Annotated in this window: 35 protein-coding genes and 2 pseudogenes; 20 read left to right on the top strand and 17 right to left on the bottom strand. The window is 68.2% G+C overall.

What is annotated here, in order from left to right; all coding sequences use genetic code 11:
• The first annotated feature begins 192 nt into the window (after positions 1 to 192).
• The 4 genes from AW272_RS44650 (at position 193) to AW272_RS39770 (ending at position 3,504) form a co-directional block, all read left to right on the top strand.
• Complete coding sequence (locus tag AW272_RS44650) at positions 193 to 453, top strand: MerR family transcriptional regulator (protein ID WP_066367942.1); 261 nt, start codon at positions 193 to 195, stop codon at positions 451 to 453.
• 219 nt (positions 454 to 672) lie between these two features.
• Complete coding sequence (locus tag AW272_RS39780) at positions 673 to 1,314, top strand: response regulator transcription factor (RefSeq protein ID WP_066376434.1); 642 nt, start codon at positions 673 to 675, stop codon at positions 1,312 to 1,314.
• A gap of 35 nt (positions 1,315 to 1,349) precedes the next feature.
• Positions 1,350 to 1,775 carry a pyridoxamine 5'-phosphate oxidase family protein gene (locus AW272_RS39775; RefSeq protein ID WP_066376432.1) on the top strand — a complete coding sequence of 142 codons (426 nt, stop codon included), beginning with the start codon at positions 1,350 to 1,352 and terminating at the stop codon, positions 1,773 to 1,775.
• A gap of 28 nt (positions 1,776 to 1,803) precedes the next feature.
• Positions 1,804 to 3,504, top strand: a complete 1,701-nt coding sequence (locus tag AW272_RS39770) for a GAF domain-containing sensor histidine kinase (protein WP_066376430.1) — start codon at positions 1,804 to 1,806, stop codon at positions 3,502 to 3,504.
• A gap of 4 nt (positions 3,505 to 3,508) precedes the next feature.
• On the opposite strand, the gene AW272_RS39765 is transcribed toward AW272_RS39770, so the two are convergent.
• A complete protein-coding gene (locus AW272_RS39765) occupies positions 3,509 to 3,925 on the bottom strand; it encodes a pyridoxamine 5'-phosphate oxidase family protein (protein WP_066376428.1) in 417 nt (138 codons plus the stop codon).
• A gap of 207 nt (positions 3,926 to 4,132) precedes the next feature.
• Here AW272_RS39765 and AW272_RS39760 point away from each other — a divergent pair, with 207 nt between their 5' ends.
• From AW272_RS39760 to AW272_RS39725, 7 genes are all read left to right on the top strand, one after another.
• Complete coding sequence (locus AW272_RS39760) at positions 4,133 to 4,702, top strand: hypothetical protein (protein WP_066376426.1); 570 nt, start codon at positions 4,133 to 4,135, stop codon at positions 4,700 to 4,702.
• A gap of 71 nt (positions 4,703 to 4,773) precedes the next feature.
• Positions 4,774 to 5,139, top strand: a complete 366-nt coding sequence (locus AW272_RS39755) for a hypothetical protein (protein WP_066376424.1) — start codon at positions 4,774 to 4,776, stop codon at positions 5,137 to 5,139.
• Positions 5,136 to 5,540 carry a hypothetical protein gene (locus AW272_RS39750; protein ID WP_066376421.1) on the top strand — a complete coding sequence of 135 codons (405 nt, stop codon included), beginning with the start codon at positions 5,136 to 5,138 and terminating at the stop codon, positions 5,538 to 5,540. The genes AW272_RS39755 and AW272_RS39750 overlap by 4 nt, the downstream gene beginning before the upstream one ends.
• A 10-nt stretch (positions 5,541 to 5,550) precedes the next feature.
• On the top strand, positions 5,551 to 6,423 hold the full coding sequence (locus AW272_RS39745; protein ID WP_157519345.1) for a hypothetical protein: 873 nt from the start codon (positions 5,551 to 5,553) through the stop codon (positions 6,421 to 6,423).
• Positions 6,424 to 6,806: 383 nt separating this feature from the next.
• Complete coding sequence (locus tag AW272_RS39740; protein ID WP_066376416.1) at positions 6,807 to 7,160, top strand: hypothetical protein; 354 nt, start codon at positions 6,807 to 6,809, stop codon at positions 7,158 to 7,160.
• A gap of 185 nt (positions 7,161 to 7,345) precedes the next feature.
• Positions 7,346 to 8,740: an Ig-like domain-containing protein gene (locus tag AW272_RS44645; protein WP_066376406.1), complete on the top strand. Its 1,395-nt coding sequence runs from the start codon at positions 7,346 to 7,348 to the stop codon at positions 8,738 to 8,740.
• Between the two features lie 565 nt (positions 8,741 to 9,305).
• Positions 9,306 to 9,635: a terpene synthase family protein gene (locus tag AW272_RS39725; RefSeq protein ID WP_066376394.1), complete on the top strand. Its 330-nt coding sequence runs from the start codon at positions 9,306 to 9,308 to the stop codon at positions 9,633 to 9,635.
• 826 nt (positions 9,636 to 10,461) lie between these two features.
• Here the strand turns inward: AW272_RS39725 and AW272_RS39720 are convergent.
• Complete coding sequence (locus AW272_RS39720; RefSeq protein ID WP_157519343.1) at positions 10,462 to 10,944, bottom strand: hypothetical protein; 483 nt, start codon at positions 10,942 to 10,944, stop codon at positions 10,462 to 10,464.
• Between the two features lie 348 nt (positions 10,945 to 11,292).
• Between AW272_RS39720 and AW272_RS39715 the strand changes: the two genes are divergently transcribed.
• The 4 genes from AW272_RS39715 (at position 11,293) to AW272_RS39700 (ending at position 22,683) form a co-directional block, all read left to right on the top strand.
• Positions 11,293 to 12,180 carry a COG1361 family protein gene (locus tag AW272_RS39715; protein WP_066376388.1) on the top strand — a complete coding sequence of 296 codons (888 nt, stop codon included), beginning with the start codon at positions 11,293 to 11,295 and terminating at the stop codon, positions 12,178 to 12,180.
• The gene (locus tag AW272_RS39710) at positions 12,173 to 21,235 is read left to right on the top strand and encodes a beta strand repeat-containing protein (protein WP_157519341.1); all 9,063 of its coding nucleotides are present in this window, start codon (positions 12,173 to 12,175) and stop codon (positions 21,233 to 21,235) included. Before AW272_RS39715 ends, AW272_RS39710 begins: the two co-directional genes overlap by 8 nt.
• Positions 21,236 to 21,485: 250 nt before the next feature.
• Positions 21,486 to 21,929 (top strand): hypothetical protein, encoded by a 444-nt coding sequence (locus AW272_RS39705; protein ID WP_066376383.1) that lies wholly within the window; start codon positions 21,486 to 21,488, stop codon positions 21,927 to 21,929.
• A 172-nt stretch (positions 21,930 to 22,101) separates the two neighbouring features.
• Positions 22,102 to 22,683: a DUF11 domain-containing protein gene (locus tag AW272_RS39700; protein WP_066376380.1), complete on the top strand. Its 582-nt coding sequence runs from the start codon at positions 22,102 to 22,104 to the stop codon at positions 22,681 to 22,683.
• 262 nt (positions 22,684 to 22,945) lie between these two features.
• Here the strand turns inward: AW272_RS39700 and AW272_RS39695 are convergent, their stop codons facing one another.
• Entirely contained in the window at positions 22,946 to 23,842 is an 897-nt protein-coding gene (locus AW272_RS39695) for an NAD-dependent epimerase/dehydratase family protein (protein ID WP_169807732.1), read from the bottom strand.
• Positions 23,843 to 24,003: 161 nt separating this feature from the next.
• Here AW272_RS39695 and AW272_RS39690 point away from each other — a divergent pair, with 161 nt between their 5' ends.
• On the top strand, positions 24,004 to 24,576 hold the full coding sequence (locus AW272_RS39690) for a TetR/AcrR family transcriptional regulator (protein WP_066376376.1): 573 nt from the start codon (positions 24,004 to 24,006) through the stop codon (positions 24,574 to 24,576).
• A 264-nt stretch (positions 24,577 to 24,840) separates the two neighbouring features.
• Here AW272_RS39690 and AW272_RS45860 read toward each other — a convergent pair whose 3' ends face one another.
• Positions 24,841 to 24,966, bottom strand: a complete 126-nt coding sequence (locus AW272_RS45860) for a hypothetical protein (protein ID WP_275527352.1) — start codon at positions 24,964 to 24,966, stop codon at positions 24,841 to 24,843.
• A 144-nt stretch (positions 24,967 to 25,110) separates the two neighbouring features.
• On the opposite strand from AW272_RS45860, the gene AW272_RS39685 reads away from it, so the two are divergent.
• A complete protein-coding gene (locus tag AW272_RS39685; RefSeq protein WP_083959177.1) occupies positions 25,111 to 27,120 on the top strand; it encodes a SpoIIE family protein phosphatase in 2,010 nt (669 codons plus the stop codon).
• Positions 27,121 to 27,335: 215 nt separating this feature from the next.
• On the opposite strand, the gene AW272_RS39680 is transcribed toward AW272_RS39685, so the two are convergent.
• Positions 27,336 to 28,742 carry a multicopper oxidase family protein gene (locus AW272_RS39680; RefSeq protein ID WP_083959176.1) on the bottom strand — a complete coding sequence of 469 codons (1,407 nt, stop codon included), beginning with the start codon at positions 28,740 to 28,742 and terminating at the stop codon, positions 27,336 to 27,338.
• 201 nt (positions 28,743 to 28,943) lie between these two features.
• Here AW272_RS39680 and AW272_RS45465 point away from each other — a divergent pair.
• Positions 28,944 to 29,078 (top strand): annotated as a pseudogene (locus AW272_RS45465) (DNA starvation/stationary phase protection protein); the annotation flags it as partial.
• 14 nt (positions 29,079 to 29,092) lie between these two features.
• Here the strand turns inward: AW272_RS45465 and AW272_RS39675 are convergent.
• Positions 29,093 to 29,938 carry an NAD(P)-dependent oxidoreductase gene (locus AW272_RS39675; protein ID WP_218011232.1) on the bottom strand — a complete coding sequence of 282 codons (846 nt, stop codon included), beginning with the start codon at positions 29,936 to 29,938 and terminating at the stop codon, positions 29,093 to 29,095.
• 527 nt (positions 29,939 to 30,465) lie between these two features.
• Here AW272_RS39675 and AW272_RS39670 point away from each other — a divergent pair.
• A complete protein-coding gene (locus AW272_RS39670; protein WP_157519339.1) occupies positions 30,466 to 30,774 on the top strand; it encodes a hypothetical protein in 309 nt (102 codons plus the stop codon).
• A 220-nt stretch (positions 30,775 to 30,994) separates the two neighbouring features.
• Here AW272_RS39670 and AW272_RS39665 read toward each other — a convergent pair whose 3' ends face one another.
• From AW272_RS39665 to AW272_RS45855, 11 genes are all read right to left on the bottom strand, one after another.
• The gene (locus AW272_RS39665; RefSeq protein ID WP_066376365.1) at positions 30,995 to 31,870 is read right to left on the bottom strand and encodes an LLM class flavin-dependent oxidoreductase; all 876 of its coding nucleotides are present in this window, start codon (positions 31,868 to 31,870) and stop codon (positions 30,995 to 30,997) included.
• Positions 31,871 to 32,343: 473 nt separating this feature from the next.
• Entirely contained in the window at positions 32,344 to 33,495 is a 1,152-nt protein-coding gene (locus AW272_RS39660; protein ID WP_066376362.1) for a glutathione-independent formaldehyde dehydrogenase, read from the bottom strand.
• A gap of 122 nt (positions 33,496 to 33,617) precedes the next feature.
• Positions 33,618 to 34,067 carry a DUF1931 family protein gene (locus tag AW272_RS39655; protein ID WP_066376361.1) on the bottom strand — a complete coding sequence of 150 codons (450 nt, stop codon included), beginning with the start codon at positions 34,065 to 34,067 and terminating at the stop codon, positions 33,618 to 33,620.
• A gap of 27 nt (positions 34,068 to 34,094) precedes the next feature.
• A complete protein-coding gene (locus AW272_RS39650) occupies positions 34,095 to 35,765 on the bottom strand; it encodes an FAD-dependent oxidoreductase (protein WP_066376360.1) in 1,671 nt (556 codons plus the stop codon).
• Positions 35,749 to 36,192: a thioredoxin gene (gene trxA, locus AW272_RS39645; protein ID WP_066376355.1), complete on the bottom strand. Its 444-nt coding sequence runs from the start codon at positions 36,190 to 36,192 to the stop codon at positions 35,749 to 35,751. The genes AW272_RS39650 and trxA overlap by 17 nt, the downstream gene beginning before the upstream one ends.
• A 2-nt stretch (positions 36,193 to 36,194) precedes the next feature.
• On the bottom strand, positions 36,195 to 38,813 hold the full coding sequence (clpB, locus tag AW272_RS39640) for an ATP-dependent chaperone ClpB (RefSeq protein WP_066376352.1): 2,619 nt from the start codon (positions 38,811 to 38,813) through the stop codon (positions 36,195 to 36,197).
• Positions 38,804 to 39,115: a chaperone modulator CbpM gene (locus AW272_RS39635; protein ID WP_066376350.1), complete on the bottom strand. Its 312-nt coding sequence runs from the start codon at positions 39,113 to 39,115 to the stop codon at positions 38,804 to 38,806. The genes clpB and AW272_RS39635 overlap by 10 nt, the downstream gene beginning before the upstream one ends.
• Positions 39,112 to 40,086 carry a DnaJ C-terminal domain-containing protein gene (locus AW272_RS39630; protein WP_066376346.1) on the bottom strand — a complete coding sequence of 325 codons (975 nt, stop codon included), beginning with the start codon at positions 40,084 to 40,086 and terminating at the stop codon, positions 39,112 to 39,114. The genes AW272_RS39635 and AW272_RS39630 overlap by 4 nt, the downstream gene beginning before the upstream one ends.
• Positions 40,086 to 40,595, bottom strand: coding sequence for a nucleotide exchange factor GrpE (locus AW272_RS39625; RefSeq protein ID WP_218011231.1), 510 nt, complete (start codon positions 40,593 to 40,595; stop codon positions 40,086 to 40,088). Before AW272_RS39625 ends, AW272_RS39630 begins: the two co-directional genes overlap by 1 nt.
• A 55-nt stretch (positions 40,596 to 40,650) precedes the next feature.
• Positions 40,651 to 42,531: a molecular chaperone DnaK gene (gene dnaK / locus AW272_RS39620; RefSeq protein WP_066376436.1), complete on the bottom strand. Its 1,881-nt coding sequence runs from the start codon at positions 42,529 to 42,531 to the stop codon at positions 40,651 to 40,653.
• Positions 42,532 to 42,780: 249 nt separating this feature from the next.
• Entirely contained in the window at positions 42,781 to 42,909 is a 129-nt protein-coding gene (locus AW272_RS45855; RefSeq protein ID WP_275527351.1) for a hypothetical protein, read from the bottom strand.
• 720 nt (positions 42,910 to 43,629) lie between these two features.
• On the opposite strand from AW272_RS45855, the pseudogene AW272_RS45460 reads away from it, so the two are divergent.
• Positions 43,630 to 44,216: pseudogene (locus AW272_RS45460) on the top strand (transposase); the annotation flags it as partial.

Genomic DNA, 44,216 nt, shown 5'->3' with positions numbered 1-44,216 from the left:
CCCCTGTGCGTGCAGGGAAAGGAATGTATGGCTCAAACTCGCTCGGCTGCCGGTGGAGACACGCTGACTCCCGGCAGGATCGCGCACACGGCCGGACCCAGGAGCGGGTTGGCGGCCGACGACCGGTTCGAGGATCGGTTCGAGGATCGGTTCGAGGATCGGTTCGACGATGAGGACTACCCCGCCTACAGCATGGGTGCGGCCGCCGAAATGCTTGATGTCACCCCGACGTTCCTGCGGGCGCTGGGCGCCGCCAAGCTGATCGAGCCGTTGCGCTCCAGCGGCGGCCATCGCCGCTACTCCCGTTACCAGTTGCGCCTGGCCTCGCGCGCCCGCGAATTGGTGGACCAGGGCATCGCGGTGGAGGCCGCCTGCCGCATCGTCATCCTGGAAGACCAGCTCGCCGAGGCGCTGCGCATCAACCAGGCCCGTGAACGCCCGGCCGCACACTAGCCACGGCGGCAGGCGACGGCCGGCGGGCCCAACTCCTCCTGTATGTGCTCGTGTAGCCCGATCCCGACGACACCGTCGGCCGCATGTCGAACCGCATCCCGGCCGTCCGCGCCCACCCGATGCTCAACGACGCCGGCCCGAAGGCCGCCGGTGAATGTGGCCTTCGGCAGGGGCCTTCGCCTCTACTGAACCGGACGAAAGCCGCATAGCTTCGACAATATGATCCGTGTCTTTCTCGTTGACGACCACGAAGTCGTCCGGCGCGGCGTCGCGTCGCTGCTGGAGGCCGAGGACGACATCGAGGTCATCGGCGAGGCGGGCACCGCCGCCTCGGCCGTGGCCCGCATTCCCGCCGCCCGGCCTGATGTCGCCGTTCTGGACGTACGCCTGCCGGACGGCAGCGGGGTGGAGGTCTGCCGGGAGGTCCGCAGCCGCACGCCTGGGCTGGCCTGCCTCATGCTGACCTCCTATGCCGACGACGACGCCCTGTTCGAGGCGGTTCTGGCCGGCGCGGCCGGCTATGTGCTCAAGCAGATCCACGGCTCCGACCTGGTCGGCGCGGTCCGTACGGTGGCGGCCGGGCAGTCCCTGCTGGACCCGCAGACGACGGCCGCGATGCTGAGCCGGCTGCGTGACCAGGCCGTCCGGCGCGACCCGCTGGCCGCACTCACCCCTCAGGAGCAGCATGTCCTGGAGCTGATCGGAGAGGGGCTGACGAACCGGGTGATCGGTGAGCGGATGTTCCTGGCGGAGAAGACCGTGAAGAACTACGTCTCCTCCGTGCTCGGCAAGCTCGACATGCAGCGCCGCACGCAGGTCGCCGCCCTGGCCGCCCGATTATCGGCCGAGCGCCACGACTGATCCGCCCCCGCAAACGATCAGAAATGGAAGATCTCATGGCCCAGACCGCGAACGTGACCAGCGCCGCCCTCCAAGAGCTCGGCGAGCAGGAGTGCCTGCGGCTCATCTCCCCCGGCGGCGTCGGCAGGGTGGCCTTCGGCAGCGCCACGGGGCCGGTCGTCCTCCCGGTGAACTACCGGATCGTCGACGGCGCGATCGTCTTCCGCACCCGTCCGGGCGGCGCGATGGACAAGGACCTGCGCACCGGCATCAAAGGCCTGGACATCAGGATCGCCTTCCAGGTGGACGAGATCGACAAGACCGCGCACCAGGGCTGGAGCGTCCTGATCCAGGGGCCCGCCCACCACGCGGATGAGGCCGAGACCCGGCCGCACTTCAAATCGTGGGCCGGCGGCGAGCGCGACCACTACGTCCGCATCGTGCCCCTGCGGATCACCGGCCGCCGGATCGGCTCGCTCTGATCACCGGAAAAGGTGCCACACTCCGCATATGAGCCCCGACGGGTCGCGCGGCCTGATTCCAGACATGCGGCTGGGTGAGCTGCTGCTGGAGCTGCGCGACCGGCTCGAAGCGGTGCTGTCCACCCGCGACCGGGTGCACGCGTTGCTGAACGCCGTCGTCCTGGTCGGCAGCGACCTGGATCTGGAGACCGTGCTGCACCGCATCGTGGAGACCGCCACCACTCTGGTCGACGCCGCCTATGGCGCGCTCGGTGTGGTCGGTGAGGGGGACACGCTCATCCAGTTCATCCCCGTCGGGCTGACCGAACCGGAGATCGCCGCCATCGAGCACTGGCCACACGGCCTGGGCCTGCTCGGCCTGCTGATCAAGCGGCCGCAGACGCTACGCCTGGCCCGCATCTCCGACCACCCCGAGTCACACGGCTTCCCGCCGGGCCACCCGCCCATGGGCTCGTTCCTCGGCGTCCCGGTCAAGGTGCGGGACGAGGTGTTCGGCAACCTCTACCTCACCGAGAAGCGCGGCGGCGCGGAATTCGACGAGGAGGACGAGGCGATCGTCATCGCCCTGGCCACCGCCGCAGGCGTCGCGATCGCCAACGCCCGCCTGTACGAGGAGAGCCGCAGCAGGGAGACCTGGTTGCAGGCCTCCGCCGCGGTGACCACGAGCCTGCTGTCCGGGCGGGACGTCCAGCAGGTCCTGGTCGAGGTGGCTCTCCGGGCGCGCCAGATGGCCGGCGCCGACATCACCGCCATCCTGCTCCCATCGCAGAACGACGACGTCCTGCACGTGACGATCGCCGACGGCCCCGGCGCGCAGCGCCTGGTCGGCACGGGGACCGCGATGGACACGTCCCTGGCGGGCGGCGTCTACCGCAGCGGCGCTCCGGCCATGGTCACCGATCTGGCGACCGGGGATCTGCACAAGGTCATGGCCGATCATCTGACCGTGGGCCCGGAGGCGGCCGTCCCGCTGGGCGCCCCCGGATCGGTGCGCGGCGTGCTGTCGCTGTTCAAGCGCATCGGCCGCGCCCCCTTCAGCCGCGCCGAACTGCTCATGCTGCACGCCTTCGCCGGGCAGGCCGCCCTGGCCCTGGAACTGGCCGAGACGCGCAAGGACGCAGAACGCCTGCTCCTGCTGGAAGACCGCGACCGCATCGCCAAGGACCTGCACGACGTCGTCATCCAACGCCTGTTCGCGGTCGCCATGACGCTGATGAGCGTACGCCCGGCAGTGGACGGCGCGGACGCCACCGCGCGGATGGGGCACGCGATCGACGAGCTGGATGAGACCATCCGGCAGATCCGTTCCACCATCTTCGGCCTGCAGCCCCCGCTCACCGACGCCGACCCTGGTCTGCGGGCGCGCGTCATGGCCCTGACGCAGGAGGCGCGCGGCCATCTCGGCTTCATGCCCGGCCTGCTGATGGAGGGCCCGTTGGACAACACGGTCCCCGAACCGGTCGCGGAGCAGCTCCTCGCCGTCCTGCGGGAGGCGCTGTCGAACCTGCTGCGGCACGCGAAGGCCTCCGCGGCCGGCGTCCTGGTGGAGGTGGCCGGCGGCGAGGTCACGCTCGTCGTCACCGACAACGGCGTCGGCCTGTCCCCCGAGGGTCACCGCAGTGGTCTGCGCAACATGCGCGAACGGGGCGAGCGCCTGGGCGGATCGTTCACCGCGGACTCACCGGCCGAGGGCGGCACCCGGCTGGTGTGGACGGTCCCGCTCAACTGACAACTTAGAGCGCCGGGACGGGGATGCGCCGCCCGGAGATCCGGTCGGTGGTCATCACGATGAAATGCCCGCTGACGCCGGGGGTCCAGATCTTGAGCGGCAGCCGTCCGAGCCGGGTGATCTCTTCTGGGTCGGCGGCGGCGCGGGCATGTCCCACCGCCGAGACAGACCAGCCCGCACTCAGCGCCACGTCGAAGTCGTCCGCTTCGAAAGCCACCACGTTGTCGCGTGTCCCGACGGCGAGCCGGGAGCCCGCGGTCGTCCGCATGACGATGTTCGCACCGTCGAGGCAGAAGGTGACGGGCTGCACCGCCGGCAGCGCCTGATCGGTGAAGACGACCCGCCCGATCGCCGAATGAGCCAGCAGGAACAGGCACTGTTCCCGCGAGAGCACCTGCATCCCCGCCGAATCGAATCGCATACCGCTCAGCCTGGTAGGCATGAGATGCCCTGCTTAGGGCCAAAGGTCCCCGGTGGTCGGCTGTTCTGCCCGTCCCTGCCGAAGGTCCCGCCAGGTCAGGGTCCAAGGACTGAGGAATCGAGCCGTACAGCACTGACGCTCATGGTGCGGACATTGGTGTGCTGGAGATGGGAGCACCACCGACAGCAGCACCGAAGGGGACCGGCCATGGCCACCACCAAGGGACCGCCGACCGCGCACATCCACCCCGGCAGAACATCCGGCAGGACATCCGCCGCCGACGACCGCGCGTCCCGGCCCGTGGACTACGTCTGGGCCGTCGCCCGGATCGGGCTCGGCTTCATCTTCCTGTGGGCGTTCCTGGACAAGACGTTCGGCTGGGGCTTGGCCACCGCCGCCGACAAGGCCTGGATCTCCGGCGGCAGCCCCACCACGGGCTTCCTCAAGGGCACCGGCGAGAACGCGCTCGGCGGGTTCTTCTCCGGCCTGGCCGGACAGGGATGGGTCGACTGGCTGTTCATGCTCGGCCTGCTCGGCATCGGCACCGCCCTCATCCTGGGCGCCGGACTGCGCATCGCCGCGATCGCCGGTGGCCTCCTGATGGTCTTCATGTGGGCGGCCGAACTGCCCCTGGCGACCAACCCGATCATCGACGAGCACCTGATCTACGCCGTCGTCCTGGCTGGCCTGGCCCTGTCCAACGCCGGTGACACCCTCGGCATCGGACGGATGTGGGGACGTACGCCGGTCGTCCGCGCCAACCCGATCCTGAAGTGAGGACATCCGCCGTAGGCCGCCCGCGGGTGGCCCACGGCGGGGATCTTCGCCTCTACCGAACGGGACGAAGCTTGGGCGGCGCGATCCGTGTCTTTCTCGTGGAGCGAGCGAGTTCGATGACCGGGTACGCGACGTCTACCACCAGGTTGAGGCAGCGCGAATCAGAACGTACGCCGGGATTCTCCTCCAGCGGTCCGATCGGCGATCCGCCCAGGCCGAATGAGGACCAGGCCGACATCGACGCAATCCTCACCGCCACTCAGGCGCGCGAGCACCGCGTCTTCGCCGGCCGCCTGGACCGGCACCGGCTCGGCTTCGGCGAGCGCGCGGTGGTGGCGGCCCTGCACGTCGCCGACGGCGACTTCCGCGACGGGGACGCCATCGACGCCTGGGCTGAGCGAATAGCCGCCGACATGATCGTCGCAGCGTCCGCATGAGAAGAGCCCACCCCACGGCGTTGCGCGCGCTCAAAGCCGTGCACACGCTCATCTGGCTGTCGGTGGAGTCGAGCATGATGTACCTGCTCTACTCCGGCGCCGCGGGCCGCTCCGACCGGCGGGCCGCCATCGCCGGTGCCGTCGTCGCCGGTGAGAGCGCGATCTTCCTGGCGAACGGGGCGCGCTGCCCGCTGACCCAGCTGACCGTCCCGCTGGGCGGCGACGGCGCTCCCGTCACCGACATCTACCTGCCGAAGTGGCTCGCACACAACCTCCCGGTCATCCACGTGCCATTGATCATCACGGCCGTCCTGCTCCATGCCCGGAACCTGCGACGCCGGAGAAGACAGCTGCCCATCGACCCTGCGTGCACAGGACCTACGGCTGTACCCCCACTTTGAGGACCACGCCATGATCGGCCCGACACACGCCATGCCAGACAACCTCGCCGGTGGCCCGCCCCGTGCGGGACCATCGCAACGCGCCCCTTATGCGGTGTCGGTGCTGCTGGCCGTCGCCGTCGCCGCCGGGTGCGCGCCGACGTTCTTCCTGCCCGGAGTGCTGTCCGGCCCGGACGTGATGAACGGTTCCGCGCGCGGCACCGCCCTGGTCATGCTCGTCGTCGGCCTGCCGATCCTGCTCGGGGCGATGGCACTGGCTTATCGAGGCTCCGGCCGCGCGATCATCGTGTGGCTCGGCACAGCGGCCTATCTGGCCTACAACGCGGTGATGCTGCTGTTCGCCACCCCCTTCAACCCGCTGTTCCTGCTGTACGTCGCGATGCTCGCACTGGCCGCGGCGACCATCGCGACCCTGGCCGCTCACGTGGACGTCGCGGTCATGACCCCCGGCACACCGGCCCGCCCTGTGGCGGTCTACATGTGGGCGGTCATCGCGATCAACGCGCTGGTCTGGCTGCGTGCCATCATCCCCGCGCTGGGCGACGCGGCGCACGCGCCGTTCCTGCGCGGCACCGAGATGACCACCAGCCCGGTATACGTCCAGGACCTGGCCCTGTGGCTGCCCTTCGCCGCCGTGAGCGCATGGTGGCTTTGGCAGCGCAAGCCGTGGGGACTCCTGGCCGGCGGGGCGTACCTGACCATGTGGGTGCTCGAAAGCCTCACGATCGCCACCGACCAGTGGTTCGGCCACCGGGCCGATCCGCTGTCGCCGGTCGCCTCGCTCTCCGTGGTGGCACCGTTCACCGCGTTCGCGCTGCTCGGCTGCGCGCCACTCGTCCTGCTGCTGCGAAGCGTCCCATGCCTGAACCGTCATCGCCGCTGACCCTTGCAGCTAAGCCTGGCGCCCTTGGGATTCTTTGAACGCCGGCCCGACACGTCCCTGCGGGCAATTCCCGACTCCGATGTCACGCAGCTGAAGCGGTCCGGGCCTGATGGAGGTTCGGAAGGTCCTTAAGCATCCAGGTGTCGCGAATGAAGGCCGGTCATTGAGTGGCGGGTACTGTTTGCGATTCTCGACCGCTCTTCGCCCCAGAACGAATTCCACTGGCCCTACTTGTGGATCTTCGGGGGGTCGTCCCCCCGTAGAAATGAGAAACGACCCGTGACAGCCGCCCCGAAGGGGCGCCGACTTCACCACCACACTCTCCGGCACCGGCTCCTTCGCGGTCACCTAACAACAGCGACCCCGCGCTCCCCGGCTACCTGATGAATTCCTCGGACATCGTCCTGGTGACCGCCAAGGAGTCGCCGACCCAGCTGCGGATGAAGCTGAGCGCCGACCAGGTCGACCAGGGCGAGCCGCTGGTGGTGTCGGGTCTGGCCAGGTGGCGCCCGCGCGGGGGATGGCAGCCGCTCGCTGAGGTCCCGCTGACGGTCAAGATCGAGCACGACGGCTCCGAGACCTTCTCGCAGGAGATCACCACCGGCCCGGACGGGCGCTACTCCATCACCGTCCCCACCGACCGGCCAGGCACGGTCACCGTGGACTACGAGACCGACGACCCCTTCAAGGCCAACACGCAGGAGTCGGCCGCCTTCACCATCACCCAAGCGGAGTAGACCAGCACCAAGGCCGGCGCAGGTCGAGGAACCGGCAGATGACTGCAGGCCGCCCTCCGCGGAAGCACTCCCGCGTTGCCACGCGTGCGACACGAAGATCTCGATGATGTCGCTGTCGGTGATTTCAAGATCGCTTGCAGTAGTGTCCCGGCCGAGTTGATCTATCGGAACGGAGCTTTCTGTTGATGTCACAACGGCGCGCATCTGCCCTCACCGCCGCCCTGCTCACCCTGGTCACCGCGTCGGCGGCGCAGGTCATGGCCACCGGGACCGCCGGTGCGGCACCGGGCGTGCGGAACAACGTCGCTTCCTGTGTACGGCAGGGCCAGGCGGCCTACCCGGTGAACTATTACTGGAAGAACATCATCGGCATGCAGCTCGGCAACGGGAACGTGGCCGTGGACACCACGCCCGCGCTGTGGGGCGGCCAGATCGCACCCGGCTCGACCTTCACTCTCCGCTTGGCGCACAGCACCGCCAAGTGGCCTGGACTCGTGCGCAGCTACACCACCACCTGGGACATCTCCTCGCTGCTCGCCAACGCCGACGTGGTCAGCCAGTCGGGCGCGGGCACCATCGGCGGCAACACCCTGACGATTCCGTCGCCGGGCACCAAGACCGACCCCGCCCCCAAGGTCATCACCTTCCAGGTCAAGCAGGGCACCGTCGGCCGCAGCATGACCATCCGCCCGAGCGGCATCAGCAGCGTCGTCGCCTTCCCCGGCCAGCTCGGCGGCAACACCCCGGCGCCGCCGATTCAGATCGTCAGCGGACAGTCCATCTCACCGACCACGGCCGTCAACGACACCGCCACCACCAGACAGGACACGGCGGTCACCATCCCGGTCCTGGCCAACGACACCGGCTCCGGTGCGACGATCACCGCCGTCGGCAAGCCCGCCAACGGCACCGCGACGATCTCCGGCAATGGCATCGTCTACACGCCTCCGGCGGGGCTCAGCGGGACCGACACGTTCACCTACACGATCAGCACGCCCTGCGGCACCAGCACCGCGACCGTCACCGTCGTGGTCACCTGTGTCACCAACCCGATCACTCTGGCCAACGGCAGCTTCGAGGCTCCCTACGTCGCCTCGGCTCGATGGGACATCCCCGACGCGGCCACCAACCCGGCCGCCGGCTGGCGCACCACCGCCTCTGACGGAATGCTGGAGATCTGGCGCAGCGGCTTCCAGGGCGTGCCCTCGGCCGATGGCCAGCAGTTCGCCGAACTGAACGCCAACGAGCCGTCCGCGCTCTACCAGGACGTGCCGACCGTGCCCGGCACCGTGATGACCTGGTCGATGTGGCACCGGGGCCGCGCAGGCATCGACGTCATGCACGTCCTGATCGGCGCCCCCGGCGCGACCGTGGCCCAGACCCCGACCGGGGCGACCTCGCCTGACATCGCCACCGACAACACCGCCTGGCGCCAGTACACCGGAACCTATGTGGTCCCGGCCGGGCAGACCACGACGCGGTTCTCCTTCCAGGCCGTGTCGTCCGCAGGTGGAGGGGCGTTCGGCAACTTCCTCGACGGTGTGGTGTTCCAGACTCCGCCCTGCCAGCCGATGAAGTAGCGCTTCGCTGGAAGCCGCCTGCACGTCTTCGGCGTCATCGGCGCGCAGCCCGCGCGAGTCTGCGACGTGGGCAAGGCGGCGGGTATGTGGCGCCGGCTCGACAACGGCACAGTCGCCGGCAAAGCCACCGTGTCCGTCTTCCGGCGTGTGATGGGCGCAGCCACAGCTGAGCGCCAGGCACTTTGCGAGCGTCTTCGACCTGATCCAGGGCTGATCTGGCGCACGCGACGGATCAGCACCCAGTTGGCCATCAAACACAAAGGGGGTTCGCGCCATATGGCGCGAACCCCCTTTGAAGTTGCACGGTTGGCGCTCGGAGCGCTGGCGGGTCAGCAGCCGGTGGCGGTGGCGGTCATGCCGGGAAAGCGTGCGGCATCGAAGACCCCGTTGGGGTAGCTGCCACGGGCGATGAGTTGGTGGTGCCCAGGGTGTAGATGCCGTACCCGGCGCAGTCGTAGGGCCGCCAGCTCTCGGCCGAGCCGCCGTGGAGCTGGTACGAGTAGTAGTTCGGTTCGTCGCCGCTGCGCAGCAAGGCCCCATCCTTGGTGAGGGAAACTCCTGGCCCGTGTACGCCGAAACCCTCCGTGTGGGACGCGTCCTCACCCTCGAGGAATACCTGAGGCTCCGCGACATCACCGGAGCGGTCTGGCTGGAACACGACCTGTTGGAACGGGTCACCACCGGGGAGATGCCACCGGAGATCCTGAAGCTCAGGCCGATGCGCCGGATGCGGCTGACCACCTGCCGGGTGGTCAGCATCACCCAGGACGTGCAGTCCCTGGCCAAGGAAGAGGCCGCCGGCGACCGGAACAACATCCTGCCGGTGGTGGAGCACGAACTGTCCCTCACCCGCGACCAGACCCTGCTGTACGTCCACCATGACGTCCGCCGCTAGGCCGACGACTTCCTCCTCGATGAGGCCGTCAACCCCACCACCTGGACGCCCTCGGCATCGCGGTGGAGGAACGCCCGCAGATCCACCAGTACGTCACCGGTAGGCGCACGCTGATGATCGGGGACGTGGAATTCTGCGCCACTTCGGGCCGATACCGCTGACAACCACCCAGCAGGACGCCTTCCGTTACTGTCCCATGATCCATATCGAAGGCTCGCAGCGCCGCGTGACGCCCCCGCAGAGCCTTCCTCGGCGATCTCATCAACGAGTACCAGATCGCCAGCTGAGCCCCCCGTGAACCGGCAGGTCAGACATCGAGTCCCGTTATTGAGCCCCACAGGGGCAGCGTTCGCTTCATCGTCCAGCTGACCGGTATCGAGCACATCGACGCTCACACGAGTGCGGCTGATCTGAGGTCATAGCCAACGCTGTGATTTCACCAGCGAGAATTGGCCCATGTACGGGCGCTCTGGCCCACTTGCGGATCTTCGGTAAATGTAAAGCTCGCGCGAGATTCAGCTCAACAAGCCGTCCCATCAGGACTGGGCTTTAGGCCAGTGACCGAGCGAAGCGAGAGCCGCCCGAGCGAAGCGAGGCCCTACCAGGGAGAGCGAGGGGCGGAGCCCTTCGCAAGAGAGCGCAGCGACCCGGAGCGCAGCGACGCCGGGGGCGCGAATGCGCACCAGGGGGAGCGCGAGGGGGCGAAGGCCCCTTCGCATAGGGGGGTTCGGGGGGTCGTCCCCCCGTAGAAATGAGAAACGACTCGTGAAAGCCGCCCCGAAGGAGCGTCAACCACGAGGCGTTTCGAAGGGTGGGGCGCCAGCGATTAAAAGCCGCGTCTGCGTCGTGCCGAGAACAAGATGAACATGCCGCCTGCCAGAATGGCCACCACTGCGCCTGATACCAGCAACGTGAGCCGCTGTGCGTCGGTGCCGGTGAACGGCAGTATGTCGAATCCGGGTGATCGCCAAGCGCCGGGATCCCCATGGACGGCACCGCCAGGGTCGTGCGAACCGCCATCCGAATCGTCCAGGTCGTACGAGCCGCTCGGGGCGTGCGAATCGTCCAGGTCGTACGAGCCGCTCGGGGCGTGCGAATCGCCCGGGTCGTACGAGCCACCCGGGGGGTGCGAATCGCCCGGATGATGCGAGGTCGAATCGCCACCGGTCCAGGGAAGCACGCGCACCGAGGCCTCGGTGGAAGCCGAACCGTCTTCCGCCCCGTGCGGTCCCTTGTCGGCGGGCCCGATGCCGGAGGCGTACGCCGTGCTCAAAGGCACACAGAGGGCGAGCAGCGCCACCATCCCCACGTCAAGCAGTGAAGATCCCAGCCGTCTACCCATTATTCCCCCAACAATGAAATGATTATCCACGTTTGTGGATCGGCGGCAGAGAATTCAGGTTCTCGATGGATTTACCCAGTTGATGTTGGATGTCACCGACGGTGAGCGTTGTGTGGATCATCGCGTTTCCGCAACCGATCAGCGGATTTAGAGGGAAAAATTCCTAAGGCAAGACCATTTAGAGGGATTCCCCGACCGGACACGGGTCGGATTCTTGGTGATCAAGTAAGTACGTTCTGGAGTTGATCACTCTCTGGAGCGTCTTATTTGAACCGGACCGTTCAAGCCCACCGATGTGCCCGGCGCCGACTGGCGATGGGTGGTGTCCTGTGCCTTCTCTGGGCCGGGTCGCCGGCCCTCGCCGAGTCCACGCCGCCGCCGCCGAACTTCTCGCTGCAGGTGAGTCCGACCCGCCTGGTCATCCCGGCCGGTACGGACTCCATCGACCAGCGTTTCCAGCTCACCAACAACGGACGGTCACCATTCGACGTCACCGTGGAGAAGGCCGACTTCGTCGCGGGGGAGGACGGCGCGCTGAACTTCCAGCCGTCGGCGCCCTACGCGGCCGCGGCTTGGGCGACCGTCGCGCCGACGAGCTTCCGGATGGCCGCCGGGACGAGCCGGACGGTGACCGTCCGGGTGGAGGTGCCTCCCGTTCCGGAACCGGGTGATCACCAGTTCGCGCTGGTCTTCAAAGTCCCGGCGGGCCGGAACGCGTCGAACATCAGGATCAACCGTGGCATCGCCACCCCGGTCTTCGTCACGGTCCCCGGCTCCATCGACGCCTCGGTCGAGATCGCGGACCTCCAGGCACCGGGATTCGCGCTGGGCGGTCCGGTGCCCCTCGCCGCGAGGATTCGCAGTCTCGGCACCGTCCACCGGGACTTCCGGGACCTCTCCCGGCTCCACGCCAGGGTCGGCGGATCCGAAGTGGTGTTTCCCGACTTCACCGTGGTGCGCGGAGCCACCCGCGAGGTGACCACGAGCTGGGACCCGCCGCTCATGTGCGTCTGCCACGCCACGGTGTCGGTGGGCGATTCCAGTCGCACGGTGCGGATCATCGTCTTCCCGCTGCACCTGCTCGGGGTCCTGCTCGCCGTTCTGCTGGCCCTGCTCCTGCTGGCCCTGTTCGTACGCCACCGCAACCGCGCGAGGCTTCTCGCGACGCCCCTGAACGGGACTGATGACGACCTCAATGTCTAGGTATCGCACGACGGGATTCCGTCGCCTGGTCGCCCAGGTGGCCGCCGTGAGCCTGCTCGGTTCCGCCATGAGCGCGTCCACGATCGGCCTGTCGCCCCGCTTCGCGAACGCGGCGGGAACCATGCTGTTCAACCAGCCCTTCAAGAACAACGCCCCGGACCCGGCCTACCCGGTGTCGTTGCCGGCCCTGCCCACCGGCACGTCCGGGACGAACGTGGTCTGCCTGAGCGCGGCCGGGAACAGCGGCTCCGGTCTGCACAGTTGCCCGACCAACACCGACGCGCAGGGACTGGGGGCGCTCCGCCTGACCCCCAACTTGACGACCCAGGAGGGCGGGCTCTTCGGCGCCGTCAGCCTGCCGACCTCCCAGGGCCTGGACGTGACGTTCAACGCCTACCAGTACGGCGGCGGCGCCGCCGACGGGCTCACCTTCGTCCTGGCGGCGGTGGATCCCACCAACCCGGTGCCTCCCGCGTTCATCGGCCGCAGCGGCGGCTCGCTGGGGTACGCGCCGTTCTCCACCGGCGTCGGTCTGGCGAACGCCTACCTCGGGTTCGGGTTCGACGTCTACGGCAACTTCAGCAACAGCTCCTACCAGGGGAGCGCCTGCGCCAATCCCCCCTACATCAGCACAACGGGCCGGGTGCCGGGTCAGGTGGTCGTGCGCGGTCCCGGCGCGGGCACCGTCGGCTACTGCGCGCTCAACAGCACCGCGACCACCACCACCTCACCGCCGGTCAACCTGCACGGCACGACGCGGCCCACCTCCCAGGTGCCGGTCGAGGTCGTCATCAACCCGACCGGGTCGAGCATCGTCACCGCGTCGGGTCTCACTGTTCCCTCCGGCACCTACCGGGTGGTGTTCACGCCCCTGACCGGTGGCACCAGGACGCTGTCGGGCCCCCTCCCCGCGGTCCCGCCCGGCCTCTACCCCTCGTCGGCCTGGACGACCGCTGCCGGTATTCCCCGTCAGCTCGCGTTCGGCTGGGTGGGGTCGACGGGCAGCATCACCGACTTCCACGAGATCGACAACGTCCAGGTGGTCAGCTTCAACCCCGTCCCGGAACTCACCGTGGCGCAGACGAGCTACAACGGATCGTCGCCGCAGCCAGGTGATCCGGTGACCTACAGCGTCGTCGCCGGGGTGAGTGCCTCCGGCGCGAACGAGACCTCCCCGATCTCGGTGACCGAGACGCTGCCCGCGGGTGTCGTGCCGGTGGGAGCGTTCGGAGCAGGCTGGACCTGCCAGACCCCGGTCGGGCAGAAGGTCACCTGTACCAACAGCTCCACCCCCTTCGCCGCCGGGACGACCCTGCCCACCATCACCGTGGTGGGCATCGTCACCGGCAGCAGTGTCACACCCGCTCTGATCCAGTCGTCCTCCACCGCGGTCGCGTCCTCCAACGACGCCAATCCCGACATCTCTCAGTCGACGACCGTGGGAACGATTCCGGCTTCGCCATCCGGCATCACCGTCACCCCTGCCACCAGCACGATCGCGGGCGGGGTCGCCGTCACGGTCGGCGGCTCGAACCTCACGGGCGCGAGCGCGATCGAGATCGGCACTGTGGCCGAGCAGCAGGCCGGCACACCCGTCACCCTGCTGCCCTGCCCCTCCGGGCCCGCGCCGGGATGTTTCACCGTCAACGGCAACGGCACGCTGAGCATCTCCTCGATGCCGGCGCGCGCTTCGGCGAGCACGGTGAGGGTGACGGTGGTGACGGCGGGTGTCGCGGGATTCGCCACCTATGTCTACACCGACAAGCCCGCCACCCCGGCCGCTCCCACGGCGACCGCGGGTGTCACCAGTGCCACCGTGACCTGGGTTGCTCCCAGTAACAACGGCAGCCCGATCACCGGCTACGTCGTGACCCCCTATCTCGGTGGGGTCGCCCAGGCGCCGCAGTCCTTCGACGCCTCCACCACCACCTGGACGTTCACCGGCCTGACGGCCGGGGGCTCGTACACCTTCACCGTGGCCGCCGTCAACGCACTCGGTACGAGTGCGGCGAGTCCGCAGTCGAACGCGGTCGTCCCCTACACGGTGCCGGGGCGGCCGACCATCACCGCCGCCACCGCCGGGGACTCTTCGGCCACTCTGACCTGGACGGCTCCGGCGAACGGCAGCAGTCCGATCACCTCGTACGTCATCACGCCCTACATCGGCGGGGTCGCCCAGACGCCGCAGACCTTTGCCGGAACCGGCACGACCCAGACCGCCACCGGCCTGACGCCCGGGACCGCGTACACCTTCACCGTGACGGCGGTGAACCTGGCCGGACCCGGCCTCGCCTCCCTGCCTTCGGCCCCGGTGACTCCCAACGCCAACCCGACCTTGCCCTTCCCTCCACCACCGGGTGGTCAGGTGGGTGTGCCGTACAGCGATCAGTTGACCGTTTCCGGTGGTACGGCGCCGTTCGTGTGGTCGGTCAGTTCGGGGACGTTGCCGCCCGGTCTCACTCTGAACGCGGCGACGGGATTGCTCTCCGGTACGCCCACAACCGCCGGCAGCTACCCCTTCACCGTCAGGGTCACCGATGCCAGTAATCAGACCGCGACGAAACCGGTCACACTCGTCGTCGTCGCCGGCCCGATGCTGACCTTCCCCCCGCCCCCACCCGGGCAGGTGGGGGTGCCGTACAGCGATCAGTTGACCGTTTCCGGTGGTACGGGACCGTTCGTGTGGTCGGTCAGTTCGGGGACGTTGCCGCCCGGTCTCACTCTGAACGCGGCGACGGGATTGCTCTCCGGTACGCCCACAACCGCCGGCAGCTACCCCTTCACCGTCAGGGTCACCGACTCCAACAACCAGAGCGACACCAGGGCGGTCACCTTCGTCGTCGGGGCCGGTCCGCTGATCATCACCAAGACGGCCGACACGACGGCGGCCGCGGCGGGCACGACCATCAACTACACGATCACGGTCGGCAACACCGGACCGAGCACGTTCACCGGGGCCACGTTCACCGATCCGCTGACGGGCGTGCTGGACGACGCCACCTACAACAACGACGTGGCCGCCACCCAGGGGACGGCCGGGTTCAGCAGCCCGAACGTGACCTGGACCGGCACTCTCGCGCCGGGCGCCGTCGCCACCATCACCTACTCCGTGACGGTGAAGCCGCTGAACCCGGGAGACGGCGCTCTCACCAACACGGTCACCTCGCCCACGCTCGGCTCGAACTGCGCGAGCGGCAGCACCGACTCGCGATGCCGGGCGGCCGTCGCCCTGCTCCAACTGACCATCGTGAAGACGGCGGATTCGGCGACGGCGTCCCCCGGCGACACCATCCACTACACCGTCACCGTCACCAACACCGGCACCGCCGCCTACACGCCCGCGAACTTCTCCGATCCGCTGTCCGGCGTGCTGGACGACGCGACCTACAACGGCGACGTCTCCGCCACTTCGGGTACGGCCTCCTACAGCAACCCCACACTCAGCTGGAGCGGGAACCTGTCGCAGGGCGCGTCGGCCACCATCACCTACTCGGTGACCGTGCGGCCGGATCCGGGAGACAAGAGCGCGACGAACACGGTTTCCTCGACCAGCGCCGGAAGCAACTGCCCCGCCGGTGGTTCCGATCCGCGTTGCACCAGGACCGTCGCGGTCCGGGTACCCCAGTTGACGATCACCAGTTCGGCGGATGTGAGTACGGCGATTCCGACGGGGGTGGTGCGGTACACGGTGACGGCGACGAACTCGGGTGAGGTGCCGTATGGGGCGGCGAGTTTCACGTTCTCGCTGGCGGGGGCGTTGGACAACGCGACGTACAACAACGACGCGGTGGCGAGTTCGGGTGGGTTGACGTTCAATGTGGACGGGTCGGTGACCTGGACGGGGGCGTTGGCGGTCGGGGAGTCGATGACCGCGACGGCGTCGGTGACGGTGAACAATCCGCCGACCGGTGGTGACACGATGACGAGTCTGGTCACCTCCGCGACGCCGGGCAACAACTGTCCGGTGGGGGGTTCGGATCCGGCATGTGTGACGACGGTCGACATCCTTCTTCCGGAGCTCACGATCGTGAAGACGGCCGATGTCGCCACCGCTGAACCAGGTGACCAGGTCGCCTACACGGTGACCGTCACCAACACCGGTCAGGCCCCTTACACGGGGGCCGCTTTCAGCGACTCGCTCACCGGGGTGCTGGCCGACGCCGTCTACAACAACGACGCGACCACTGACGTCGGAGCTGTCGACTACACCAGTCCCAACCTGGTCTGGACAGGTGACCTGGGCATCGGCGCCGCCGCCACGATCAGCTACTCCGTGACGGTCCGCGATCCGGATCCGGGTGACAGGTTCATGACCAACACGGTCACCTCCACGACGCTCGGCAACAACTGCCCGGCGGGAGGAAGCGACACCAGGTGCACGGCCGGCGTCCCGGTCCTGGTGCCCGCGCTCACCATCACCAAGACCGCCGACACGGAGACGGTCGTGGAAGGCGACACCGTCGACTACACCGTCACCGTGACGAACACCGGACAGGTCCCCTATGTCGGAGCGGGTTTCACCGACTCGCTGGCCGGGGCGCTGGACGACGCGACGTACAACAATGACGCGGCGGCCACGAGCGGCGCGGTCGGCTACGGCGCGCCCGCCCTGACCTGGACCGGCGATCTGGCCGTCGGAGCCACCGCGACCATCACCTACACCATGACCGTCCGCGCTCCCGATCCGGGCGACGGGCTGCTCACGAACGCCGTCACCTCGACCGCGCCGGGCAACAACTGCCGCACCGGGAGCACCGACATCCGCTGTCAGGCCACGGTCAGGCTGTCCCGGCTCCTCCTGACGCAGAGCTTCGCCGAGTCCACCACCACGCCTGGTTCGGTGGTCCACCTGAGCGCCACCTTCACCAACACCGGACAGACGCCGTACACCGGAATCAGCGTCTCCGCGGCCAGCGCCGACATCGTGGACGACGCCGTTCCCGTGGGCGACCAGGTCGCCAGTTCGGGAACGCTCATCCTGGGCCCCACCGGTATCACCTGGACCGGAAGCATCCCGGTCGGCGGCGTCGTCAACATCGAAGGCACCCTCACCGTGAAGAATCCGGACACGGGGAACAAGCTCCTGACGGGCACCCTCACGTCCGCCGCGCCGGGGAACAACTGTCCCGTCGGCGGCACGGACCCGCTCTGCACCGCCCAGGTGGTGGTCCTGGTGCCGAGCCTGTCCATCAGCAAGTCCGCGGACACCGTCACCCAGGTCCCCGGGGGGACCATCAACTACACGGTGCTCGTGGAGAACACCGGCCAGACGCCGTACAGCGGCGCCGTGGCCAGCGACGATCTGTCCGGGCTGCTCGACGACGCCACGTACGACGGGAACGCGAGCGCCACCGTCGGTTTGATCGACTACACCAGCCCGATCCTGACCTGGACCGGTGACCTGCCGGTCGGCGGCACGGCCGTCATCACCTACAGCGCCACCGTCCTCAGCCCCGATCCGGGCAACAAACTGGTGTTCAACTCCGTCACCTCCGACACCGTCGGCAGCACCTGCCCGCCGGGACAGGGGAACCCGGCCTGCTCCGCGAGCGTCGCCGTCCTCACCCCGGCGCTGACCATCGTCAAGACCGCGGACCAGGAGACCGTGGTGGACGGCGATACCGTCGCGTACACCATCAAGATCACCAACAGCGGACAGACCGACTACACCGCGGCCAACATGACCGACGATCTGTCCGGCGTTCTCGACGACGGCGCCTACAACGGCGACGCCGCCGCCGACTCGGGCACGGTCGGTTACACGGATCCCACGCTGACCTGGAGCGGGGACCTGGCCGTCGGTGCGGTCGCGACGATCACCTACACCGTCACCGTGGACAATCCCGACATCGGGGATGAGAGCCTCGTCAACAAGGCCACCTCCACCACGCCCGGCAGCAATTGCGCGGCGGGGTCGTCCGATTCCCGGTGTGCCGTGACCGTCGCCGTCGCCGACGCGACCAATCTGACCTTCACCAAGACCGCCGACGTGACCTCGACCGTCCAGGGCGCCGTCGTCGGCTACACGATCACGGTCACCAACTCGGCGGCCGCGCCCTATGCCGGTGCGACGTTCACCGACCCGCTGACCGGGGTGCTCGACGACGCCGACTACAACAACGACGCCGCCGCCAGCGGGGGAACGGTGGGGTACACCGCGCCCAACCTCACCTGGACCGGCAACGTCCCGGCCGGTGGGTCGGTCACGGTCACCTACTCGGTGACCGTAAACGCCGTGGCCACCGGTGACGGAGTCATGTCCAACCTGCTGACCTCGACGTCGCCCCAGAGCAACTGTCTGGCGGGCAGCGGCGACCCGCGCTGCGCGGAGACGGTCACCATCTCCAGCCTGACCATTCTCAACGGCTCGAACGTCTCGACGACTGTTCCCGGCGGAACGGTTCAGTTCACCAGTACGTTCACCAACACCGGGCAGACCCCATACACGGGAATCAGCGTCTCGTTCGACGGTGACGATCTCCTGGACGATGCCATCCCCAACGGCGACGAAACGGTCACCTCGGGGACGTTGTCCATCACCCCTGCCGGACTGGTGTGGACGGGGGACATCCCGGTCGGCGATACGGTCACGCTGACCTCCTCCTTCACGGTCAAGAACCCTGACCCGGGCAACCGGAGTCTCGTGGTCGCCTCGATCTCTGACACGCCGGGCAGCAACTGCCCGACCGGCAACTCCGATCCGCGGTGTTCCGCCGGCGTGCAGGTCCTGATCCCCGCGCTCACGATCACCAAGACCGCCAGCGCGCCCGTGACGGTCCCGGGCGGGACGATCACGTACACGCTCACCATCGACAACACGGGGCAGACGCCGTACACCGGGATCAACGTCACCGACCAACTCGCGGGACTCCTCGACGACGCCGTCTACAACGCCGACGCCACCGCGACCACCGGGGCGGTTTCCTACTCCGCCCCGGTCCTCACGTGGACCGGTGACGTCGCCGTCGGCGCGACGGTGACGATCACTTATTCGGCCACGGTCCGTAACCCGGATCCGGGGGACAAGATCATGATCAACGCGTTCTCCTCGGCGGCTGAAGGGAGCAACTGCCCGGTCGCGGGCCCCTGCACCCTCACGGTCGCCGTCCTGACGCCCGCGCTGACCATCGTGAAGAACGCGGACACCGCCACGACGACCCCAGGCGCCACGGTGGGCTACACGGTCACGGTGACGAACAGCGGGCAGACCGCCTATCCGGCGGCGACGTTCACCGACTCGCTGTCCGGTGTGCTGGACGACGCGACCTACAACGGGGACGGCGCCGCGAGCACCGGAGTCGTCTCCACTTCCGGCTCCGGCCTCAGCTGGACCGGCGCGCTCACGCCGGGCGCGTCCGCGACCGTCACCTATTCGGTCACGGTCCTGTCGCCGGATACGGGGGACAAGAGCCTGACCAATACGGTCACCTCGACCAGCGCCGGAAACAACTGTGCCGCCGGTGGTTCCGACCCCCGCTGCACCCGCACCGTCCCGGTCGCCGTGCTGTCCCTGATGAGTTCGGCGGATGTGAGTTCGGCGATTCCGACGGGGGTGGTGCGGTACACGGTGACGGCGACGAATTCGGGTGAGGTGCCGTATGGGGCGGCGAGTTTCACGTTCTCGCTGGCGGGGGCGTTGGACAACGCGACGTACAACAACGACGCGGTGGCGAGTTCGGGTGGGTTGACGTTCAATGTGGACGGGTCGGTGACCTGGACGGGGGCGTTGGCGGTCGGGGAGTCGATGACCGCGACGGCGTCGGTGACGGTGAACAATCCGCCGACCGGTGGTGACACGATGACGAGTCTGGTCACCTCCGCGACGCCGGGCAACAACTGTCCGGTGGGGGGTTCGGACCCGGCGTGTGTGACGACGGTCGACATCCTTCTTCCGGAGCTCACGATCGAGAAGACGGCCGATGTCGCCACGGCTGAGCCGGGTGACCAGGTCGCTTACACGGTGACTGTGACCAACACCGGTCAGGCCCCTTACACGGGGGCCGCTTTCAGCGACTCGCTCACCGGGGTGCTGTCCGACGCCGTCTACAACAACGACGCCTCGGCCACCACGGGCACCGTGGGATACGCGGCGCCCACGCTGACCTGGACGGGTGACCTGGCCATCGGCGCGGTCGCGACCATCACCTACTCCGTGACGGTCCGCGATCCGGATCCGGGTGACAGGTTCATGACCAACACGGTCACCTCCACGACGCTCGGCAACAACTGCCCGGCGGGAGGAAGCGACACCAGGTGCACGGCCGGCGTCCCGGTCCTGGTGCCCGCGCTCACCATCACCAAGACGGCAGACGTCGCCACCGTCGTGGCGGGCGGCACGGTGGCCTACACGGTGACGGTCGTCAACACCGGACAGGCGCCCTATGTCGGAGCGAGTTTCACCGACTCGCTGGCCGGGGCGCTGGACGACGCGACGTACAACAATGACGCGGCGGCCACGAGCGGCGCGGTCGGCTACAGCGCGCCCGCCCTGATGTGGACCGGCGATCTGGCCGTCGGAGCCACCGCGACCATCACCTACAGCCTCACCACCACCAACCCCAGCGGCGGAAACGCCGTCCTTGTCAACACCGTCAGCTCGGAGACCCGGGGCAGCACCTGCCCGGACGGTGGAACCGACGTCCGCTGTACGACCAGCGTCCCGGTCATCGCACAGAGCATCGTCCTGGCCGACCTCACCAGCGGCTTCACACTGACCGGCCCTCCGGACGCCACCGTGCGCGGTGACGGTGCCGTGACCATGACCGTGATCACCAACAGCCCGAGCGGCTACAACGTCACGGTGACCGGCGCCTCGCCCGAACTCACGGCACCTGGCGTCACCGCCACGATCCCGATCTCGGCGCTCCGGGTCCGGGAAAGCGGAACCTCCACCTTCGAGCCGCTTTCCAGCACGGTGCCGGTGATCGTACATGATCAATCCACGGCGTCGGAGCAGGATGGAGACCCACTAAGTAATGACTATGAGGTTGAAATCCCCTTCGTTCCGTCCGGGAACTATTCGGTAAGCCTTGACTACATTGCCAGCACTCAATGAGAGGAGCTTGGTACTCATATGTTGATATGGCCCGCATAGTCCGTTTCATCGGCCTCAATCTCTTCATTGTTGTCCTTGGAATATGATTTAGGGGTTTGTTGTGTGTTGGGCGGGTGATCATTTCAAGTGGCTGCAATTTCTAAAAGGAGTCGATATGTCAAAAATCCGAAACGCGCGTATGACGTTCCTTTCTCTTGCGCTGACGGGTGCGGTAACCGTGGGAGCACTGGAAACGCTCGCATCTCCCGCCATGGCGGACAGCGACTCGGGTGAGACGATCGCCAACGTCGAGGTCACCTCGTCGATCACGCTGAGCGACCTCACTCCCGCGTTCACCCTGACGGGGGCGCCGGGCGAGACGCCCACCACCGGGGCGAATCCGGTCACCATGACGGTGACCACGAACAACTTTGCCGGCTACAACGTCACGGTCGCCCCGGCCGCCGTCAACCTCACCGGTGCGATCGTCGGCAACACCGACGTCATCCCGTCGAACCTCCTTGAGGTGAACGGCCCGGCCCAGGCGGGGACGTTCACCCCGCTGACCTTCGGAACGCCGCTCGTGGTGGCCACCAAGGCTTCGCCCTCGGCGCTGGCAGGCGATCCGATCAGCAACGATTACCGGATCACCATTCCGTTCGTCCGCCCGGACACCTACACCGTCACGCTCAACTACGTCGCGAACACTCTTTAGTCGCGGGTATTCCCGGCGGGATCGCCGGGCAGGGCCGGTGGATTTTCATCCACCGGCCCTATTCTTGGTCCGTCCCCATTCGCCCACGGCATTGCCGGTGGGTGAGACTATTTCTAGTCAAAGGCATTGATTGATGGTCTTTCGAGCCGGTTGTGAGCGAAGAATTGCCGTCTTGGCCCTCTCGCTGATCGCGATCCAGCCCGGGATCGCCGCCGCCCACGCGGGCGCCGAGCCGACGCACAAGCCCAAAGCGGTCACGCTCAGCATCGCCATCGACAACGGGCACACGACCGTGAAGGAAGGCGACCGGCTCACCTACACGGTCAAGATCCACAACACCGGAGCGACCGACACCCCGGTCCTGCGGCTCTCCCAGACGATGGTGCCCGGGCTCAAACTGCTCTCCTCGACGCCTTCCGGCACCGTCTCGGCTGGGCGGATCGAGTGGAGCAAGTCGCTGCCCGCAGGGGAGAAGGCGCAGTTCAGCGTGACCGTCGACGTCGGAGAGCTGGCTCCTCAGCTACAACGACTGGCGGTGGTGGCCTGCGCCTCGGCCAAGACCGGCGACCGGCCGATCGTCTGCGCGACCCACTCAGACCGTCTGCTGACCACGACGGCGAGGAGCCAGGTGCCGGTCCCCGCTTCCGGCTCCGGACGTTTCTACGCGATCGCGGGAATCGCAGCCCTGGTCCTGGCATGTGGGGCTTTCATCGGTCGGCGTGGGCTCCGGCGAAGGACGTCCAGGATCTCCTGAGATGTTCAGTGCCCTTGCGGCGCCGGGGCCTGGCGATGACCGTCAGTCGTGCCACAGGCCGGATGAGTTTCATGGAAACTCTCCTGATTACGGGATGAGGATGTTGAAGCGCTCGTCCACCGGCTTGCGGTTGTGACACCCGGCAGGCGCGGCGGGGACGGGTTAGCCACTTCGGTGAGGAAACGGCTGGGCTTGAACTGGCGCTTCTTCACTCCTGTTACACGCAGCAGACCGAGAATGGTGTGGCTGGCCAGGCTGGGGCTCACGGGTTCACCACCTGGTAGGAGCCGGAGCGCACGTCGTCCAGTAGGGCGGGACCGCTCGTGCTCCACCCGAACGTCTCGTGCGCCTTCCGGGAGGTTGTGCGCGCCGAGGATTGAAGCAGTGCGGCCATCGGCCCCATGGCGCTCTCGGCCTGTTCGGCGGTGATCGAGGTCGCGGTGGTTCCGGTCAGATCCGCGATCGCCTCGGCGAGTTCGCGGAAGGTGAACTGCTGCGGTCCGGACGCGTTGTAGATGCCCGCCACCGGATGCTCCAGGGCCCTCAGGTAAAGGCGGGCGAGATCGTCCGCGTGCACCGGGGTCCACTCGTTGTCGCCGGGGCCGATGTAGGTGGCAGCGCCCGAGCGGGTCGCGGCGCCGATCAGACTGGTCAGCAGCAGGGTGCCGCCTCGACCGTAGACCAGACTCGCGCGGATGATGATGCCGTTCAGGCCCGCCGCCTCGCGCACCAGGCGCTCGCCGACGAGCTTGGACGGCAGCAGACCCGGCTCCGGCAGTTCTGCGTCTTCGTCGCGGGAATGGGCAGGGTCGAGCCCGTAGACCAGGTTCGTGCTGGTGTAGATGAACGGTTTGCCAGTACCCGCCTTTCCCGCCCCACGGGTCAGCGCCTCCACGGCAGCAGCCTCTGCCATGACCGCATCATCGCCGCCGGCGTAGTCGACTGCGGTGTGCACCACGGCGTCGGCTTGTGTCGCAGCCCTTTCCAGGAGCGCGGTGTCGGTCAGGCTGCCGAGCAGAGGACGCGCGCCCGCCTGGGTCGCTTTCGCCGCTGATTCCGGGGACCGGGTCAGCGCCACTACTTCGTGGCCTGCTGCGAGGAAGTGTTCGACGAGCACCGAGCCCAAGTAGCCGGTGCCCCCGGTGATGAGGATCTTCATGTTCTCTCCAGAACCAGACGGGCAATGAAACGGATGGATCATCCGTTTTTCTTACCCTAGCATTAAACGGATGAGTCATCCGATTCGGGTCTGACCCGACCACCCGGAGACTCCGGACCCAGGCGGGGCAAGTGGATCCACTATCCGTTTATGCTGGAAAAGTGACCGCTCCACCGCTCCGTAAGGACGCAGCACGCAACCGTCAGCGAATCATCGAGATCGGACGGAAGCTGGTCGCGGACGGCACCACGATTCAGTTGAACGAGGTGGCCCGCGCGGCCAGCGTCGGCGTCGCCACGGTGTACCGGCACTTCCCCACGCCTCAGGCGTTGATCGAGGCAGTGGCGGTGGACGGACTGGAGGCGCTGATCCAGGCCGCCGAACGGGCCGTGGAGCAGGACGACCCTTGGACGGCCTTTCGCGATTTCCTCGTCAGGATCGTCGACGCGCAACTGAGTGACGCCGCCCTGTCCCCCGTACTGTCCGCACCCACGGCCGCCCTACCCGGCACAGCGCATCTGCTCGATCAGTTGTCCTCGCTGTTCACTCAACTATTCGAACGGGCCGGGGCCGCAGGGCAGCTGGCGCCCGGCATCACGCTCGCCGACATGACGCCATTGATCTGTGGAATCGCCTTCTCCGCCAGGATGCATCCAGCCATCGATCCGCAGGAGCGAGCCGCAGTCGGCCGCCACTATCTCGATGTTGTACTGAACGGCCTGCGGACCCGCTGAGCGCCTCGCACAGGACGGTCTCTTGTGTGAACGGCGAAGGACCCGGCCTTGAGACCGGCATGAATCGTCGATCATGGGGTCTAGCTGCGGATCTCCGTGTCCAGGCGAGGCGTTCACGCAGACATCTCCTCGGGGGTGAGCGGATCCCGAGTCGGCGGATGCGGACGGGCTTGGGTCGCAGCGGCAGGCCGTCGTCTGTTGCGGAGTCCTCGACTTCGGCCAATGCCCGGTAGAGCGAGGCGACCGAGGGGTGCTTGCCCGCGTTCACTGATCGCTGGCGGCGATGACTGGCGTGGTGATCTTGCGGGGTGTCGAACCGAGAGAGAACCCGATCGCGGGGATGTCCCAAGAGAGCGACTGAGGGTCGAACAGGCTGAGCATCTCGAGCACGCCGCCATCAGGCGCTGACCGTCCAGCCCTCGTGACCGTATATGTCGTCACAAGGCTTGGCCAAGATTGAATAATCGCAGGTAGGTGCCGTTATTCTGACATTCCTGGCAGCGAACTCGTCCCCCATCGAAGCTGAGTGATGGCATGAAGGCAGCCGATCGCGTCCACGGAGGAGTGGCCCCCGCGGCCCCCGCGGTCGCCGTCGTCGACAAAGCGGGGTCGGTGATCGGGTGGACGCGGGCCGCCGAGGAGCTCACCGGCTATCCCGCGGCCGACATGTTCGGCCGTCCCATCGACACGCTCCTCCCGCCTGAGGACGCCGGCGCGCCCCTGCCGCGTGTCGGAATGATGGAGGTGCGGCGGCGGGACGGCGAGGTGGTCATGGTGCGGGCCGACGCCGCGCCGCTCACTCTGGGTGACGATGCCCAATGTCCGCAGGAGTCCTGGCTGCTGTCGGCGATCCCGGTCGACATCGACCTGTCCACCGACACCGGCGCGCTGCTGGAGTCGCTGATGAGCAGTTTTCCCGTCGCCATGGCGATCTGGGACCGGGACCTGCGCTGCGTCTGGTTCAACGAGGCGGCCGAGCAGCTCCGCGACGGCTACCCCTACTACCGGATCGGCCGTTCTCTGACCGAGGTCATCCCAGGGGTCGACAACGAGGGGGTGGGGGACGCGGTGCGCGAGGTGCTCGCCGACGGGCGGCCCAAGATCGACCGCGAGGCCCACTGGTCCTACGGCGGCCGGGAGCGCGTGCTGTCGGTCTCGCTGCTGCCCCTGACGGGTGCGGACGGACGGACGCTGGGCGTGTGCTCGGTGGTGCTGGACTTCAGCGACAGCAAGGCGCGCGACCACCTCGATCTGCTGCGCGAGGCCGGTGTCCGGCTCGTCAGCACTCTGGACGTCATGAGCACCGCCCAGGAACTGGCCGAGCTGGCCGTTCCGGTCCTCGCCGACTTCGTGACCGTCGACCTGCCGGACGTGATGCTGCCCGGGGCCGAGCCCCAGCGGCGGCACGCCACGACCGGCGTCGGCGAACCCCTCTTCCGGCGGGCCGGCGTGGCCTCGGTGTACGACGGCGCGCCCGAGTCGCTCTGGAAGCGCGAGGAGACCGTGTTCGTGCCGCCCCGATCGCCGTTCATGGAGGTCCTGCGCTCGCGCCGGTCGTACTTCGCGCCCGTGCTGGACACCTCGCCCGGGACCTGGCTGGATCTGGACCCCCGCCGGGCGCGGATCATCCACGCCACCGGCATGCACTCGCTGATGGTCGTTCCGCTGGAGGCGCGCGGCGACCTGCTCGGCGTCGCGGTGTTCGCGCGCACCGCCAACCCCGCTCCCTTCTCCCGCGACGACCTGCTGGTGGCCGAGGAACTCGTCACCCGCGCCGCGCTGTGCCTGGACAACGCCCGCCAGTACACGCGCGAGCGGCTGACCGCGCTCGCGCTCCAGCGCGACCTGCTGCCGGACGACCTGTGCGGCAGCGGCAGCGTCGAGGTGGCCTCGCGTTACCTGCCCTCCGACGCGCGCGGGGGAGTGGGCGGCGACTGGTACGACGTCATCCACCTGCCCGGCGAGCGGATCGCCCTGGTCGTCGGCGACGTGACCGGGCACGGCGTCAACGCCGCGGCCACCATGGGCCGGCTGCGCACCGCCGTGCGCGCCCTGGCCTACTTGGACCTGCCGCCGGACGAGTTGCTCACCCACCTCGACCACCTGATGGCCGAGGACGTGCGCGGCCTCGACTCCATGGGCGCGACCTGCCTGTACGCGGTCTACGACCCCCGGACCGGCCGCTGCACCATGGCCACGGCGGGGCATCCGCCGCCCGCGATCGTGTCCCCGTCCGGGGAGGTGACGTTCCCCGAGCTGCCCGCCGGCACCCCGATCGGCGTGGGCTTGGGCACCTTCCGGTCACACGACCTGCCCCTGCCGGCGGGAACTCTGCTGGCCCTTTACACCGACGGCCTGATCGAGACGCGGCAGGCAGACCTCGACGCGGGCATGGCCAGGCTCGCCGAAGCCCTCACCCGCGCGGCGCCGGGGTCCGCCACGCTCGACAGCGTGTGCACGGCCGTGATCGGCGACCTCGTGGGCGACGCCCCCGCCGAGGACGACGTCGCCCTGCTCCTGGCCCGCATCCGGTCCGTCTCCTGAGTCGGTACGGTTAAAGTAAGCCACATTACCTACTTGTAATATAGATTACATGGCCGTCGTCATCCGGGCGGGACGCTCCCGCGCCGTCGTTTTCCGATCTCGAACCCGTCAACCTGAGAGAACAACCGCCGAACACGACCACTAGAAGCTGGCCCACTTCCTTCGCGAGCGCGTTCCCCGGTTGACGCAATCAGGCGCCTGGAGCTGATTTCGGGTCAGGCGACTACTTCGATGTTGGCCATCATGCCGTGGTCCTCGTGGTTGAGGATGTGGCAGTGGAAGGGATACTTCCCGAGGTAGTTGAGGAAGCGCATCCTGATGACAACCTGCCCACGGACGGGGAGCTGGACGGTGTCCTGCCAGCCGCGGGCGTTGTAGGGCTTGCCGTTGATGCTCATGAGTTGGAAGTCGTTGACGTGGATGTGGAAGGTGTGTTCCTCGTCGGCGAGGTTTTTCACCGTCCATTCCTCGGTGGTGTTGAGCCGGGCGCGGACGTCGATCCGGTCGGGGGCGAATTGTTTGCCGCCGATGTAGAACTGGGTTGAATCGCTGTTCTCGGAGAAGGTGATGGTGCGTCGGCGGTCGATCTTGTCCTTGGCGAGGTCGTCGAAGGAGGCGAAGGCCGTGGGCAGAGCTGCGGGGGTCATCGGCTGGCCCGTGGAGTGCACGGTGGCCAGGGTCTTCTCCGGGTAGTCGTCGCCCGCCGGGCCAGTGGTGTATGCGAGGGTTCGCAGCGTGCTGCGCCCCGCGGCGGGGCCCTGCACCAGGACGTCGAAGCGGCTTCCCGGGGGCATGACGATCGTGTCGGCGCCCCACGGCTCGTCGACGGGGTTGGCGTCCTGCGCGATGACGAGGAAAGGAGTCCCCGGCAGATTGACCTTGTAGGCGATGTCGGCGCCGATGTTGGCCATCCGCCACAGTTGCGTCTCCCCGGGCCGGATCGTGATGACGGGGTCGATCTGCCCGTTGATGGTGCGGGTGGTGGGGGCGTTGCTGTCGATGTTCGCGGTCGGGATCGCACCGTCCCGGACCTGGAAGTCCTTCAGCGCGATGAGGCGCTGGGTGATGTTCCGTAGCTCGGGCGGCAGGTGCTTTTCGAGTCCGTCGATGATGATGGCGCCCGACAGGCCGGCCAGCACCTGCGGTTCGCTGAACGGGTGGGCATGGGAGTGGTACCAGTAGGTTCCCGGCGCCAGGTCCTTCGGCAGCCGGTAGCTGTAGTGGTAGGTCTGCCCGGGGTGGATGTGCAGGTAGACGTTGTCGGAATTGCCGCGCGGTGAGACGTGCCAGCCGTGGGTGTGCAGGTTGGTGTGCTCCGGCAGCATGTTGACCAGGGTCAGATCGAGCCGGTCACCCGGCCGCAGCCGGATCGTGGGCGGCATGTACTCACCGTTGTAGGTCAACGCCCGCACCTGCTTGCCCCCCAGGTCCACGGTGCGCATCTGGGCCACCAGCCGGACCCGTAGCGTCTTGTCGCGGCTGACCAGCTGGCGAGGCTCGCGCAGCGCGGGCTGGGCTGTTTCGGTTCCGCCGGGGCTTACCGCGGCGACGGGGGAATCCGCAGGGGAGCCGCCGCAGCCGCTGATCGCGACGGCCGTGGCCACGACCAGGCCGACCAGCATCCGCCCTCTGCCTGTCGGCCTTTTCGGCCGCGCAGTTGCCTTGAAGCTGATCGCGGACATCGGTCCCCCTCACGCGCAACGTCCAGGGGGGCTCAAATGCTATGGCTCCGGTGATCGGCGCTCTGGGCCGACACGCAAGCGTGTCCCGATGGCGGAGAACAGGGCTGCAGATGGTTCCTCGAACCCGGTAGGGACAAAAGTCACGACGCCGCCTCCCGTACCCAGGAGAAGGGTGACGACGGCACCAACGACCTGCTGGTCTCCCAGGTCATCCGCACCGGTGAGCTGCAGACCTGGTTCCTGATCGAGCATCTGGTCGAGGCACCGCGCGGCTGATCAGCTCCTCGCGGTCACGGTATAGGTTTGCCCAGTTGTTCGGCCACGGCGGCGATGTCCTCGCGGCTGTGGCCCGCGTCCACCACCTGCTGGAGCGCCTGCCGCAGCAGGCTGCCCAGGCGGGAGGGGTCATCGCGCTCGTCGGCCAGCAGGGTGAGATCTTTGAGCGCGAGAGCGAGCGGGAATCCCGGCGGGTAGTGGTGGGCGCGGATCTCTTCGGCTTTCTGCATCGCGTACGGCATGCGCAGAGGCCCCTCGTCCAGCACCTGCAGTACCAGGGCGGGATCCACGCTCAGCTGCCTGCAGGCGAGCAGAGTGTCGGCCATGGCCACGACCGACGCCGCCATCCAACTGTTGACGATCAGCTTTATTCGGGAGGCCTGGCCCGCCGCGCCCACGTACAAGGTGTGCGTGCCGAGCACGTCCAAGACGGGCCGGGCACGTTCGAGCGCGTCCTCGGCGCCGGAGACGATCAGCGTCAAGGTGCCGTGAGCCGCCGGTTCGCTGCTGCCCGAGACCGGGCAGTCGAGCATCGGCCGCCCGGCCTCGGCGGCCTGCCGGACCAGCCGGTCGGTCCACGCGCCCCCGACGGTGCTCATCTGCAGCCAGACGGCGTCCGTACGCATCGCGGGCAGGAAGCGGTCGGCCAGCGAGGCGACCACATCGCCCGTGGGCACCATGGTGATGACCACGTCGGCCTCTTCGACGGCCTCCTCCGGACTCGCCGCCGCCTTCACCCCCACGGCGGTGAGTGGCTCCAGCTTGTCGACGGACCTGTTCCACGCGTACACGTCGAGGCCCTGGCCGACCATGCGCCGCGCCATCGCCGAACCCATCAGCCCCGTCCCGATGACTGCCACTCGCAGACCGGTACGCCCCGGCTGTCCCTTCTTCATAACGATGCCCCCTCATGGGGACCTGCCCCGCCTTCGTTCACTTGCCCACCACCAAGAGGCAAATGACACCCCAGAAGGCCGATAGGCATGAGCGGCAAGCGTCGATCCATCAAAGGACGATTCACATGGCTGGCGCTCCGGCGCGCGGTAAGCCGTCACGACCCGTAATAGGCCGATCACTCCTGATAGCCTCGCGCTTGTATATAGGGAGGTACCCGTGACGTCTGGGTATGGGCGGCCAAGACATTCACAGCTGGATGCGGGATGGCGCTGAGCACCTCTGCCGCAAGGGCCGATCGCCCTTCCGGCAAGGCCACGCAATTCCCTCACGGTGCGGTCTCCCAGTTACCCGGCAGAGCAGTCGGCTTGCCGCCGGCCTTCTCCCTGTAGGCGACCGCCTGTTCAGCTGCTACCCATCCCATAATTCTCCGCCGCGCGCAGGTGAGCGGCGTCCAGGAGACCTCAATCAAGCAGGGCGTACAACGATGATCATGATGCACCTCGCCGCCTTGACCATTGCCTCGATCGTCGCCGGCTCGGCTGCTGGCGAGGTGAGCGACATCCCCAACGGCAAAGGCAACACTTACAACAGCGGCAACTACCGGGGCGACAAGTTGGGTGTGAACAGCGGTAACTTCTCCAACATCAAAAACTCCCCCAACAGTGGCAACGAGTCTGTCAGCGGAAACAACGCGCTCGGCCCTCAACGCATCGTCGTCAGACGCGTCATTCTCAGACGCGTCATCGCCAGACGTGTCATCAACAAACGCGTCATCAACAAGCGCCTCACGCGTGATTAACGTCCGATTCGAGCCTGCCGGGACGCCGTGCGTCCCCGCTGTTCACGGCCCCATCGAAGACTTCCCCCCCAGGCGCCGTCGGTAGAGCGTCGGCGCGAGCCCTGGTGAGATGGGCCCTGCCCTACCTGTTCGGCCGCAGCTCACTGCACGCAGATCTGTGAGGCGCCCGGCTTGCGCCTCGCCCGCGCGTTCCGTCGCGGCCGCAGGGCATCGCCGGCTTTCACGCACCACTGAGCGCCTCGGCGAAGCGATCCACCTGGGTCACGTCCGAGGCCCAGCAGTAGAACATGACCTCGTCGGCGCCGACGTCCCCCATCCGGATAGCCGTATCGCGGATCTGGCCGGGGGTGGTGAGCAGGCCCGCCGCCGCGCCCTCCGCGAAGCCGGCCGGCAGGTTCATGTACTGAGGGCCGCTGTAGTAGTCGTACAGCCGGTCGCGTGCCTCCTTGATCAGGTGATCCGGTCCCAGGGCGGCGTTGACTTGGGCGACCAGCCGGGGGCGCCCCGTGCGTCCCTGGGCCTGCCACTCCGTCTCGGTGGCCCGGAACAGGTCCCCGGCGTCGGACAGGTGCGCCGCGCACAGGAAGCCGTCCCCCACGCGGGCGGCGCGCCGGATCCCGGCCGGGCTGAAGGCGCCGAACAGCATTTCCGGGCCACCCCGGCGGCCGGGCTCGGGCCCGATCGGGCCGATCCCCTCGCCGGACGGCCCGCCCGACCAGACACGGCGCATCACTTCCAGCATCTCGTCGAGCCGCGCTCCCCGCCGGTGGACGTCCACACCCACGGCCTCGTAGTCGTCCCGGCGCGCTCCCAAACCGATGCCGAGCGTGAAGCGCCCTCCCGACATGCGGTCCAGGGTCGCGCACTGCTTGGCCAGCAGCGCCGGCTCGCGGAGCGGAGCGAGCAGCACCTCGGTCTGCAGGCGGATTCTGGCGGTCGCCCCCGCGAGCACGGACAGGGCCACCAGGGGTTCGGGATTGTCGTAGACGAGGCGGTCCAGCAGGGCGAGCGTGCTGAACGGGCCCTCTTCCGCGTGCCGAGCCCATTCCAGCAGGGCGCCAGGTTCGCTGATGGGCAGGCCGAGACCGACTTTCATGAGTCCCCCCGGGCGTTCTCACCGCCGGCGAGCCGCCGCCGGTTGCGCCGCCACCCCAATCACCGTGCCCTCCGCACCCCCGATGACGCCCACGTGGCACATCTCTGGCCACAACCTTTCCGCCCCCTTGGAGCGGTGGTCACAGAGTGAGGCCCCGTCTAGTTGGCGCCGACGACCTTGAAGTCCTGCGCCGGTGAACTTCGAGGAGGTCGACGTACGGTCGCGGCTGCTCGAACTGACGGCGGTCGGGGGCCGGACAAGTGCATCGACGCCGTCGGCCTCGAGGCCACCCACGGCAGTGCGCACATCGCCGCGTACGACCGGCTCAAACAGGCCGTACGGGCGGAGAGCGACCGTCCGCACGTGCTGCACCAAGCCATCATGTCGTGCCGCAGCGGCGGCGTGGTCTCGGTGATCGGCGTCTACGGAGGCCTGTCGGCTCTCATCCGGGGCCGGCCGCGTTGGGCCGCGTGTCAGTTGAGCTGGCTGGGGTGGATGACGACCTTGGTCCAGCCGGGATCCCGCCGGTCGAAGTGCTCGTAGCCACCCGGTGCGTCGTCCAGGTTCAGTTCGTGTGAGACGACCCAGGACGGCCGGGCCTTCCCCTCGTGGATGAGCCTGGAGAGCTTCCGGTTGTAGCTCTTCACGTTGCACTGGCCGTTGCCGATCATCTGGCCCTTGAACCAGAACATCCCGTAGTCGAAGGCGATCTCGCCCTGCTTGAAGAGATCGTCCGGGCTGCCGGGGTCCGTCGGGATGAAGACGCCCACGACGCCGATGGTCCCGGTGAACTTGACCGATTTGACGAGGTCGTTGAGCGTCATGTTGGGGTGCTCGTTCCCCTGCGGGTCGTGCGCCTGGTAACCCACGCACTCGCAGCCCCGGTCGGCGCCCAGGCCGTTGGTGAGCTCCATGACCTGATCGACCGGTGACCCCTGGGAGTCGTCGATCGCGATCGCGCCGATCTCCTCGGCTTTGGCGAGCCGGTCGGGGTGGCGGTCGACGACCATCACCTTGCTCGCGCTCTTGACCGTGGCGGAGTAGGCGGCCATCAGCCCGACGGGCCCCGCTCCGTAGATCACGACCGTGTCGCCCGCCTCCACCTGGGCGAGTTGAGTCGCGTGCCAGCCGGTCGGCCAGATGTCGGCGAGCATCACGTAGTCGTTCTGCTTCTCCTGCGCGTCGTCCGGGAGGACGAGGCAGTTGACGTCGCCGAACGGCACGCGCAACAGCTCGGCCTGGCCGCCGCTGTAGGGCCCCATGTCCGCGAAACCGTAGGCCGCCCCTGCCATGCCCGGCTCGGGATTGGTGGTGAGGCAGTAGGCCGTCAGGCCCTTCTCGCAGTTCTCACAGAAGCCGCACGAGATGTTGAACGGCATGCAGACCACGTCGCCGACGCGGACGTGGTAGACGGCCGGTCCGATCTCGACCACCTCGCCGAGGTTCTCGTGGCCGAGGATCCGGCCTGTCTCGAAGTCTGTCCGGCCTTCGTACATGTGCAGGTCCGACCCGCAGATGTTGGTCGTGGTGATGCGTACCAGGACATCGGTGGGCTGCTCGATGCGCGCGTCAGGGACTTGCTCGACATCGACCTGTCGAGGTCCGTTGTATACGACTGCTCTCATGATTTCCTCGGATGCAGTTGTTGTGCGAAGGATCGCCTTGCCTGTGCGCCGTGCGGCAGGTCAATGGGTTCATTCCTTCTTCCTCGTTCGCCGGGACGGCGCCCCTGGTCCGGGGCGGGCCGTCAGAGCAGCAGATTGAAGACGCTCATCGTGCGCTCCCACTGCTGGGTCGCGGGGTTCTTCACGTCCGGATCCACGATCTTGAAAGTCTGAGCCAGTGCCACCGACAGGCCACCGACGATCTCGGGCAGCCGGTCGACGGTCTCCTCGCCGATCGACAGGTCCAGCGGAGGCAGTGTGGCGAGCTGCTCCAGGATGGGTTTCAGCTCGATGTCCTCATCCAGGCTCCGGAACCGGTGGATGCTCTCCTGGAGGCCTTTGGTGACGGGTAGATCGGAGGGTTCGATGACGTCGCGATGGTTCGCCTTGGCGTGGGCCTGGCCCATCACCAGAAGATCGTGGACCTTGTCGTTCACGAAGTCGCCGTAGCGCCGGAGGTCGTTCTTGTCGACGTCGACACCTGCGGCGCTGCGGAAGAACCGTTCGAATCTCGGCACCGCCATGAGAACCATGGAGGTCTCCTTCCTTCCGGGCCGGAGTCACTCTCCGGCCTGGAGATAGTCGTGGATCAGCCGTACGGCCATGGCGCCTTCACCGACCGCCGCGGCCACCCGCTTGACCGAGCCGCTCCGCACGTCCCCGGCCGCGAACACGCCCGCCCTGCTCGTCTCCAGCGGGAACGGCCGACCGTCGGAGTCGGACGTGTCTTGCCTGCCGGACCGGATGGCGTCCGCGCCCGTCAGGATGTAGCCCTTCGGGTCGAGCGCGATCTCGTCGGCCAGCCAGGTGGTGTACGGCTCCGCGCCGATGAAGATGAACATCGCGCGGGCCTCGATCGTGGAACGCTCGCCGGTGCGGTTGTTCTCGGCCCTGACCGCGGCGAGCTTCTCCTCCCCGATCAGCTCCCGGACCTCGGTGTTCAGCATGATCTGGATCCGGGAGTGCCGTTCGATCTCGACGGCCAGGTAGCGGGACATGGTCCTGGACAGCGCGTCCTCCCGCACGAGCAGCCGGACACAGGCGGCGTGCCGGGCCAGGAACAGGGCGGCCTGACCGGCCGAGTTGCCTCCGCCCACGACGACGATCGGGTCCCCCTCGCACATCTGGGCTTCGAACATGGTCGCCGCGTAGTAGACGCTCGTGGGCTCGAACCGTTCCAGGTTCGGGACGTCGAGCTTCCGATAGCGGACGCCGGTCGCGATGATCAGGGTGCGCGCGTGGATCGTGCCGCCCTCCCCGACGGTGACGATGTGATCACCCGCGTCCAGGTGCAATCCGGATGCCTGTGCGGGGACGAGGAAATCCGCACCGAACTTGTCGGCCTGGATCACCGCCCGCTCCGCCAGTTCGCCGCCGGAGAGCCCGGCCGGGAAGCCGAGGTAGTTCTCGATCCGAGAGGAGGTGCCCGCCTGGCCGCCCGTCGCGACGTTCTCCAGGGCCAGCGTCGCGAGGCCCTCCGACGCCCCGTAGACCGCCGCCGCCAGGCCCGCCGGTCCGGCCCCGATGACGAGCAGGTCGCATCGGGCCTGCCGCGTCCGTGGCGCGGGGAGCCCGACCGCCCGGGCCAGCTCCGTGGTGCTCGGGTTGCGGAGCACCGTCTCGCCGCACAAGATCACGACCGGGGTCTCCTCCGGGGTGACGCCCATGCTCCGCAGGAACCGCTCTGCCTCGTGGTCCTGCTCGAGGTCGATCCACCGGTGCGGCAGCCGGTTGCGTGCCGCGAACTCCCTCAGCCGCCGGGAGTCGGCCGAGAAGCAGGAGCCGATGATGCGGAATCCGGCGCCCAGCCCGATGAGCATCGTGCGGCGGATGAGGTAGGCCCGCAGGATCATGTCGCCGAGTTCCGGATCCCCGGCGACCAGGCGGCGGAGCGCGTCCGCCGGCACGGCGAGGACCTCGCCGTCCTCGGCCACCACGCCGGTGACGAAGCCCACCTGGCCGGTGAGCACGTTGAGCTCTCCCAGGAACCGGCCTGCTCCGTGGACGCCGATCACCTGGTCGTCCCCTCCGAATCCCTCGACCGTCGCGACCTTGCCGGCCAGGACGGCGAAGAATTCGGCGCGCGGAAGACCTGCCGCGTACAGGACCTCGTCCCGGCGGACCCGGTGCCGCTCGCCGTGCGGGGCCAGCGCCTGGAGCTGCGCGTCGCTCAGCCTCGGGTAGGCCCCCTGCGGGTCTGGCGTCTCTCGGAGCTCAGGCGGCCAGCGCATGGTCCACCCACTCACGTAGGACGGGAGCCGGCGCCGCACCCGATCGCCGGGTGACGACCCGGCCCTGATCGATCATGGCAAGCGTCGGGATGGCCCGTACGGTGAAGCGTTCCGAGAGCCGGGGCGCTTCGTCCACGTTCACCTTCACCAGCTTCAGGCGGCCGGCCAGATCGGCCGCGACCTGCTCCAGCGCCGGGCTGACCATGCGGCAGGGGCCGCACCAGGGCGCCCAGAAATCGACGAGCACCGGGATCCGGGCCGCCTCGACGACCTCGCTGAAGTCGTCGTCACCGGCCTCGGTGACCCAGGGGAGTGGCTGGTGGCATTGGCCGCACCGCGGGATCCCCGAAGCGGCACGGGGCAGCCGGTTCTTCCGCCCGCATGTGGAGCACGAGACGACTTTCGCGTCCTTGGTCAGTGACCGCATGGTCAGACCTCCGGATTCTCGTACGCCACCGACAGCGTGCCGCCGGTCATCCCGACCCGGATGACCGCGCCGTCGAGGACGTCGCCGGCGACCAGGGCGCGGGCGACGCGGGTCTCGACCTCGCGGGCGATGAAGCGGCGCAGCGGCCGTGCGCCGTAGACGGGGTCGAAGCCCTGCTCGGCGATGAACCGCACCGCCTCGGGTGTGACCTCCAGCGTCATCCCGCGTTCGATGATCCGGCTCCTGATCTCGGTGAACATCAGTGCCACGATCTGCTCGATCTCCGGCTCGGTGAGTGGCTTGAACAGCACGATGTCGTCGATCCGGTTGAGGAACTCGGGCCGGAACCGCGCGCGCAGTTCGGCCATCACCATCTCGCGCACCTCGGGGTCGATCTCGCCCGCTGGGCCGGCCTTCTCGCTCAGGAAGAGCGAGCCGATGTTGGACGTCATGATGATCACTGTGTTGCGGAAGTCGACCGTACGGCCCTGGGCGTCGGTGAGCCGTCCGTCGTCGAGCACCTGCAGCAGGGTGTTGAAGACGTCCGTGTGCGCCTTCTCGATCTCGTCGAACAGCACGACCGAGTACGGCTTGCGCCGGACGGCCTCGGTGAGCTGGCCGCCCTCCTCGTAGCCGATGTATCCGGGCGGGGCGCCGACCAGCCGGCTGACCGTGTGGCGCTCCTGGTACTCGCTCATGTCGACGCGGACGATGTTGTCCTGGGTGTCGAACAACGCCTCGGCGAGGGTCTTGGCCAGTTCGGTCTTCCCGACGCCGGTCGGGCCGAGGAAGACGAACGAGCCGATGGGCCGGCGCGGGTCCTTGATCCCGGAACGCGCCCGGATGATCGCGTCCGCGACCGCCTGCACGGCCTCGTCCTGACCGATGACGCGCCCGTGCAGGATCTGGTCGAGGTGCAGCAGTTTGCCCCGCTCGCCCTCCTGGAGCCTGCTGACCGGGATGCCGGTCCAGCGGGACACGATGCCGGCGATCTCCTCTTCCGTCACGACCTCACGGAGCAGCCGTCCCGCACCGTGCTTGGATTCCAGCTGCGTCTCCGCGGCCTCCCGCTTGCGTTCCAGCTCGGGGAGCCTGCCGTGCATCAGCTCGGCGGCGCGGTTCAGGTCGTACACGCGCTCGGCCTGTTCGGCCTCGCGCCGGACCGTCTCGATCTCCTCGCGCAGTTGCTGCACCTTGTGCAGGGCGTGCCGCTCGGCCTCCCACTGGGCGCGCATGGCGTCGGCCTGGGCGCGCACATCGGCGAGCTCGGCGCGCAGCGCCTCCAGGCGGGTCCGGCTCGCCGGGTCGTCCTCGTTGGCGAGGGCCGCGTCCTCGATCTCCAGGCGCATCACCCGGCGGGTGAGCTCGTCCAGCTCCGCCGGCATGGAGTCGATCTCCGTACGGAGCATCGCGCACGCCTCGTCGACCAGGTCGATCGCCTTGTCGGGCAGGAAGCGGTCGCTGATGTAGCGATGGCTCAGGACGACCGACGCGACGATGGCGTTGTCGGCGATCTTCACACCGTGGAACACCTCAAGGCGCTCGCGCAGGCCGCGCAGGATGGAGACGGAATCCTCCACCGACGGCTCGTCCACGAAGACCGGCTGGAAGCGGCGCTCCAGCGCGGCGTCCTTCTCGATGTGCTTGCGGTATTCGGTGACCGTCGTGGCGCCGATCATGTGGAGTTCGCCGCGGGCCAGCATCGGCTTCAGCATGTTCCCCGCGTCCATGGAGCCCTCGGCCGCGCCCGCGCCGACGACGTTGTGGACCTCGTCCACGAACAGCAGGATCCGCCCTTCCGCCGAGGTGACCTCGGTCAGCACGGCCTTGAGGCGTTCCTCGAACTCGCCACGGTATTTCGCCCCCGCGACGAGGGCGCCCACGTCGAGACTGAAGATCGTCTTGTCCTTCAGGCCCTCGGGGACGTCACCTCGGGCGATGCGCTGGGCGAGGCCCTCGACGATCGCGGTCTTGCCGACGCCCGGGTCGCCGATGAGCACGGGATTGTTCTTGGTCTTGCGCGACAGGATCTGCACGACTCTGCGGATCTCGCTGTCGCGGCCGATCACCGGGTCGAGTTTGTCCGCCCTGGCGGCGGCCACCAGGTCGCGGCCGTACTTCTCCAGGGCCTCGTAGGCGACCTCCGGGGTGGCGGAGGTCACCCGCTGGTTGCCGCGCACCTGCGTGAGGACCTCCAGGAAACGCTCGCGGTTCAGCCCGTGTGCTTTGAGCAGCCGTCCGGCGGCGGTGTCCGGCCCTTCGTCGAGCAGCGACAGCAGCAGATGCTCGACCGAGACGTACTCGTCCTTCAGCCTCTTGGCCTCCCCATCGGCCGCCTCCAGCAGGCGGGACAGCCGCTGGGTCAGGTACACCTGGCCGGGTGCGGCGCCGGGACCGGTGACGCGGGGCCGGCGTTCCAGCTCGGCCTCCACCTCCAGCGCCAGCTTGTCCGCGTCGGCGCCGGCGGCCGAGAGCAGGCGGGGGGCCAGCCCCTCTGGCTGGTCCAGCAGCGCCGACAGGAGATGCTCGCCGTCGACTTCGGTGTGGCCGAAGCGGGTCGCCCTGGTCTGGGCGCCCTGTAGGGCCTCCTGCGACTTCTGCGTAAGGCGGTTCACGTCCACGGCATGCCTCCCTGAGTTCTCGTGCGGGTCCGCAGAGCCGCTTCGAGCTCCGCGATGCGGTCGAGCAGGTCCGCCACCAGGCCCAGAGAGGCGTAGTTGACAGCCAGTTGCGTGTGCAGCCGCTGGAGGCGCCCGGCGGCGGCGAGCTGGGAGGGCGGGAAACACAGGTCTCCCGCCGCGTCGCGGAAGGCGTCGATCAGGCCGAGCGCGACCAGGCGGCGCACCAGCTCCGGATGCAGACCGGTCGCCCGCGCGAAGGATTCCAGGTCCAGGAGCGGGAGCCGTACGAGCGGATGCCTCATGGTCGGGTCCTCCCTTCCGATTCGGCGCGCGGGTCGAAGCCGGAGACGGCGGCCAGCCGCTCATAGAGGCGGCGCTCCTCGGCGCTCAGCGTGCGGGGGACCATGATCCGGACCTCGGCGAACAGGTCCCCGGGAGCGCCGCGGGGATGGGGCATGCCCTGCCCCCGCAGGCGCAGGCGGCGTCCGGAGGAGGAACCGGGCGGCACCTTGACCTTCGCCTCGCCACCGGGGGTCTCGACCGCCACGGTCGCGCCCAGCGCGGCCTCCGACGGGGTGAGGGGAAGCTGGACATGGACGTCCCGTCCCTCGACGCGGTAGCGAGGATGATCAGTGATCCGGGCGATCAGGTAGAGGTCGCCCCTCTTCGCGCCGCCGGCGCTCTCGCCACCCTGATCCGCGAGCCGGATCCGTTGCCCGTTCCGGACGCCCGGAGGGATCGTGACCTCCAGCGTCCGGGAACCTCCGGCACCGGGCAGGGTGATCGTGCGGCGGCCGCCGCGGTAGGCCTCCTCGACCGTCAGCGGCAGCTCGGCCTCCTGGTCGGCGCCGGGCATCGGCCCCCAGCCGCGGCCCGCGCGTCCTGCGCGACCCCCGAACATGCCGCCGAACAGATCCTCGAAGTCGATGCCCTCTCCGGTCTCGAACCGGACCTCCTGCCCGGCCGGACCGCGTGCCCGTCCGGCGCGGCCTCCCGTGCCCGCCCCGGCCCGGGCCCGGGCGTACGCCGCCGGGTTCACTCCCTCGGGCACCTGCCGGAAGTCCCGGCCGAACGCGTCGTAGCGCCGCCGGGTCTCGGGATCGGACAGCACCTCGTAGGCCTCCGACACCTCCTTGAAGCGGTCCTCGGCGCTCGGGTCCTTGTTGACGTCGGGATGATAGGAACGCGCGAGCTTGCGATAGGCCCGTTGGATCTCCTCGCGGTCGGCCGTTCGCGGCACGCCGAGGATGTCGTAGAAGTCGCGGTCAGCCATCAGTCCTCCGCCTTGGCCGACACGACGACCGACGCGGGGCGCAACTGGTCGGGGCCCTCGCCGTAGCCGGGCCGTACGACGGCGACGACCGTGCCCGGCTCGGCCTCCGGGTCCTCCACCGTGCTCACGGCCTCGTGCCTGGCGGGGTCGAACCGGGCCCCGAGATCCTCGACACGCGGGAAGCCCAGCCGGGCGAGCACGGCCACCGCCTGGTCGCGGACGGCGCGGACGCCTTCGATGACCGCGCCGGCATCGGCGTCGGCGTGCCGCAGTGCCAGTTCGAGGTTGTCGACGACCGGCAGCCACTCCGCGGCGACCCTGGCCCGTTCGTCGAGCCGCTGCCGGGCGATGTCCCTGGCCGTCCGCTTACGGAGGTTGTCGAGCTCCGCGGCCGCGCGCAGCCAGCGGTCGTGCAGCTCCTCCAGCCGGGCGTCCGTGTCGGCCCCTGTGCCGGCGTTCTCACGGGTCGCGTCCGGCCCTCTCGCCTGCGGCTGAGGTTCGGCCTCCATGGCCTCGGCCGTTGGAACACGACCCTGACGTGGGATTCTGTCATTGTCGGTCATGTCACTCCGGCCTGGTGAATTCGGCGTCGATCACGTCATCGTCCGGCCCGTCCGCGCTGGGCTGCCCTGTCTGCTGCTCGGGCTGCCCCGGCTGAGCGCCGGCGCCCAGCGCGTGGAAGACCTGCTGCAGCTCTCCGGCCAGGCCGCGCAGCCGATCGACGGGCGCCTCCCCCTTGATGGCCTGGCGGGCGTCGGCGACCAACTGTTCGGCCCGGGCCTTCTCGTGCACCGGGACGGCGTCCCCGAGATCGGACAGCCGCCGCTCCACCTGGTAGGCGATCGAGTCCAGCTCGTTGCGGGCGTCGACCGCCTCGCGGAGAGCGGTGTCGTCGGCGCGGTGCCGCTCGGCGTCGGCGATCATCCGGTCGATCTCGCTGGTGTCCAGGTTGGAGCTCTCGCTGATCGTGATGCGCTGCTCGGCTCCGGTGTCCTTGTCCTTGGCGGTCACGTTGAGGATGCCGTTCGCGTCGATGTCGAAGGTGACCTCGACCTGCGGCACCCCGCGGGGCGCGGGCCGGATGTTCTCCAGGCGGAACCGGCCGAGCACCCGGTTGTCGGCGGCGCGTTCCCGCTCGCCCTGCAGGATGACCACGTCGACGGCCGACTGGTTGTCCTCGGCGGTACTGAAGATCTCGGTCCGGCGGGCCGGGATCGTGGTGTTCCGTTCGATGACCTTCGTCATGAGACCGCCGAGCGTCTCCACTCCGAGCGAGAGCGGGGTGACGTCGAGCAGCACGACGTCCTTGACCTCGCCCCTGATGACCGCCGCCTGCACCGCCGCACCGAGCGCCACGACCTCGTCGGGGTTGACCGTCATGTTGGGGTCCTTGCCCGTCATGCGGCGCACCGTCTCCTGCACCGCGGGCATGCGGGTGGACCCGCCGACCAGGATCACCTCGTCGAGATCGGCCGACGTCAGTTTGGCGTCGCCCATGGCCTGCTCGACCGGGCCCTTGACCCGCTCGATCAGGTCCGAGGTGATCTGCTCGAACGTGGACCGCATCAGCGTGGTGTTCAGGTGCTTGGGCCCGTTCGCGTCCGCCGTGATGAACGGAAGGCTGATCTGGGTCTGGCTGACCGCCGACAGTTCCACCTTGGCCTTCTCGGCCGCCTCGAAGAGCCGCTGCAGGGCCTGAGGGTCGGCGCGCAGGTCGATGCCGTCCTGACGCTGGAACTCGTCGGCCAGGTGGTCGACGATCCTGCGGTCGAAGTCGTCGCCGCCCAGGTGGGTGTCCCCAGCGGTGGAGCGGACCTCGACCACGCCCTCCCCGATGTCGAGGATGCTGACGTCGAAGGTCCCACCGCCCAGGTCGAAAACGAGGACGGTCTCGCTGCCCTGCTTGTCCATGCCGTAGGCCAGAGCGGCCGCGGTCGGCTCGTTGATGATGCGCAGGACCTCCACGCCGGCGATCTTCCCGGCGTCCTTGGTGGCCTGCCGCTGGGCGTCGTTGAAGTAGGCGGGCACGGTGATGACGGCCTCGGTGACCTTCTCGCCCAGGAACTTCGCCGCGTCGGCCACCAGCTTCCTGAGCACGAACGCCGAGATCTCCTCCGGCGCGTACTGCCTGTCCTTGACCTTGAACCGCACGGCCCCGTCGGGACCCGCCGAGACGTCGAACGAGACCGCCTTGGTCTCGTCGTGAACCTCATCGAAGCGCCGGCCCATGAACCGCTTGGCCGAATAGATCGTCCCCTTCGGATTCAGGATCGCCTGACGCCGGGCCATCTGGCCGACCAGGACCTCACCCTGGTCGGTGAAACCCACCACCGACGGTGTGGTCCGCGACCCCTCGGCATTCGGGATGACTGATGGATGGCCGTCCTCAGTCGTCGCGATCACGGAGTTCGTCGTGCCCAGATCAATGCCTACTGCCTTCGCCATCGCCATGTCCCCTCACGGTTCCGCGTGGTCTGGCCCATCCCTGCCGGGTTTCGCTGATCTCGGCTGCAATGCGCCGTCGGACTTTCCAGCCGGGGTCGAACGCGACTCCGCGACCGTCTTCACCGGCCTATCTGAATTCGTTCGTGGGGGCGAACTTCGGATTCGCCGACATCTCATAGCTCTCGGCGACGATCGCGTGCAACGACGCGAACGCCCTGCGCTGAATGCCGTAGCCGTCGCCACCTCAAATCAGGCCACGATCGCGGAGCTCAGGGTCCGCCACGACCAAGGGCTGACGATCAGGAACACCAGGCTGATCAGCAGATCCATCCGGACACCGGCGCCTCTGCCGGTGAGCAACCGAAAAGGCTCGGTCACGCCCGATCCAGGCCTAAGATCAACCCCCCGGTCTGAATCTCTATAAATTCAGTCAAAGGGTCTGGATGGCTGCCCGTAACCCCCAGATATCCATTTTTGGATCAAACAAGCAGGGGAGGGTCGGCTGGCGGTCAGCCGCTGGTGCAAGATCTGCAGCGGGGTGTAGGTGTCGCGGGTGAGGTCGAGGAGGCGTGGCCGAGCGTTTCCTGAACGATCTCCATCTCCATGGATTACTCGGCGACATAAACGTTCCCGGCGCGAGCTGGTCGAGTCCTGGGTGGGAAGACCGTAGGGGGGCCGACGCCGACGGCGTCAGCCTCTGGCATTTGGGCTGTCCAGACATTCCGAAGACGTCTTCGCAGATGTCCTGAGACGTCCGTTGATGGCACTTGTCAGTAAGTGGCTACTGCTTGACGTGGCTGGTGGCCCAGACTGGATGTTCGCAGCGCCTCGTGACACTGCGCCTGCCGATAATGCCATCCGTCCAGTTCATAGCCCTTCAGGGCTTCGCGTGACGTGACGCGACCTTCGGCCATTACGGAGGGGCCGCGTGCGGCATGATGAGCCGCCGTGCTCCTTCGCCTGGCCTACCTTGCGGTCACGAATGCCTTCGCCCCGCTGTGGTTGTTGCCGCTGGGCGATCGGGACAAGGGGGCCTCACCCCTGAGTGTGGACACCTTGGAGACTGGATCTTGAGGTCCAGGGGAAGAGATGTCACTGATGGCCCTGAAGAACTACCCGGAGGAGTTCAAGGCCGACGCTGTGGCCTTGTATCTGTCTGACCCGTCCAAGACCTACAAGCAGGTCGCTGAGGACTTGGGGATCAACCGGGCGACGCTGCGGGAGTGGGTGCTGGCCGCCCAGCGCAACGGCACCGCGGGTCCCAAGCGGCGCGGGACCGGGAAGCCGGCCGCCGGCGGCCAGGTAGCCTCACCCGACGTGTTGGAAGAGGAGAACAGGCAGCTCAAAGCCCGGATCGAGGAGCTGGAGCTGGAACGGGACATCCTGCGCAAGGCGGCCAAGTTTTTCGCGGGCGAGACGAACTGGTGAGCCGCTTCGAGTTCGTCGACGATCACAAGCACGCCTTCGGCGTGAAGCGGCTGTGCCGGGTGCTGGACGTGGCCCGCTCCTCGTTCTACCGGTGGCTGAAGGCCGCCCCGGCCCGGGTGGCCCGCCGCCGGGCCGACGACGCGCTCGCAGCGCGGATCAGTGAGATCCATAAGGCCGAGGACGGCACTTACGGGTCGCCGAGGGTCACTGCCGAGCTGCGTGAGCGGGGCATCGAGGTGAACCACAAGCGGGTCGCC

Source organism: Herbidospora mongoliensis, from assembly GCF_001570545.1.
Lineage (GTDB): Bacteria > Actinomycetota > Actinomycetes > Streptosporangiales > Streptosporangiaceae > Herbidospora > Herbidospora mongoliensis.
This window is presented reverse-complemented; position numbering and strand designations above follow the sequence as displayed.

What these genes read in the sequence shown, in the direction of transcription:
- AW272_RS44650 (WP_066367942.1), top strand. Translation starts at nt 193, where the DNA reads ATGGGTGCGGCCGCCGAAATGCTTGATGTCACCCCGACGTTCCTGCGG.
- AW272_RS39780 (WP_066376434.1), top strand. Translation starts at nt 673, where the DNA reads ATGATCCGTGTCTTTCTCGTTGACGACCACGAAGTCGTCCGGCGCGGC.
- AW272_RS39775 (WP_066376432.1), top strand. Translation starts at nt 1,350, where the DNA reads ATGGCCCAGACCGCGAACGTGACCAGCGCCGCCCTCCAAGAGCTCGGC.
- AW272_RS39770 (WP_066376430.1), top strand. Translation starts at nt 1,804, where the DNA reads ATGAGCCCCGACGGGTCGCGCGGCCTGATTCCAGACATGCGGCTGGGT.
- AW272_RS39765 (WP_066376428.1), bottom strand. Translation starts at nt 3,925, where the DNA reads ATGCGATTCGATTCGGCGGGGATGCAGGTGCTCTCGCGGGAACAGTGC.
- AW272_RS39760 (WP_066376426.1), top strand. Translation starts at nt 4,133, where the DNA reads ATGGCCACCACCAAGGGACCGCCGACCGCGCACATCCACCCCGGCAGA.
- AW272_RS39750 (WP_066376421.1), top strand. Translation starts at nt 5,136, where the DNA reads ATGAGAAGAGCCCACCCCACGGCGTTGCGCGCGCTCAAAGCCGTGCAC.
- AW272_RS39745 (WP_157519345.1), top strand. Translation starts at nt 5,551, where the DNA reads ATGATCGGCCCGACACACGCCATGCCAGACAACCTCGCCGGTGGCCCG.
- AW272_RS39740 (WP_066376416.1), top strand. Translation starts at nt 6,807, where the DNA reads ATGAATTCCTCGGACATCGTCCTGGTGACCGCCAAGGAGTCGCCGACC.
- AW272_RS44645 (WP_066376406.1), top strand. Translation starts at nt 7,346, where the DNA reads ATGTCACAACGGCGCGCATCTGCCCTCACCGCCGCCCTGCTCACCCTG.
- AW272_RS39715 (WP_066376388.1), top strand. Translation starts at nt 11,293, where the DNA reads ATGGGTGGTGTCCTGTGCCTTCTCTGGGCCGGGTCGCCGGCCCTCGCC.
- AW272_RS39710 (WP_157519341.1), top strand. Translation starts at nt 12,173, where the DNA reads ATGTCTAGGTATCGCACGACGGGATTCCGTCGCCTGGTCGCCCAGGTG.
- AW272_RS39705 (WP_066376383.1), top strand. Translation starts at nt 21,486, where the DNA reads ATGGCGGACAGCGACTCGGGTGAGACGATCGCCAACGTCGAGGTCACC.
- AW272_RS39695 (WP_169807732.1), bottom strand. Translation starts at nt 23,842, where the DNA reads ATGAAGATCCTCATCACCGGGGGCACCGGCTACTTGGGCTCGGTGCTC.
- AW272_RS39685 (WP_083959177.1), top strand. Translation starts at nt 25,111, where the DNA reads ATGAAGGCAGCCGATCGCGTCCACGGAGGAGTGGCCCCCGCGGCCCCC.
- AW272_RS39680 (WP_083959176.1), bottom strand. Translation starts at nt 28,742, where the DNA reads ATGCTGGTCGGCCTGGTCGTGGCCACGGCCGTCGCGATCAGCGGCTGC.
- AW272_RS39670 (WP_157519339.1), top strand. Translation starts at nt 30,466, where the DNA reads ATGATGCACCTCGCCGCCTTGACCATTGCCTCGATCGTCGCCGGCTCG.
- AW272_RS39665 (WP_066376365.1), bottom strand. Translation starts at nt 31,870, where the DNA reads ATGAAAGTCGGTCTCGGCCTGCCCATCAGCGAACCTGGCGCCCTGCTG.
- AW272_RS39660 (WP_066376362.1), bottom strand. Translation starts at nt 33,495, where the DNA reads ATGAGAGCAGTCGTATACAACGGACCTCGACAGGTCGATGTCGAGCAA.
- AW272_RS39655 (WP_066376361.1), bottom strand. Translation starts at nt 34,067, where the DNA reads ATGGTTCTCATGGCGGTGCCGAGATTCGAACGGTTCTTCCGCAGCGCC.
- AW272_RS39650 (WP_066376360.1), bottom strand. Translation starts at nt 35,765, where the DNA reads ATGCGCTGGCCGCCTGAGCTCCGAGAGACGCCAGACCCGCAGGGGGCC.
- trxA (WP_066376355.1), bottom strand. Translation starts at nt 36,192, where the DNA reads ATGCGGTCACTGACCAAGGACGCGAAAGTCGTCTCGTGCTCCACATGC.
- AW272_RS39635 (WP_066376350.1), bottom strand. Translation starts at nt 39,115, where the DNA reads ATGAGGCATCCGCTCGTACGGCTCCCGCTCCTGGACCTGGAATCCTTC.
- AW272_RS39630 (WP_066376346.1), bottom strand. Translation starts at nt 40,086, where the DNA reads ATGGCTGACCGCGACTTCTACGACATCCTCGGCGTGCCGCGAACGGCC.
- AW272_RS39625 (WP_218011231.1), bottom strand. Translation starts at nt 40,595, where the DNA reads ATGGAGGCCGAACCTCAGCCGCAGGCGAGAGGGCCGGACGCGACCCGT.
- dnaK (WP_066376436.1), bottom strand. Translation starts at nt 42,531, where the DNA reads ATGGCGAAGGCAGTAGGCATTGATCTGGGCACGACGAACTCCGTGATC.